This is a genomic window from Mangrovimonas sp. CR14 (assembly GCF_011764015.1).
GTDB classification, from domain to species: Bacteria; Bacteroidota; Bacteroidia; order Flavobacteriales; family Flavobacteriaceae; genus Mangrovimonas; species Mangrovimonas futianensis.
In genome coordinates this window covers 1-57,671 of sequence record NZ_JAAFZY010000004.1, presented here as the reverse complement: position 1 = coordinate 57,671, position 57,671 = coordinate 1, and the positions used below count along the sequence as shown (strand labels likewise).

Genomic DNA, 57,671 nt, shown 5'->3' with positions numbered 1-57,671 from the left:
ACAATATACATCCTCGGGCTATACAGGTGATGGTTATCAATTCTATATAGACCACACGTTACAACAAGACTGCTATACACAGTTACCGTTTGTTGCTAACTTAGTAGCAGGAACAACTTATACTATAAGTATTACCACAGGCTTCAACTCTGAAAACGTGAGAGGCTGGATTGATTTTAACAACAATGGTATTTTTGAAGTTGAGGAATTAATCATATCAAGTGATGCAACGGGAGGTAGTTATGAAATACATACAGCAAACTTTGAAATACCCAATAGCGCCATTCTTTCAGAAACCTTGAGGATGCGGATTGCCAGTGATTATCAAGATTCCGCTATTCCTCAACCCTGCTCTGAACCATCGTTTGGGCAAACAGAAGATTTCATGGTCATTATTCAAGAAACTTTGAGTGCTGCATCGTTTCAAGTCTCAAATTTCAAGATATTTCCAAATCCAACCAAACACATGATACAGGTCAACAAAGACCTGAAACAATCCAAAGTTTACAACATGAGCGGTAAGCAAATTTTATTTTTTGGTAACCAAAACAAATTGGATGTTTCCCAATTATCATCAGGCATTTATTTTTTGGAATGTGAATTATGGACTGGAGAAAGACACATTAAAAAATTTGTAAAAATCTAACAAACAATCCGTCTTTGACCAAAAACATAAGGCACAAAAAACCCGAGATAATCTCGGGTTTTAGTTTTAATAATAATCTTAAAACTCTACATATTTCGTCGATACTGTCCTCCAACCTCAAACAGTGCCGAGGTAATTTGCCCTAAAGAACAAACCTTTGCCGCTTCCATCAATTCCTCAAACATATTTTCATTTTCCAAAGCAGCACGTTGTACTTTTTTCAAAGTATCTTCAATTCTATCAGCATAGGTGGCATGCAATTGCTCCAATGTTTTTATTTGGTTCTGCTTTTCTTCCTCTGTTGCTCTAATGACCTCTTTTGGCTGAACCGTTGGTGATCCCTTGCTACTTAAAAAGGTATTCACTCCAATTATCTGAAAATCACCATTGTGTTTTAAGGTTTCGTAATACAGACTTTCTTCTTGAATCTTGCTGCGTTGATACATCGTTTCCATAGCACCCAAAACACCTCCACGTTCGGTAATACGATCAAATTCTTGCAATACCGCTTCTTCCACAAGATCAGTCAATTCTTCAATAATAAAAGCACCCTGAATAGGATTTTCATTTTTAGCCAATCCCAGCTCTTTATTAATAATCAATTGAATCGCCATAGCCCTTCTTACAGACTCTTCAGTTGGCGTTGTAATTGCTTCATCATAGGCATTGGTATGCAATGAATTACAGTTGTCGTATATCGCATAAAGCGCTTGAAGCGTTGTACGAATATCATTGAAATCAATTTCTTGAGCATGCAAACTCCTACCTGAAGTTTGAATGTGATATTTCAACATTTGAGCTCTAGCATTGGCTCCATATTTATTTTTTAAAGCCTTAGCCCAAATTCGTCTGGCCACACGACCTATAACAGCATACTCGGGATCGATTCCATTACTAAAGAAAAAAGATAAATTAGGACCAAACTTATTGATATCCATCCCTCTACTCAAATAATACTCGACGTAAGTAAACCCATTAGCCAGTGTAAAAGCCAACTGGGTTATAGGGTTTGCACCTGCTTCCGCAATATGATAACCTGAAATGGAAACCGAATAAAAGTTCCTTACATTATTTTGGATAAAATATTCCTGAACATCCCCCATCAAACGTAGGGCAAATTCTGTAGAAAAAATACAAGTGTTTTGAGCTTGGTCTTCTTTCAAAATATCTGCCTGAACAGTTCCCCTAACTTGTGAAATGGTTCTAGCTTTTATTGTTTCATAAACCTCTTTTGGCAACACTTGATCCCCTGTTACACCTAACAACATCAACCCCAAACCATCATTTCCTTCTGGTAGTTCCCCAAAATATCGAGGTCTCTCTTTACCTTCATAAATATCATTTATCTTGGCCTCAACCTCAGCTTCCAAGGTATTTTCCTTAATATAAAGCTCACATTGTTGATCAATAGCTGCATTCATAAAAAAGCCTAACAACATAGGCGCCGGACCATTAATGGTCATACTCACAGAAGTCATTGCATCAGCCAAATTAAATCCGGAATACAATTTCTTAGCATCATCCAAACAACAAATACTCACCCCTGCATTACCAATTTTCCCATAAATATCGGGGCGGTAGTCAGGATCATTTCCATATAAGGTCACACTATCAAATGCTGTTGAAAGTCGTTTGGCCGGCATGCCCAAACTCACATAATGAAAACGTCTGTTTGTACGCTCTGGTCCTCCCTCACCGGCAAACATCCTGGTAGGATCTTCTCCTGTTCTTTTAAAAGGGTACAAACCTGAAGTGAACGGAAACTCGCCAGGAACATTTTCCTGTAAGATCCACTTCAGAATATCTCCCCATGCCGAATACTTTGGCAATGCTACCTTCGGAATTTGTGTATGGGATAAAGACTCAGTATGTGTTTCTATTTTAATTTCCTTATCCCTTACCATAAAGGAATAAATCGGCTGTCTGTATTTATTAACTTTTTCATCCCAGCCTAAAATAACCTCCCAATTGTAAGGATCTAAATTCATTTTTACTCTATCAAATTCTTTCTTCAAGAGGTCAATAAATTCAGAATTACCATTTTCTTTAGAAGCCTCCAAAACGTCATCGTCAATGCCATAGGCATTTAGTTTCAGTGAAGCATCTGAAACGCTTTCCAAAGCGGTAAAAATTCCAAATAATTTTTGGGCTACCTCAACCTGAGCTTCTACTTGCTTATCATAAGCCCGATTATTTTCTGAAATTTCAGAAAGATAACGGGTTCTAGCCGGTGGAATGACAAAAATCTTCTCACTCATTTCTTTAGAAACTTCAAACGTAGATTCTAAATCAGCTTGAGCTTTTTCCACTAACTCATCCATAACGGCTTTATAAAGGGAATTCATTCCAGGGTCGTTAAACTGGGATGCTATGGTACCAAAAACCGGCATATCGTCTGGATTGGCATGCCACAGGTTGTGATTACGCATATATTGCTTTTTCACATCCCTAAGAGCATCTTGAGCTCCTCGCTTATCAAATTTGTTGATTGCTACCAAATCAGCAAAATCCAACATATCTATTTTTTCCAACTGTGTGGCAGCTCCAAACTCAGGAGTCATTACATATAGAGACACATCGCTATGTTCCAAAATTTCGGTATCGGACTGTCCAATACCTGAAGTTTCCAAAATAATTAAATCAAACTGAGCCGCTTTTAAAACTTCAATTGCTTCATTTACGTGCTTAGATAGGGCCAAATTGGATTGACGTGTTGCCAAACTGCGCATATAGACTCTTGGCGAATTAATGGCATTCATTCTGATTCGGTCTCCCAATAGGGCTCCCCCCGTTTTTCTTTTGGAAGGATCTACAGAAATAATACCGATGGTTTTTTCTGGAAAGTCAATAAGGAATCGACGCACCAACTCATCTACCAAACTGGATTTACCAGCACCTCCTGTTCCTGTGATTCCTAAAACAGGTGACTTGGCTGTTTTATTTCTATCGTGAATGATATTTAGTGTAGCCTTGGCAACTTCCGGGAAATTCTCAGCCGAAGAAATAACTCTAGCAATGGATTTAACATCTCTGGATTCCAAATGATTTACTTCACCATTTAAATCATTGCCAACGGCAAAATCTGACTTCTCTACCAAATCATTGATCATTCCTTGCAATCCCATTTCCCTACCATCATCAGGAGAGTAAATTCTAGTGATTCCATAAGCCATAAGCTCCTCTATCTCTTCTGGAAGGATAACACCACCACCTCCACCAAAAATTTTGATATGGTCAGCACCTTTCTCCTTTAGTAAATCATACATGTATTTAAAATACTCATTATGTCCCCCCTGATAGGAGGTCATTGCAATGGCATTGGCATCTTCCTGTATGGCTGTATTGACAACTTCCTCAACACTTCTGTCGTGACCTAGGTGAATAACCTCAACGCCAGTAGCTTGAATAATACGACGCATGATATTGATAGCTGCATCATGACCATCAAAAAGAGAGGCCGCAGTAACAATTCTAACTTTATTTTTGGGTTTATATGGTGTTATTTGTTCCATTGATAAAAAAACAGTTTTAAAGCGGAACAAATTTAAAGAATATTCAACAAAAGGAAGTATCTACTTTAAATATTCTAAAAAAATAGATTAAAAAAAATGAGGTATGAAATAAGTTAATTGATATGCTGATTGCTTAACCCGTCCTCCAATAGTTTCTGAAATGCTGGATATGAGTGATTATGACGGATAAAAATTTGTTGGACGGCTCTTATAAATGGCAAAACCTTAAATAAGATTGGACCATTTTCTGAGGATTCCAAAAGTTCCTTCTGCCAGACCAAAAACAGCTCATTGAACAACTCTTTATGGGCCTCATAATTATTTTCAATCTGGAACAGCATACTTCTGGAATAACTCTTAAATAATAAGGGCATGTTAATGATGCGATTAAAAAAACATTTGGTTTGCTCAGCAATTTCCAATTCACTGTTCATGGTTCTAACGATAAAATCGTTCCTTTTCCTACCTTTAGTAGTCACCAACAGCAAAAAGGCACTAACAATCAAATCATCATGTGGCACTTCACTTCTGTAATAAAAATCAACCCCTATATTGGTATTGATAATCATGACATTTCTTTTTAGCAAATCCTTTAAAAAATGTTGTAACGTAAAAACATCTTTTGGTGTAACCAACAATTGACGTTTGTAGGCCTTATCAGAAATGCTAATTATTTTTAAATGAAAATGAGGTGTCATAACTTTTATCGAATTACTAAATTTAAAAATAAAAAGCGATATAATTAAACATTTACCAAAATACGACCTTGTTTTTATCTATTTTGATAATTATTTAATGTGAAATTGGCACTCCTTCTTTAATTATTACGCGTTGGCACACGGTTAACAAAACAATAATTCGCAATAAAGTTGATTGGCAATTAGTATCTTTACTCTCAAATTTAACCTCAAAATACTAATGAAAACAAAACTTCTAGCCCTTTGCTTAACCTTTACTATTTTTAGTTGTGCCGAATTGCAAGATGTAGTCAACAACCTTCCAGACACCACTCAAACTCCCGGTATAGGAAATTCAGAAATTGCTGCTGGCTTAAGACAAGCCTTAGATAAAGGCATACAAGAACAAGTAAGCAAACTCACTCAAACAGATGGTTTTTATAAAAATGACATGGTCAAAATTTTGCTTCCTGATGAATTGAAAAAAGTTGACAAAACATTAAGAGACATAGGCCTAGGTAATCTAGCTGATGAAGGTTTAAAACTTTTGAATAGAGCTGCTGAAGATGCCGTTAGTGAAGCCACCCCTATATTTGTTGATGCGGTAAAAGGAATCACCTTTAATGACGCTAAAAACATTTTACTAGGATCTGACAATGCCGCCACCCTTTACCTTGAAAATAAAACACAGGCAGCTCTATATGACAAGTTCCATCCGGTTATCAATAAGTCTTTTTCCAAAGTAGGTGCAGACCAAATTTGGACTACCTTAATTCAGAAATATAATTCAGTTCCATTCACTGATGACGTAAATCCAGACTTAACCGATTATGTGACTTCCGAAGCACTTCAAGGTGTTTACAAAATGATTGCTGTTGAAGAAAAGGACATCAGAAACAATATAGGATCCAGATCTACTGATCTGCTGAGAAAAGTATTTGCTCTACAGGATTAAATCTGAAATCATAGACCACAGAACCGAATAGCGAAAGTTATTCGGTTTTTTTGTATAAACCGTCAAACGCGATCTTGGGATCTTTTCCTTCTGTAAAGGTTTCCCAATACTGCCTTACGGTGCCATCAGGATTATTAGTCCATGTAATTTGATGATAGCTCTTTCTACCTTCTTGATCCATAAACCCATCTGATTTTAAAATCATTTGATTTCCATTCAAACCGCCTCTTAAATGTAATTGCCCGCCTTGATTATCAATCCATAATTGTTCCCACTGGTCAGTTGAAGCATTATAAAAACTGTAACTACTACCCGTAAAATTACCTTTAGCACTTTTCCAGTTTTCTTGAAGCGCACATCCATCCTGAACTTTAACAATTCTATTTGAACCTGCCTTTGTGCCATCTGTTTTATAAACCTGCCAATTTCCTACCCAAAAATCAAAGGCCAGATGGTTTTCTGCGCAACAACCACAATTTGGTTTTGTTTGAGCAGAAAGCTGCAAACCGATAAAAACAAACACAAGAATAACTAATCTACTCATAATCTATCATTTACAGTTAAAACTATTTAATTACAATTAATAAAAAGCTAATATTAACATAACATTAGACTTGAATTTTTACAACATCTTTGCACTACGCTATCAAGGCGTCACTTCACCATAAAATTTGAATTAGTAAGAGTTAGTTAGTTTAAGGAATCGGGTCAAGTCCTTTGACCCGATTTTTTTATCAACAATTACCAAATTTAACTTGCTGTTTTACAAGTTTTTAAATATATTTAAAATTCTAACGCGTTGTTACAATGAAAAATCTCACAAAAATTAGGACAACCCAATCTCGACTACTTAAACGCTACAAACAACTTATGGAGCAGGCTTATAATTTTCGAGAAACGGATTCAGCTTTGAGTGATATTTCGGAGTATGATGCTATCAAGCTTTTAAATAAAATAAATCGTTTAAAGTACCTTCACATCGATGAAGTTACAAGCATACCTCCTCCCTTGAATAATTAATATAATTTTAACCTTTTAAATACGTCTAACACACTTTAATTAACGTAATTACATATAAAATTCAATCCTTTATATGAAATCACATTTTTGTAGAGTTGGCAGAAGAACAGTAAGCCCTCTAAGTAATAACAATTTAGACGAATTGGAAAAAAATCACAACAATATGGTGGAGCAAGCATATAGTACTATGCATACCGATTCTAGCCTAAGTGATTTACTTTTTCATGAAGCGTCAAAAATTAAGAAGAAAATTTTGAGCCTTAAGAATGACCTTAATGCTTCAAATCTAGATGCAGCGTTTTAAAGTATTTAAACGCATATTGCAATCTGGATCCGTACCAGGAAAAAAATTCGCCATCAGCAAGGACTATTTGGGCATTGGGGAAATTTTTTCTTATTAAGTTTTTATGCTCTATATTGAATGGGTAAGGCTCCGAAGAGAGTAGTACCAAATTAACCTCGTCATACACTTCATTCAACACCACCTCTGGATATCTATCCAATGATTTGAAATAATTTTCAAAATGATTTAGCTGCAACATGGCATCTATAAAAGTTTGGTTAGCTGCAACCATCCAAGGATCTTTCCAAATAAAATAAGCAACCTTTTTTGAAGGCTTCCCATCCATCCAATCAGTAAATTTTTGATACTCATTTGTGATTGTTGAAATAAGATCTTGAGCCCTTGTCTGAACTTGAAAGACATCTTGATACATCTCTATTAATTCAAACACATCCTCCAAATTGAAAATATCACTTAAATGTACTGGAGCAATTTGTACCAGTTCCTGAATCATTTCAAGTGTATTCTCTTCTTTGTTACACAAAATTATATCTGGCTGAAGGGACTTTATTTTTTCAAAATCCACTTGTTTAGTTCCTCCCACAACAGCCACTTCCTTTCTTATGTGCCCCGGGTGTACACAAAATTTTGTAACACCAACCAATTGACTTTCTAGTCCCAAGTCACAAATAAGCTCTGTAATACTTGGCACTAAGGAAATAATTCTAGTTGGAGATTTGGAAAAGTATAGTTTTCTATTTAGTTGGTCTCTAAACTCCATTATAGATTTTCCAGAAAAGACTCCATTTGCCTTTGTAATTCTTGCGCTTTTTGACCCGCAATTTCTGCAAAATCCGCTTTATTGGAAGCATATATAATTCCTCTGGATGAATTGACCAACAAGCCGCAGTCTTTGGTCATTCCATATCTACAAACCTCTTCCAAACTTCCACCTTGGGCACCAACTCCTGGCACCAATAAAAAGCTTTCTGGAACAATTTGCCTGATCTCCTTTAGATATTCTGCTTTGGTTGCACCCACCACATACATCAAATTTTGAGCATTCTCATAGGATTTAGACGTTTCCAAAACATGTTTGTAAAGCTCTGTACCATCATTTTTTTTGGTCTGAAAGTCGAATGCTCCTTCATTTGAAGTTAATGCCAGTAATATGGTGTGTTTATCTGGAAAGGACAGAAAAGGCTCCACAGAATCTTTCCCCATATAAGGCGCTATTGTCACACTATCAAACCTTAAGTCTTCAAAAAAGGCTTTAGCATACATCTTACTTGTGTTTCCAATATCTCCTCTCTTAGCATCAGCTATCGTAAAAACCTCCGGATACTTATCATTGATATAGTCTATGGTCTTTTTCAAAGATTGCCACCCTTTGATTCCATAGGCTTCAAAAAAAGCAATATTAGGCTTATAAGCCACAGCCAAATGATGGGTTGCATCAATAATAGCCTTATTAAATGAGAAAATGGGATCTTCCTCCTTCAATAAAAATTCTGGAATTTTGTTTAAATCGACATCCAATCCAACACATAGAAAGGATTTCTTTTTTTTGATTTGCTCAATGAGTTGTTGCGTAGTCATAATCAGTTATAAAAAAAGCCCCGTTAGAGGCTTTTCATTAAATAGTTTCATCACTTGCTTTCAATTTCTGAGTGTTTTCAGCAAGCATTAATTCATCTATAATTTTTTGAATGTCGCCATTCATAATATTTTGTAAGTCGTATAAAGTCAAACCAATTCTGTGATCTGTTACTCGTCCTTGAGGGTAGTTATAAGTTCTAATTTTAGCACTTCTGTCACCAGAACTTACCATACTTCCTCTTTTGGCTGCTTCTTCCTCCTGCTTCTTAGCCAATTCCATATCATACAATCTGGAACGTAATACACGGAAGGCCTTCTCTTTGTTTTTGTGCTGCGATTTTTGATCTTGACATTGTGCTACCAACCCAGTTGGAATGTGAGTCAATCTTACCGCTGAATAAGTGGTATTTACCGATTGTCCACCAGGACCAGACGAACAGAAATAATCAATTCGCACATCCTTTGGATCAATTTCCACATCAAACTCTTCTGCCTCAGGAAAAACCATACATGTAGCTGCACTGGTATGAACCCTTCCCTGAGTTTCTGTTTGAGGAACACGTTGTACACGGTGCACACCTGCCTCAAATTTTAAAGTGCCATAGACATCCTCACCGTTTACTTCAAACTGAATTTCTTTGAATCCACCATTGGTTCCTTCACTAAAATCCACGGTACTTACTGACCAACCTTTGCTTTCACAATATTTGGTATACATTCTGAACAAATCACCTGCAAAAATACTTGCTTCATCACCTCCGGTTCCTGCACGTAACTCAACCACCGCATTTTTAGAATCTTCAGGGTCTTTTGGAATTAAAAGAAACCTAATTTCATCTTCCAGAACTGGAATCTGTTCCTTGGCTTCATCATATTGCATTTTGGCCATTTCAACCATTTCAGCATCACTACCATCAGAAATAATTTCTTCAGCTTCTTCCAATCTATCTAAAACCTGCTTGTACTCATCACGCTTGTCAACTAGTACTTTCAGGTCTTTATATTCTTTATTTAACTCAACATAACGTTTTTGATCTGCAATAATATCAGGCTGAATGATTAAATCACTCACCTCATCAAAACGCTGTTTAACTATGTTTAATTTATCTAACATACAGATACCTCGAATTAGGCTGCGAAATTACGAAAAAATAGTTTAAGCCAAATGTACGTATTTAGGAGTTGTCATTATTTTTTATATTCGCCTAAAACCTATTATTTAACACCTATTGAAACTCCTTAGACTACTATTATTTTGCCCCCTCCTAATCCTCGCACAAACACCTAACACCTCCTACCTGACTCCTGAAATTCAGTTAGGAAAAACTCTGGAGGCCAATGATGGATTTCCCAACACCCAGCTCCAAAAAAGCTTTTTTTTAAGTTGGGGAAATTATAATAATCACAGGGATCAAGAATGGGTTTACAGACTCAATCAACCTAAAACAGGAGTAACTCTAGGCCTCATTGACTTTGGAAATAGAGAAGCTATTGGCACCGGTTTATCTGCTATGACTTTCATTGACTTTTCATTGAACAAATCCAAAAAACTAAGATTAAAGATGGGCTTAGGTGCATCCTATTTTAACAAACAATATGACAGCATCTACAACCCAATGAATAGAGCTATAAGCACCAATTTTACCTGGTCTTTCAATTCCTTTCTCTACTATCACATACATCAATCTGAAAATATAGACTATAACTTAGGCCTAGGATATTACCACCATTCTAACGGGCACACCAAACTGCCCAACCAAGGCTTAAATTCCCTATTAGTGAGTTTCTCTGCAGATATTAGATGGCAACCCATAAACCATACCGAGGAACCAATAATTAATGATTTTAAGAAAAATAGCTATAGATACTTTTCGAGTGCATTTGGTCTGGGCTTGAACACCTTATCAAATAAATTCAATAACACCAAAAACGTTTACAACCTGACTCTCTCTTACGGTAAGGTAATCAATAGAACCTTCAAGTTTGGCTTTGGAGCTTATTATAGATTCTATGAACATTATTACGACTATATTAAAAATGAAGAAACACTTATACTTGAGGAATACACACAATTCAAAGACAATCCTTATGGATATGCCACTAATATTGGTCTATTAGGAAAAGGTGAATTACTTCTGAATCATTTTGGCTTAGAATTTCAAATTGGATTAAATATTTACAAACCATTTTACGCGATTGACTGGAAATTAAACCAAGGATATACTTATGAAAGACCCACGGAAGATGGCCCTGTTACCGTCGAAGTTTTAGGCGAGCTCGATTGGTATTATGAAGTAAAAAGAGCGATTTCCAGTAAAATGGGAATCAATTATTACTTCATTGGAACTGATAAAACACCCAAACACAATTTTTTCATTGGCGCCCACATCAATGCTAATTTAGGTCAAGCGGATTTCACTGAATTTTCGGCTGGCTATGTTTACAGTTTTCATTTTAGAAAATAAAACTTTTATCTAGTCGTTTTTAATACATGAATCAATTAGGAGCTATACTACTTTTCTACAAACCATATGTTTTATGGTCGTTCGCCATTAATACTTTATTACTGGCCTACAATCCTGATATCATTCCTCTCATATTCACTAAATTCTTTCTTGTTCTTTTGTTGTGGTTCATCATTAAGGAATCCCATGCCAGAAAGAAACTCGTTTTTTACAAAAACTTGGGCATAAGCACTTTCAAATTATTCTCCACTTTATTTTTCATAGACATTTTGGTTTCATTAACTTTCATCTTGACTTTAAAAGTATTTATATGATTTTGGAAGTTGATAATGTTGAATTATCGTTTAACAACAAAACCATTCTTAACAGTGTCTATTTTAAGGCAGAACAAGGGAAAATCACAAGTTTGATTGGCAAAAACGGCTCTGGTAAAAGTTGTTTGCTTGAAATCATTTTTGGTTCGTTACAACCTAAATACAAACTGATAAGAATAAACAAAAAACCTTTCTTGAAGCCTTTATATTTTTACAAGAATAAAATTGGCTTTCTACCCCAACACCAAATTAGCCCAAATAGCATAAAAATTAAGTCGATTTTCAAGTTGTTTGGAGTTTCATTAAACCAATTTATGATTGACTTTGAGAACTTTAATAAATACAGAAACTCAAGAATCAATGAGCTTTCCAGTGGCGAGATCAGGATACTTGAAACGTATGTGATTTTAAAAAGCCAGATGGATATTATTTTGCTGGACGAACCCTTTTCTTATCTAGCCCCCATAGCCGTTATTAAATTAAAGGAATTAATAAAAGAAGAAAAGGAGAAAAAAATCATCATTCTCACCGACCACCAATACCGAGAGGTCTTGGATATTTCAGATACCTGTTACTTTTTAAGTCAAGGAGGAACAAAATTGATTTCTTCTGAAAAGGATCTACAAAACCAAAACTATATATCATAAAAAAAGCGCTTCGTTATCGAAGCGCTTTTCATTTGAATTAGCCTTGGCTTAACCACATTTGGAGGACCCACAATCTGTGCAGGTCAAACATCCTTCTTGGTAAACCAATTTATCTGAATTACAATTACTACATCTTCCTTTGGCTTGTGTTCCATCTTCCACAAAACGCTTCAAAGCTCTAACAACACCATTTTTCCACGTATTAATTGACTCGTTATCCAATTGCAAACTATTAATCAAGTCAACAATCTTGTCAATTGGCATACCGTGTCTCAAGGTACTTGAAATCAGTTTTGCATAGTTCCAAAACTCAGGATTAAATTTATGGCTTAGGCCTTCAATGGTTGTTTTGTAACCTCTCTTATTCTTGTATTGAAAATCATAACGAGAAGTTCCATCTTCATTTCTATTTTTAATAATCAATCCATCAGTAGCCCAACGAGGAATCAGGATGCCATCTTCATCATCAGCTAGCCCGGTGAAAATTTCATAAGGTTTACCATCAATCAAACCAATAAATGCAATCCACTTTTCCTTATTGTTTTGGAATCTTACCACATCAGCTTCTAAAACCTGCGGACGTTTCGTTGGGAAAGCTGTCAATTTTTCTTGATCTTCTTCCTTTTTCTCTTCGTTGGTAATCAAAACTCCAGAACGAGATCCATCACGATATACAGTCACACCTTTACAACCAACTTCCCATGCTTTTAAATACAAATCACCTACCAAGTCCTCTGAAACATCATTTGGTAAATTAATGGTCACACTAATGGAGTGATCTACCCATTTTTGCACCGCTCCTTGCATGCTCACCTTACTTAACCAATCCACATCATTTGAAGTAGCTTTATAGTAAGGAGATTTCTTCACCAAAGCATCTAATTCTGACTGTGTATAATTTTTATCGGTATCAATACCGTTAACTCTCATCCACTCCTTGAACCTGTGATGGAAAACCACATACTCTTCCCAAGAATCACCAACCTCATCTACAAAATCAACCCGAACACCTTTGTCATTAGGGTTCACTTTACGACGACGCTTATAAACAGGAAGGAAAACAGGCTCGATCCCAGAAGATGTTTGAGTCATTAAACTCGTTGTTCCCGTAGGAGCAATCGTTAACAACGCAATATTTCTACGGCCATATTCCATCATTTCATAATAAAGCTTTTCATCAGCTTCTTTCAATCTTAAGATGAATGGGTTATCCTTTTCACGTTCGGCATCAAAAATTGAAAAAGCACCACGCTCTTTAGCTGTATAAACGGACCCTCTATATGCTGCTATAGCCAATGTTTTATGGACTTTAACCGAAAAAGCATTTCCTTCCTCAGACCCATATCTGATACCTAAAGCCGCCAACATATCGCCTTCAGCCGTAATCCCTATTCCAGTTCTTCTTCCCTCATAGGCTTTTTGACGAATGTTCAACCAAAGGTTTTTCTCCACAGATTTAATTTCATCATTCTCAGGATCGGCATCAATTTTAGCTAAAATAGCATCAATTTTCTCCAATTCCAGATCAATAATATCATCCATCATCCTTTGAGCAAATCCTACATGCTTTTTGAACAATTCAAAATTGAACTTAGCTTTACCAGTAAACGGGTTTTCTACATAGGATAACAAATTGATAGCCAATAAGCGGCAAGAATCATAAGGACACAATGGAATTTCACCACAAGGATTTGTGGAAACCGTTTTATAACCTAAATCGGCATAGCAATCGGGCACAGACTCTTTGGCAATGGTATCCCAAAACAAAATACCAGGTTCTGCAGATCTCCATGCATTATGCACTATCTTTTTCCAAATACCATTGGCGTCAATCGTTTTTGAAAATTGAGGTGATTCACTGAAAATTGGATATTTTTGCGTGTATTCGCTACCATTTTTAACCGCTTTCATAAAATCATCATCGATACGCACAGACACATTGGCTCCTGTTACTTTCCCTTGCTCTAATTTGGCATCAATAAAATCTTCTGAATCTGGATGGTTAATAGATATGGATAACATCAATGCTCCTCGACGCCCATCTTGCGCCACTTCTCTGGTAGAATTGGAATAACGCTCCATAAAAGGAACAATCCCCGTTGAAGTCAACGCCGAATTCTTCACATGACTACCCTTTGGTCTAATATGAGACAAATCATGACCTACACCACCGCGACGCTTCATCAATTGAACCTGTTCTTGGTCAATTTTCATAATCCCACCATAAGAATCAGAATCTCCATTATTGCCTATCACAAAACAGTTGGATAATGATGCAATTTGGTATGGATTACCAATACCCGCCATAGGGCTTCCTTGAGGAACGATATACTTAAATTCCTTAATCAAATCAAACACCTCATCTTCCGTCAATGGATTGGGATATTTTGCCTCAACTCTTGCAAGTTCTTTTGCAATTCTGCGATGCATATCATCTGGGGTTAATTCATAAATATGCCCTTCAGAATCTTTGAGAGCATACTTATTCACCCAAACCCTTGCAGCTAAATCATCTCCTTTAAAATATTTGAGGGATGCTTCAAATGCTTCTTCTGGTGTATAAGTCTTCTTAGACACGCCAACTGTATCTGTCTTCATTTAGTAATAGTTTGTTTGGATTAATATGAGTATTGAACAAATCGAATTTCGATATGTGAACTTACTAAAAATTTAAAACACCACACATGATAAATATCAGAAAGTTATCAAGATAAATGTGTTAATTTATTAATTATCAATAAGTTATTTATTTATCAACATAAAAAAGTTGACAAATTTTTATTTTTTGTTTAAAATTAATTTGGATGTTTTTTTGGAAATACGAACTAAAAATCTACTACTACTCCTAGTCCTAAAATTTGTTTCCACTGAATTCTAGCGCCTTTCTCCACCAAATCCCCATCCTCAGCTTCTTCAAGGATTTTAATATCATCATCATACTTGAGGTGTGATGCCAAAGTGGCCCGTACGTAGTTATTCACTTTACAATCTAGACTAACCTGCCAATCTACATCCACATTTCCAAAGTTATTGATGTAATCTGTATAAAGGCTAATCCCATTCTTGAGATAGATATTGTAGAAAATCTGTGATTCATAAGCGCTTGTAAACAAAATCCCTAATTCACGCCTCACTTTTTGACCTCTCCGGATTAGGTTACCCTCTTCATCATAAACAGCTGGATCCACACCAAAAGACCCCAAATTTGCCAAACGCTCATCTAAAACGAAGGTTGACTTGAGGGTTAAGGGTGAAAAATACATTGAAAACTTTTCTATATTCTTGCCATATTCCATACCGCCCCCAAGAAATAAATAACCTGGAGCCATAAATCTAGAAATAGCATTTTCGGTATCTGGATAATTATAACCATTGGAAAACTGGGACTTAAAATTGAATCGTGCAGAGAAATACCAATTACTTAAAGTATCTCTTCGATACCCTAAGTTTGACGTGATATCCATTAAATCATCAGTCTTCCTTAGCGTTTGCTCCTCCTGCTTATTAACACCATATCGTGCTGTTGCTACGTTAACCCATGTTAAGTTCTTCGTCTCATACTTCAGTGAGCTTTCAAACCCTAGTAACCCAGAAATAGAGTTGGTACCCCCGGCATTCCAATTCACAAATGCCACCTGAGTTATATCAACACCAGCCTTATTTTTAAGTGTCCAAAGTGGCTCCTCAGTTTTCAGCTTTTCTTTTTCAAAAAAAAGGGAGTCCGGTTGCCCCACCATATTTTTCGAACAAAGAACAACCAAAAGGAGAATAAGTCCTTTAACAAATTTCTGCATTCAATCAATAATTAAATTCTCCAAATTCACTTTTGATAGTTAATTTTTTGACTTCAGAAGCCTCCACTCTACCAATGATTTGAGCATTAACGTTAAATGATTTTGAAATTGCTATAATATCATCTGCAATCTCTGGCTTCACATACAATTCCATTCTGTGCCCACAGTTAAATACCTGGTACATTTCTTTCCAGTCGGTATTAGACTGCTCCTGTATCAATTTAAACAACGGCGGAACCGGAAACATATTATCTTTTACAATATGAAGATTCTCAACGAAATGAAGTATTTTAGTTTGAGCTCCACCACTACAATGCACCATTCCATGCAAAGACTCTTTATCGTATTTAGAAAGAATAGCTTTTATTATTGGAGCATAAGTTCTGGTAGCCGACAAAACCAATTTACCCGCATCGATTGGCGAACCTTCAACAGCATCGGTCAATTTCACACCTCCAGAATATATCAACTCTTCCGGAACAGAAGGATCAAAACTTTCAGGGTACTTATTCATTAAATAGTTATGAAAAACATCATGACGCGCAGATGTCAGCCCATTACTACCCATACCACCATTATATCCTTTTTCATAAGTAGCTTGACCGAATGATTCCAGCCCCACAATCACATCGCCTTCTTCAATATTTGAATTATCTATAACAGCATTTCTTTTTATTCGAGCAGTTACGGTTGAATCCACAATAATCGTCCTAACTAAATCCCCTACATCAGCAGTTTCTCCACCCGTAGAATGTATGGTTACTCCAAACTCCTTCAACTCAGAAATAAGTTCCTCTGTACCATTTATTATGGCAGATATCACTTCTCCAGGAATCAAATTTTTGTTTCTCCCTATCGTTGAGGAGAGCATAATGTTATCAGTAGCCCCAACACATAGAAGGTCATCCACGTTCATTATTAAAGCATCTTGAGCAATTCCTTTCCAAACAGACAAATCCCCAGTCTCCTTCCAATACATATAAGCCAAAGAGCTCTTAGTTCCAGCACCATCTGCATGCATAACCAAACAATAATCATCATCATTGGTTAAATAATCTGGAACAATTTTACAGAAAGCCTTAGGAAACAATCCTTTATCAATATTTTTAATGGCATTGTGAACATCCTCCTTTGAAGCCGAAACACCTCTCTGAGAATATCTTTTGCTTACTTCTTCGCTCATAAGTTTGGTTTGAAATGCAAAAGTAATAATTGTAATTTATTTAACGCTGAAGAATCGTTTTGGAATTTTTTCAAAAAAAATAGAAACTGAAATGAAAATAGAAATGAATCCCATTCTCCCTTCTTAAAAATATAAATAAAAAAAGATCTATCGCCCATAATAGCAACAGATCCTCGTCTCTTCAATTTGGAACGTAAGAATATTATTTTCCTTGCATTTGCTCCAAGTGAATTTCGTCTAGGTTTGTTTTCGCAACTTTCTTATCAACTGACCTTTGAGAAAAAATTAAGGTTGCAGCCATAAGCATAAGAACGCTTACAATAAGCCTTTTCATGTTAAATTAAGAATTGATTAATAGCAGTACTAAAATACAAATAAATATCCTATGATATTTGTCATACTTTTCCTTTTCGTTAATCGCACATGAAATCAAGATGAAATGCAACACTCAAAAAAAACCCGTAAAAAATACGGGTTTATATGATTAAAAAAACACCAAAGCTTATTTGGTAAATAGTAGTTCTCTATACTTGGTAAGAGGCCAAAGCTCATCATCAACTTCCAGCTCCAATTTATCACAATGGTATCTTATCTCCGTTAAGTAAGGCTTAACATTTTCGCAATAACCATGGGCCTTTTTATCAAGATCAACCAATTGATTCAACGTTTTTCGTTCCTCTATCATTTTAGTGACATTGGAATTGATTGCCGCAATATGTGATGATATATCTTCAATAAGACTTAATTGCTCGTTCGCTAATTTTTTATAATCCTTTCCATATATCTCCTTTAGTCCTCTCACGTTTTCTATAAGCAAATTTTGATATCTAACTGCGGTGGGGACCACATGATTTCTTGCAATATCACCCAGCACTCTACTTTCTATTTGAAGTCTCATGATATATTCTTCCACTTCAATCTCATACCTTGCCTTAGACTCCACTTCATTCATGACACCAAGATCTTTAAACAACTTGATGGCTTCCTTGGAAATCTTAACCTTTAAGGCTTCGGGAGTTGTCTTATTATTGCTTAAACCACGTTTGTGCGCTTCCTTTTCCCAAGCTTCACTGTACCCATTACCCTCAAACAAAATGTTACGGGATTTTTTGATATACTCTCTTAATATATTAAATATCGCCTCATCCTTTTTTAGGTTTTTCTTAGCGATAAGCTTATCAACTTCCCCTTTAAAATCGATTAATTGTCTGGCAACAATCGTATTTAAAACGGTCATCGGACTGGCACAATTTGATTTTGAACCTACAGCCCTGAACTCAAATTTATTCCCTGTAAATGCGAAAGGAGAAGTCCGATTCCTATCTGTATTATCCAATAAAATTTCAGGAATCTTTCCAACAACATTCAATTTAAGATCTGTTTTTTCTTCTGGTGAAAGTTTTCCAGAAGTGACATTCTCCAATTCATCCAACACCTTAGTCAATTGCTCACCTATAAAAACAGAAATAATAGCAGGAGGCGCTTCATTGGCCCCCAAACGATGGTCATTACTGGCAGAGGCTATAGAAGCCCTAAGCAACTCTTCATAATCATAGACCGCCTTTATGGTATTTATAAAGAAGGTGAGAAATTGCAAGTTACTCATAGGTGTTTTACCTGGACCAAGCAAATTAACTCCAGTATCTGTACTTAAACTCCAGTTGTTATGCTTTCCTGAACCATTAACTCCTGCAAACGGCTTTTCATGAAGCAAAACTTTAAAATTATGACGCTCTGCCACTTTCTCCATGACATCCATTAAAAGGGAATTATGATCTACAGCCAAATTAGCTTCTTCATAAATTGGAGCCAACTCAAATTGGTTAGGCGCCACTTCATTATGCCTGGTCTTTACCGGAATACCCAACAACATACACTGATGCTCTAAATCACGCATATAAGCCATCGCTCTATTGGGAATAGTACCAAAATAATGATCATCTAATTGCTGCCCCTTTGCAGCAGAATGCCCTAACAAGGTTCTTCCGGTTTGTACTATATCTGGTCTGGATGCCGCCAAACCACTATCAATAAGAAAATACTCCTGCTCCCAACCCAGGGAGGCATTTACTTTCTTTACATTTTTATCAAAATATTTACAAACCTCTACCGCAGCATTATCCACAGCTTGAAGCGCTCTTAAAAGCGGGGTTTTATAATCTAAAGCTTCACCTGTATATGCTACAAATACCGTAGGTATACAAAGCGTTGTCCCATAAATAAAAGCGGGAGAAGTAGGATCCCAAGCCGTATAACCTCTCGCCTCAAAAGTGTTTCTTATACCTCCATTTGGAAAACTAGAAGCATCAGGTTCTTGTTGAACCAACTGTCCGCCACCAAATTTCTCTATTGCCTGCCCCCCGCCTATTGGCTCAAAAAAGGCATCATGCTTCTCTGCTGTAGAACCCGTCAACGGTTGAAACCAATGCGTGTAATGCGTTGCTCCCTTTGATATTGCCCATTCCTTCATTCCTGTAGCAATATGCTCTGATACTACCCTATCAATTTTAGCCCCCTTCCTAATAGCATCCATGACACTAGTATAGGCCTCTTTAGTCAGATACTGAAGCATGGAGTGCTCGTTAAATACGTGGTTACCAAAAATTGAAGACCTACGCTCATCTTCAGAGACACTTAATGGTCTTTTATTAATAGCTTCTTTTAAAGCATGAAATCTTAAAGTTGACATATAGAAAAATTATTATTCTGATTACAATATTAAAAGCTAAGAAATTACGAAAAAAACAGATTAAGACATAATTATTAACAAATATTCACCTGAAGCCTATCAAAATTAAAATTTATCAAACACACCCCCATCTTTCATAGGGCACTCTAAAAAGAAATGTAAAATTTATCAAAAACCACCCTTCATAAATAGCAGATAAGTTAAAATAACATATATTTGCCCCATTATTGAATTATCAAAAATTAATTTAAAAAATGGCAAAATCTAAACTTGAGTATATTTGGTTAGATGGTTACTATCCAACTCAAAACATGAGAAGTAAAACCAAAGTTGAAGATGACTTTAGCGGGAAGCTGGAAGACTGCCCAATTTGGTCATTTGATGGAAGTTCTACTAAACAAGCAGAAGGCGGGTCATCTGACTGCCTTTTAAAACCGGTTGCAATTTATCCAGATCCTACAAGAAAAAATGGATACTTAGTAATGACAGAAGTTTTAAACGCTGATGGAACTCCTCACGAATCAAATGGAAGAGCTACTATTGACGATGATGATAATGATTTTTGGTTCGGTTTTGAACAGGAATACTTCATCATGGATAAGAAAACACAATTGCCATTAGGATTTCCAGTAGGTGGATATCCAGGACCACAGGGATTATATTATTGCTCTGTAGGGGGGTTAAACACCCACGGAAGAGCCTTTGTTGAAGAACATGCTGATTTATGTATAGATGCCGGATTAAACTTCGAGGGAATTAACCAAGAAGTCGCTTCAGGTCAGTGGGAATTCCAATTGTTTGCAAAAGGAGCTAAGAAAGCAGGAGATGAAATTTGGATTGCCCGTTACTTACTTGACCGCTTAACTGAAAAATACGGTTATTATATTGAATACCATCCAAAACCTGTTAAAGGAGACTGGAATGGTTCTGGAATGCACGCGAACTTCTCTAATTCAGTATTGAGAACATGTGGAGACAAAGAAACCTACATGAAAATTTGCGAAGCTTTCAGACCAGTGACTAAAGAACATATTGAAGTTTATGGAGAGTTTAACGACCAACGTTTAACTGGAAAACACGAAACCGCTTCAATTAATGATTTCAGCTATGGCGTATCAGATAGAGGAGCTTCTATAAGAATTCCTATTATCACTGTAGAAAAAGGATGGAAAGGATGGTTAGAAGACCGTCGTCCAGCTTCTAATGGTGATCCTTATAAAATTGCAGGTAGAATTGTTAAAACAGTTAAATCTGCTATTTTAGACTAGACTGCCTCATTAATTTGTTCATAATAAAAAAAAGCTTACGATACCGTAAGCTTTTTTTTTATTTTAAATACTACTACAAACAAACTTATTTTATAGCCATATAAACAAATAAAATGTAGGCTCCTAATAGAACAAAACCCTTATATCTATAAATTTCAAATCGACGTGGGATATATACCATAGGTAAAAGTACAGCAGCAATTCCTATCATCCAAAAGATATTAGTGGATAGAATTTCAGGAGTTGCGGGATTAACTTGAATTGGTTTAATGATAGCTGTTAGCCCCAAAACAGAACAAATATTAAAAATATTGGACCCTATCAAATTACCAAGCGATATGGCCTTTTCCTTTTTCAATGCCGCTATCACCGATGCCGCAAGTTCTGGAACACTCGTACCAATAGCAATCACTGTAACTGAAATAGCATATTCAGAGACCCCAAGCGCTAAAGCCAATTCCTTGGCTCCAAAAACCAACCATTCACTTCCAAAATATAATGCCAAAGCACCTATCAACAACCACATAAAAATTTTAAAGCCAGATACCTCTTTTAAAGCATCGTCTACCTCTTCCAAATTAATTGTTAAATTCTTTCTGGAATCCCTTATCAGAATGATTAAAAATAGGATCAAAATAGCCATAAAAAACACACCCTCCCATTTACTCAATAACTGATCGTTTTTTAAAAAAACATAGAGCAACAGAGACATTATCATCATCATGGGCCAATTTAATTTGAAAAAACTGCGGTCGACTATCAAGGGCGAAATTACTGCTGTCACTCCTAAAACCAAGCCTATATTGGCTATATTAGAACCTATAACATTCCCCAAAGAAATATCTGAAGAACCATCTAAGGCAGCCTGAAGACTCACCAATAATTCTGGTGCTGAAGTTGCAAACGACACAACGGTCATCCCAATGACCAGTTTAGACAATTTCAACTTAAAAGATAGTGCAACTGACGACCTTACCAAAAATTCTCCTCCTACAACTAAAAGTAAAAGCCCTAAAAGCACCCAGACAAAACTCATATTACATTTTTGTGCGAAGATATACAACATGAATTTCTTTTCACAATGGAACTAAAAAAAAGGGAAATCATGTCATTTTAAAATTCCCGTAATTTTCTTTCACAATTATTAACAAATCGGTCCATTTTCGACCTAAAGTCATGTTAAACTTTTACAGAAATCAAACTTCCGTTGTAATTTTGAATAAGAAATTTAAATGAGATTAAAGTATACTACATGACCATGTAGTTGTTTTCATAAATAGTTAGTTAGTTAAGAGTTAAAAACGTGCCGATGGCACGTTTTTTTTTCTCCCTCCTAAAAAAACTAAAAAAATAGTTAAAAAACTACAAATATAGTTGCATAACTATTTTTTTAGTTATACGTTTGAATTCGAACAATCAAATTTTAGATCGTTATGCAAAAGCTCACAAACAAAGAAGAAGAAATTATGCACATTTTATGGAGACTAGAAAAAGCCTTTGTAAAAGATGTTTTAGCTGAAATTCATGACGATAAGCCGCATTACAACACCCTTTCCACCATAATTAGGAACTTAGAAGATAAGGGCTATGTAACCTATAATGCCTATGGCAAGACCCACCAGTACTACCCTATTGTTTCTAAAGAGGATTACAAAAAGAAATTCATGAACACGGCCATTGAAAGCTTTTTCAATAATTCTTATAAAAATGTCGTTTCCTTTTTTGCCAAAGAAGAAAAAATAAGTGTAGAGGAGCTTAAGGAAATAATCGATTTAATCGAAAATAAGCAATGATATGGAATATTTCATTAAGGCTTCGAGCATCTTAACCATTTTCTATTTGGTTTATTTCTTATTCCTAAAACAGGAAACTTTCTTTCAAAGCAATCGGTTATTTTTGCTGACAGGGATTATATGTGCCATCATTTTACCTAATATCCTCATACCTATCTATGTTGAAATAGAGCCTCAATTAATAAATTCAGACCTACCACAAGGTGTCTTGATCGAACCTACTGAATTTACCTCTAAGTTCAATTGGCTTATTCTTATACCTTATACCTATTTTACGGTCACCATTCTTTTATTAGGTAAATTTTTAATAGAGATTACTTCAATTTTTGGCCTGATAAAACGAGGGAATGTAAAAAGTTCTGAAAATTTCAAAATGGTAGAAACCATAGATCCCATTTCGCCTTTTTCTTTCTTTAAATGGATTTTTTACCATCCAAAACAATTTCACCTAAGTGAACTCAAATTAATCATAAACCACGAAAAGGCTCACGCAAAACAATACCACTCCCTAGATGTCCTATTTATGGAACTGACTTGCATTATATTCTGGTTTAATCCTATTTCATGGATTTACAAAAAATCACTAAAACAAAATTTGGAGTTTATAGCTGATAAGGAAACGCAAAAATCATCTCAATGTCAAAAGACCTATCAAAGATTACTTTTAAAAACAAGTCTCAAAAATCATCACATGGCTCTGGCCAACCCCTTTTATAATTCATTAATCAAAAAACGAATAGTTATGTTACAAAAATCAAAGTCAAGTAAAATTAAGGCATGGAAATACTTCCTTATTCTTCCCCTTTTGGCAGGATTTCTTATGAGCTTTAATACCAAGGAGGTGTTTCTAACCAAGAAGACAGAGCCTACTAATACCAATCAAATAACCGTGAGGGCTTCATCAACCACTCAAGAATTGAATAAGATAGAGCGTATGTTCACCAACAAGAATTTACAATTTAAATTTACAGATCTTACAAGGAATTCAAAGCAGCTTATTGAAACGATTTCTATCAGCACCAAAAAGTTTAATGATTCAAAATTTACCAAACGCCTAACTATTAATAAACAAGATAATGCAGAAGGGATTGCTTCCTTTAAAATTTCAAAACAGGGTGATGGCGATGACATTTTATTTCAATTAGCAGACAATAAACGTTTTCCCCAATCGAATCCAACCGTGCTTTTGGGAGAAAGAACCATAGGAATGTTAAAAGAAGTGGAAAAAGAGAAAAAGACGTTAGGAGACTCTCCACTTTACATTGTTAATGGAAAACCTTTAAAAGAACACCAAATTCCCTCCAAACAATTTACTGTAGACAGCTCTATCACACTTATACCAAAAAAAGAAGCTATTAAAACCTACGGTAATCAAGCGAAGGATGGAGCAATTATTTTTAATGGAAAGGTTTCCTTTGACCAAAATAAAACCATCACAGAAATAATTATTACTAAGGATTTCACGGAAGCAGACTTGGTCAAGGTCAAGAATGATTTCAAAAAGGAAGGTATTGAAATTAAATTCAAAGGAATTAAGCGTAACGAAACAGGTGAAATAATAGCAATTAAAATAACGGCCAAGGGAACCAATTTAAGCGCCAATTATCAAATATCAACAAGTACTCCCATAAGCCCTATCGTTATTCAATACAATTCAGATGGCAACAAAATATCAATCGGTAATTGGAAACAAAAAGAAAAGGGAGAACATATATATGTCTTAAGAAAGCCTCAGGATGACACGGTAGAAATCAAGGTTGATGGAATTAGAGAAAGCGATATGATCTTTATAGATGAAGATGGAGAAAAACAAACAGTCAAAGTTGCGGGTACAACTAAATTTCGAAAAAAAAATTCACATGAAATAATTGAAATAAAAACCGATAAAGATGGAAAAGTGTCAAAGAATGTTTGGGTTACCAAATCTGAAGATCAACCTATGATTTGGACCTCTGATGAAGATGTAAAGATTGAAATTGACTCAGAAAAATCTGGTGATTTCTACTTCACCAGTCCATCAAATGCAAATCCGCTTTACTTAATCAACGGAAAGGAAGTCTCGAAAGAGGATGTCTCGAAAATGGATAAAGAGAAAATTGAATCTATTGATGTGCTCAAGGGCGAAAAAGCAGTTGAAACATACGGTGATAAGGCCAAAGATGGTGTCATAAGCATTAAAACGAAGTAAAGAAAAATAAAATTTATTTATTTAAAACCAGCTAAATTTAGCTGGTTTTTTGCTTTCATGGCGATTCTTTCTCTTTCCTAAACAACTACTGTTTTCTTCACATAGAAAGATGAAGTACACCCAAAACCATTCAAAATGTGTCCATTTTTAGAACATAAAACCAAAAAACCATCAAAAATCACCTAGAAAAGTTACAAAACAAAACTCAAAGGACGAATTCATACTATATTTTAAAACCATATTCAAGGCACTAAGGCTCCTTTTTGAAATCAAAAACACCTAAAACACTTTTAAATCAGAAATCAATTTCATCAATTTCAAGCAAAACATTTGGAGACAATTATTCGGTCATTGTATATTGAAAAAACAATTAAACTATTAACCTTTAAAACCTCAAAATTATGATCGCTATTGCTTTGTATCTCATTGACCTTATTTGTTCAATGTTCTAAAAATGTTTCTGTAAAACTTAGTTCTAGAATAAGTTTTACTATTTTTAAACATCACAGAGTATTACGAAACATGAAATCCAGGTTTTTTAAATTTTTAGCTTCAATAAATAAATACGTCTTACCAAGTTTCACCAAACAAAAATTAGATCTTGCAAAAGCTAAAAAATGGCAATTAGCTATTATTGGGTGGCGGGCTTATGTGACCAAACAAGCCTTAGACTAAAAAAAACCACGAAAAGATTCCGTGGTTCATTGCTATTAATAATTACCTAGTTCTTAGTGTGGTAATTTATTTCTTAATAATCCGTAAACATAAGTTCCTAAAAGAGCAGATACGATCACTACCAAGATTGGCAGAAACCCTGCTCCCAATAAAGTAAACATAGGACCCGGACAGGCTCCTGCAAGTCCCCATCCCAGTCCAAAAATAATGCCTCCTATTAAATAGCGGCTAATACTCATGTCCTTAGGCGAAAAGCTAATTTCCTTTCCAGTTGTATCTTTTATATGTTTTCTTTTAATGACTTGAACCATAACTACGCCTATAGCCAATGCAGATCCAATTATACCATACATATGGAAAGCATCAAATTGAAACATTTCATAAATCCTAAACCATGAAGCCGCTTCTGATTTAAACATGGTAATTCCAAACAGCATTCCTATCACCAAATATGTTATTGTTTTCTTCATCATAATTTAAAATATTAATGGGAATAATAAATGCACCATCACCAAACCTCCAATAAAGAAGCCTATAACAGCAATTAATGAAGGTAATTGTAAATTACTCAAACCCGAAATAGCATGACCCGAAGTACATCCACCTGCATATCTTGATCCAAATCCAATAAGAAAACCTCCAATAATCAATAATGACAAGATTTTAAAATTTGATAAAACAGACAAATCAAACATTTCTGAAGGCAAATAAGAAGAGCCTGCACTGTCAAAACCCAACTCCTTTAAAGAAGCAATAGAATTAGCACTGATATCAACTGCTGTGGAGTTAGATAAATAATGAGAGGCAATAAAACCTCCAATGATTGTGCCTACAACCACCACCAAATTCCAACGTTGCTTCTTCCAGTCAAAGCAAAAGAACTCACAATTCTTATCTGCACCACATATGGTACACAAAGTTCTCAAATTAGAAGACATTCCAAATTCCTTTCCTACTTTTAAAAGTAGAAACATCACAAACGCTATTAATGGCCCAGACACATACCAAGGCCATGGCTCCAAAATAAAATCCATAATTTTATTCAAATTAATTATTGTACAAAGTAACGGCAATATAAGCCTATTGTATGTAACATTTGTTACTTAATCACCCAAAAACTTAGTGTTCTCCATAGCTCACATGATCCATCTTACCTTTAAAAACCTTGTATTGAATGAAAAAATAAACTGCGACTAATAGAATCGCAACAGCAAACCACTTAATCCCTACTGACAACCCATAATCATCGGCTGCCATATTGTAAATAGTTAATGAGGGGTTTAAAGAATTGGTAGATGGCAACAAGTTTGGAAAGATGGAAGCCGCAGTTGATGCAAAACCACCAACAAGAAATAATGTTGAGAAAATAAGTCCTGTACCGTCCTTCTTAAAGCTTCTAATACGAAACAATCCCAATAGCCCGACAACCATTAAAACTGGAAACACCCATAAATATGGGTTCTTTATAAAATTATCAAATGGATTGGGTTCAATAATATGCCATGTTAAAACAGAAACAATTACCAAAGCCATTAGAACAAAGTTCAAAATAAATATGGCCTTTCTTAATTTCTTATTCAAAGAAGAATTGGTTTTAAAAATGATCCAATTGGCTCCATGGATGGTTAAAATAACAACAGCAATTATCCCCAGAAGAATGGTAAACCAATCGATAATACCCAAATGCACCGCTTTCGGACTAAAAGTAGGATTCCATAATGGCAGAAAAAAGTAATGAGGTTCATGTGCAGACACTCCATTTTCAACCATTCCCAAGTTCACACCTCTTACCACATTTCCTAGAGCTATTCCAAAAAACAATGCCAACAATAAACTTGAGATGCCAAATGCCTTATCCCAGATACTTTCCCACATTTTATTGTGAACTTGCCCTCTCAATTCCAAACCAACGGCTCTAAAAATTAACAACCACAAAATCATCATTAAAGGCAAATAAAAACCACTGAATGAAGAGGCATACAATGTAGGGAAAGCAAAAAACAAAACACCCCCAGAAGCAATCAACCAGACCTCATTAGCATCCCAAAATGGACCTATAGATTTAGTAATTGCTTTTTTATCTTCCTCTGATTTTGCGAAAAACAAATGAATAATACCAGCTCCAAAGTCATAACCATCTAAAACCACATATATGGCTAACATAAACATAAGTACGATATACCAAAATAATTCCATAATTACGATTTTACGGGATGTGGCCCTTTATAAATAATTTTCCCCACTAAAATTAAAAACAACATGCCTAACAGTAAATAAAGGCCGATAAACCCTAAAAGCGTAAACAAGGTATTCCCTGAAGACACTGTTGGTGAGGCCCCTTCTGAGGTTCTCAATAAATTATAGACCAACCATGGTTGTCTACCCAGTTCTGCCGTATACCAACCTGTGGTATTGGCTATATACGGAAAAGGAACCATAAACAATAGCGCCCATAATAACTTGTTGGTTTGAAATAGTTTTTTTCGCTTCAACTGTATAAAAGCTAAAAGCATTAACCCAATAAAAATGGTTCCCAGACCCACCATAATGTGGTAAGAATAATACAATCCAGGAATATTGGTTGGATACAAGTCGGCATCAAATTCATTTAATCCTTTAATTTCAGCATCCCACTTTTGATAGGTCAAAAAGCTTAATATATTAGGGACCGCAATTTTATTGTCTAACTTCTTATCTAAGATATTAGGTTGTCCTATAAGGATTATTTCAGAACCCCCATCTTCTGTTTCAAAAATACCTTCCATAGCAGCAAAGGTTACCGGTTGATGCTCCACCACATTTTTAGCTGCTAAATCTCCAGTAGGAAATGCTACCAAAATTGTTGAAATCAAACCAAAAATAATACCCGTTTTTAGGAATAATTTTCCAAACTCAAGATGTTTATTATTCAATACATAGAAGGCTCCAACAGCAGTTACTACAAAGGAACTAGTCACTACAGAAGCAGCTTGATTATGTAAAAATGAGGGCCACAACCAAGGATTTGAAAATAGTGCTGAAAAATTGTTCAAAACAAACTTTCCGTTTTCTAGAATCTCATATCCCACCGGATATTGCATCCAGGAATGAGTGGCAATGATAAGGAAACCACTTGCCCAAGAGCCAAGAAAAACCAAAAAACCAGTTACAAAATGAAGTTTATGGCCTAAAAGTTTTTCTCCAAATAGAAACAAACCAAGAAAAGAAGATTCCAAGAAAAAGGAAAACATCCCCTCCATAGCCAAGGTTTGACCTATAATACCTCCTGTTAGTTCCGAAAATTTAGCCCAATTGGTTCCAAATTGAAATTCCATAGGGATTCCTGTCACCACTCCCATAGCAAAATTAAGAGCAAAAATTTTCATCCAAAACTTGGCGGCATCATTGTACTTCTCCAAATGAGACCGAAGATATTTCCATTTAAAGTAGACAATCATTAAAGACAGTCCCATGGTAAGTTGTGGAAATAAATAATGGAAGGTTATTGTGAACGCAAATTGCATTCGATCGTAGAAAAGCATATCCTCCATAAAGGCAATTAATTTTAGCTGATCAAATTTAAGAATTTAACTAAGGAACACAGCCATAAATACCAATAATAAAACTTCATTTCTGGCTGTAATTAAAAATATAACACAAGTGATTTCTAGTAAAAAAACTCTAACTATCATTTCATACTTCAAAAGGCTTTTTTGCAAAAAACCTGATGACTGAGGCTTCACCTTGATGATAATCACCCTCATCAAGAACAATAAAATCTTTTCTCAATTCTAAAAATTCCAAACCATCAAAATAGTCCTTTACTTCATCCCGTGAGAACAACATATCTTTATCTTTTGGTCCACCGGAACTAAAATTCAATTGTTCTTTTGAAAAACCCTCAAAAATCACATGTCCCCCTGGCTTCAAAAATTTCAATAGGTTTTGGAATACTTGTTTTTGGATGGATACAGGAAAATGAGTAAAACTAAATCCTATCACATCAAACAGTGTTTCTGATTCAAAATCTAGAGCATCGCAGACTTGATAATTAAATTCCACCCCATTCTTCTTAGCCAATTCAAGTGCTTTCTTCCTTCCTACTTCACTGTAATCAAAGGCCGTAACCTCCCAATTTTGTAATGCGGCATAAACCGCATTTCTACCTTGACCTTCGGCAGGTAATAGAAGGATTCCCTGATTTAAATCCCGCAACTTTTCCTTAAAATATTCATTGGGCCTTGTCCCATAGGTATACTCATCTTCTTGATATCTGTTATTCCAAAAGTCTTTCATACTTAAATATCATTAAAAGAGAAGAGATGGATTCTACCATCTCTTCCCTACCTAACTAAAAATCTAATTACATCAATCTAATTATACATTTTGGCCTTTTAACATTTTGTTCCAATACAAATAAGGCAATCCATATTTTTTCAACAACCACAATCTATAATGCTCCTTAGAACTATCAAAAATCAGCATTTGTTTTAACTTAGGGTCTGGAGTAAAATTGCCGTCATAGTCAAATTCAGCCAAAGCCATTTTACCATATCCAGTTATCAAAGGACAAGAAGAATATCCGTTATATTTCTTGTTGGTTGCTTTCTGTGACGCCATAAGTTTTTTTATGTTATCAATTACTACAGGCACTTGTTTTCTAACTGCAGCCCCTGTTTTTGCGGTTGGCAACCCTGCAACATCTCCCAAGCCAAATATGTTTTCATACTTGTTATGTTGTAACGAGTGTAAGTCAACATCTAACCAGCCATCAGCGTTTACCAGACTTGATTCCTTAACAAATTTTGGTGCTGTTTGAGGTGGTGCTAAATGCAACATATCAAATGGCATTTCAACTACTGTTTCTCCAGACATTTTTTCTCCTAAAGAATTGTCTTCAGTCACATAACAATTGCTTTCATCAGGGTCAACATTTTTAAAATAAACCAATTTCTTATCCGCATCAATCTTCACTGGAGCATAAAAAGGTTTAAAATGCATACCATATCTATTGATAACCTTCTCTAATGTTTTTTTAATGGGTTTCACACCAAAAATAACACTACCTGGGGTAGCAAATACCACATTAGTTTTATCTAAAAGATCATGTTTTCTGAAATAATCAGCAGATAAGTAAGCTATTTTTTGTGGTGCCCCACCACATTTTATTGGCGTTGTTGGCTGGGTAAACACGGCATTACCTCCTTTAAAATTTTTCAAGGTTTCCCATACATGTTTTGGATTGGTATAAATACTACAAACCACTCCTTTCTCCATAGCTTCAGGAAGTCCTTCAATGAGCTCTGGTGCCATCACCAATCCTGGTGCAACAACTAGATAATCATAGGAAATATCTCCATTATCTTTGGTTGAAACAGTATTATTCTCTGGAATAAATCCAGTTGCAAAATCCTTAATCCAAGTCACCCCAGAAGGAATAACCTCTTTCATAGGCTTTGAGGTATCTTCATAATCATAAGTCCCAGCTGCTACCAAAGTAAAAGCAGGTTGATAGTAATGGGTATCTGATGGCTCTATAATTGCAACATCAAAATTTTTATTTTGATTTTTAAATTGGGCTGCAGTCATAATACCAGCCGTCCCTCCTCCAATAATAAGTATTTGATAATGTGATTTCATCTCGTCAAAATTTTACACTATAAAGATACCTCAAGGTCACAATTTATTCAGTAACCTTTGTTACAGATTGTTTATTTACAAAGAACTTAGAAATCTGACTACAATCTATTTCTTACAAGTATTTATTCCTAAAATAGGATATAGCGGGCAAAAACCGACCAAGCTGGTTAGGATAAAAACTGCGGCCAAAACGTACAGAATAATTGCAATCGTACCTTCTATGATATTAAAATACCCTAAGGCAATAAAAACGACAGCCAATAAAAGTCGAATGGTCCTGTCTGGATTTCCCATGTTATTTTTCATGACATTAATCTTTTAGCAAGTTTATAGTTCACCTAAAGTTAAGCAATAATATGCTCTAAAACATACATTTACACTTATATCTAACCAAAAACATTAGATTCCTTTTGATCCTTTATTATAAAAGTCCTAAATGGATGTTAGAATTTTCTGGGTCAAATCTCTTTCTTGAAGAACACCAGGTTGTTTCCACAAAATTTCCCCTTGCTTAAATAACATAAGGGTAGGTATGCTTCTAATGGCATATTTTGCTGATAAGGCTTGATTCTTGTCCACGTCAATTTTGATAATCCTAACCTTATCACCCAAGCTTTCTTTCACCTGTTCTAGGATAGGAGCCATCATTTTGCACGGACCACACCAATCTGCATAAAAATCAACCAAAGTAGGTTGAGATGAAGCAACTATTTCTGAAAATTTTGCCATAACTAATTGCGTTTAAATTTTTAAATAATTTTATAAGTCAAAGTGGTTTCCCAAATATGATTTGTCACAAATGAATCTGAGTTGAGTTTCAAATACACATCGTGATACCCACTTCTGATTGATACCTTATCATTAATTCGATATTTCAATCCCAAGAACATCCAATTCTGATTGAGGGACTTAGGCCTTACACCTTGATCCAAATTTAATAAAACCTCATCATAAGCCGTAACCTGCAATTTGGTTTTCAATTCCTCTTTAAAAATGGGAATATTAACTATGAAACGGTATCTGAACCTATGATTAAACTTAGTTCCCTCAATTTGATAAATGCCTTGGTTGTTCACCAAGCGATCTTTAAATCGTTGTTCCAATCTTAATCTATGCGCCAGATTGAATTTCTTAAACTTATTTTTGAGTATCACCTGCTCCCAGACATTATTTTCCAATACATCAAGTCTAGTACTAAAACTTGAATACGCATAATTTTTAATGTATGAATATCCGATAGAGAGATCCACTTCCTCTTTTGAAATATAATGAAATGAGGGTCTAATAATAAACTGCTCCCAATCCGTCGTAAAGTTGGTGCGTCTAAAATTAAATTCGGTACTCACATAATATTTAGCACTTATAGCACCTTCTAAGATTAGGGTATTCCAACTACTATAATGCTTGTAATTTGAATCTTGAGATTGTGCCTGTGGTATTACTAAAAGTAATAAAATACCCCACAAACAACTTTTTAAATTCTTCATTTAGCGTTTTAATTACAGCAGAAGGCTTATTGCCTAAAGTCTTTTGTTCTGACATCCCTGCTTTTGATGGTCTTTAAACCATTCTGGCTGGTTCAATTCATTTTCAAACATATAATCTGCAATCAACCTAATGTCTTCCTCACTAAATGCTTGTTTGGGCATCAAGTTAAACTTTCTTACGGCCCCAGGCATTTGGGATTTTTCTAGAGTAGGTTCTTTAACAAACTCCCAAATCGCAGATTTAAAATCTTCTTTACTAGTTTCTGATCCCAAATAGTGCATTTTCACAGCTTGCATAGGTGGAGCCAACCTATTATCCATTGTAGCCGTAGGACTGTGACAAACTGCACATTTAGAATCTAAAAGTGCTTTCCCAGGATGATTTTCACGACTAGTCTCTACACGGTCTGCCGCTAGATAGTTCTCTTTTTTTTCGGGTTGTTCACAAGCATTCAAGCCTATAAAAACCATTACTAATGCCACTATTTTTTTCATAATTAACTTATTTTACCTGTCATACAACTTACCATTGACTTGGCTTTTGCTGTTAGACCATTTTCTTCATCAATCGATGGATATCCCAAGGACTTTAAAGTCTCCTTTACCTTCAAACTATCTGCTTCTGAATTACTGTGAAAAGAAACTTTGGATTGCATCACGTCAACCTCAACGTCAGAAATATTATGTATTTCAGACACTTTGGAAATGATTGTTTTTGCACAACCTCCACATTTTAGATTTTGAACTATTATTGCTGTTTTCATTTGAATTAAAAATTTTTCTCCCAGGCGAGATATCCTCCTTTGAGATCATATATTTGAATAAATCCCATTTTTCTCAAAACTTTTGCAGCATTGAAGCTACGCTGTCCTGATCTGCAAAAAACATAAACGGGTTTTGATTTGTCCATTTTGGCAAAACCTTCTCGAAAAGATCCCTGATCAAAATAATCTAAATTCAAGGCATTTTTAATAGTGCCTCTTTGGTATTCTTCAGGTGTTCTGACGTCTACCAGTTGCACATTGTCTTGAATAGCCTTTTTATATTCTGAAATTTCAAGGACATCTATTCCTTCTATATTCTGGGCACCTAGCCCCATTAAATCACTTAAAAATGACATACTTACTAATTTTTGTTTAATGTATTGAGTTTGGGTTTATTGGTTTAAAGTGGATGGACATACATAATCTGTAACAGGAACCCCCGCTTCTTTTAGACCGTCAATCCCCCCATTTATATCAATTAAATTATGATATCCTCTACTTTTTAAAATTGAAGCTGTAATCATACTTCTATAGCCTCCAGCACAATGCAGATAAAATGTATCATCTTTAGGGAACTTTGATAAATAATCATTAAGATAATCTAAAGGTGTATTTTCTACATCCAACAAGTGCTCTGAAAAATACTCGCTCTCCTTTCTAACATCAAAAACTTCAATGGGTGCTTCAGTTTCCATAATTTCCTTAAAGGTTTCTGAAGAAATGGAGCAAACCGAATCATAATCTTTTGATTCTGTTTTCCAGGATTCAAACCCACCTTTTAAATAACCTAAAGTTTGGTCAAATCCTACTCTTGACAATCTAGTAACTGCCTCTTCGACACGATCCTCTTCAACTACCAACAACAAGGGCTGAGCAATATCTGCTATCAATGCTCCTACCCAAGGTGCAAAATTGCCATCCAAGCCAATAAATATGGACCTTGGGATATGACCTTTTGAAAATTCTTCTTCAGATCTAACATCCAACACAATAGCTCCTGTTTCATTAGCTGCCAATTCAAACTCATTAGGTGTTAAAGCTCTAGTACCTTGAGCCAAAACCTTATCTATATCCTCATAACCTTCTTTATTCAATTTGACATTCAAAGGAAAATATTCAGGTGGAGGCAAAAGACCATCTGTTACTTCTCTTACAAACTCCTCTTTGGTCATATCTGCTCTCAAAGCATAATTCATTTCCTTTTGGTGACCTAAGGTATCTACAGTTTCCTTCATCATGTTTTTACCACAGGCTGAACCAGCACCATGTGCCGGATAAACCACCACGTCATCTGATAAAGGCATGATTTTATCCTTTAAGGAATCAAAAAGGGTTTCTGCTAATTGTTCTTGGGTCATATCTGCAGCCTTTTGAGCTAAATCAGGTCTTCCTACATCTCCCAGGAACAAGGTGTCTCCACTAAAAATAGCATGATCCTTACCATGTTCATCTCGCAACAAATAGGTCGTACTTTCCATTGTATGACCTGGAGTATGCAAAACTTTAATGGTAACAGCCCCCAAAGAAAATTCTTGCCCATCTTTTGCTATAATAGCATCAAAACTAGGGTTCGCATTTGGACCATATATAATTGGGGCTCCTGTTTTCTTGGAAAGGGTCACGTGTCCGCTAACAAAATCAGCATGAAAATGCGTTTCAAAGATATATTTGATTTTAGCATTTCTGCAATTAGCTTTTTTTATATATGGTTGAACCTCTCTAAGCGGATCAATAATAGCGACCTCACCATTGCTTTCAATATAATAAGCTCCTTGAGCTAAACATCCGGTATAAATTTGTTCTATAGTCATTCGTTCTATTTTATTTTCAAAAATAATTTCAAACCTATTGTCTTACAGTAACATTGGTTACATTCACGTGATACCCACAAAAAAAAGCAGCATTGACATAATCAATGCTGCTTTCTAAGAAAATGAGTAGGTACTTTGACGAGTACTTTATAATAACGTTGTGGGACAGACGTAATCTGTTTTCGGAATTTGGGTGTTGGCAGAGATTTCATCAAGACCTCCTTCAACATCTACAAAATTTTCCCATCCTCTTTGTTTTAAAATAGAGGCTGCAATCATACTTCTGTAACCTCCTGCGCAATGTAAAACAAATGGTTTGTCCTTCGGAAATTCGGACAAGTGTTTATTAATTTCATTTAAAGGTACATTTACCGCATCGATAATATGTTCAGAATCAAACTCACTCTTTTTTCTGACATCGATTATAAGTGGTTTGTCTTCATATCTTTTTTCTAACTCTTCAGGAGAAATTCGGGATACAGAATCAACTTCCTTTCCGCTTTCTTTCCAGCTTTCAAATCCACCTTTTAAATAACCTATAGAATGGTCATACCCCACTCTAGATAATCTTGTGATCGTTTCTTCTTCCTTCCCTGGATAAGTGATAAATAATATTTCCTGTTTCACATCGGGGATCATTTCTCCTACCCACATAGCGAAATTACTTTCCAAACCAATATTGATACTATTTGGAACGAACCCTTTTGCAAAGTCTTCATTCTCTCTAGTATCTAACAACAAAGCCCCAGTTTCATTGGCTATGACCTCAAATTCCTCTGGCGTTAAAGCTTTGGTAGCGCGATCCATAATGGTATCCAAACTTTCATACCCCTTGATGTTCATTAAAACGTTCTGAGGAAAATAACCAGGAGGTGTAGTAAGCCCAGTAAGCAATTCCTTAATGAATTCCTCTTTGGTCATATCAGCTCTTAAAGCATAATTGGTTTTCTTTTGATTTCCTAAAGTATCTGTTGTCTCAGTACTCATTTTTTTCCCACAAGCTGAACCCGCTCCATGGTTAGGATAAACAATTAAGTCATCACTTAAAGGCATAATTTTATTACGCAAGGAGTCAAATAAATGAGCCGCCAACTTCTCTTCTGTCAAATCTGCCACCACATGTTGGGCCAAATCAGGTCGTCCTACATCTCCAATAAATAAAGTGTCACCCGTAATAATACCGTGTTCCTTTCCTTTATCATCGATTAGAAGATAAGTCGTACTTTCCATAGTATGCCCAGGGGTATGAATTACTTTTACTTGATAATTTCCAACCTTAAATATTTGAGCATCTTCAGCTACAATTGCTTCATAACCTGGTTTGGCATTAGGTCCAAAAACAATATCAGCTCCAGTTTTTGCTCTTAGGTCAAGGTGACCACTTACAAAATCGGCATGGAAGTGAGTTTCAAAAACATATTTGATTTTAGCTCCATCTTCCTTAGCTCTGTCAATATAGGGACCTACCTCCCTTAACGGATCAAATACCGCTGCTTCACCATTATTTTCAATATAATAGGCGGCATGCGCTAAACATCCGGTATAAATTTGTTCTACTTTCATTGTAATTAGATTTAAATTAATTTGATATAATTCAAAATTAAAAGGTAAACTCCTTCTTTTCAGTAACTTTGGTTACATTTAATTTTTCACAAAGAATTCCATATAAAATATGAAAAAAGCCATTACGAAAATGAAATATCCAAATCCTTTTTTTAGTTTTTTACCATCTATAAAATTACTTAAATAGCTTCCGATAAAAATACCGACAAAAGAGATTAATGTAAAGACCAAAAGAAAGGTCCAGTCAATATTCATTGTTAATGCATCTCCCAAGAAAAAGCCCATTAATGATTTTAAAGCAATGATAATAAGAGATGTACCTACCGCCACTTTCATTTCAACATTGGCTAAGATCACTAAGGCTGGAATAATTAAAAATCCACCACCAGCACCAATCATTCCTGTGATTCCTCCTACAATTAATCCTTCTAAAAGAATTAGTGGATAATTATATTTGACTTCTTGTTTTTCAACAGCCTTTAATTCTTTTTTGACTTTCTTGTTTTTTAACATAGAAAACGCCGCCGGAATCATTAATGCAGCAAAAAGTCCAAACATTCCCATCCTTCTTGTAAACTCGAAAGAACCTATTTCAAACAAAACTTCTGGTAGTGCTGGAACAACATAATGTCTTACAACAGACACTCCAATAATGGCTGGCGCTCCAAAAACAAAAGCAGTCCTCCAATCAACATACCCCTTGAAATGTTGTTTAATACCTCCTACTAAAGCACTTGCTCCAACAATAAAAAGGGAATACGCCGTAGCTGCTTTTTCATTAATTAAAAACAAATAAGCTAAAACAGGGACCGCTAAGATGGATCCTCCTCCACCTATAAGGCCTAAAGAAATCCCAATAATTAAAGCGCTGATATAGCCAAAAATTTCTAGTAGTGTCATGATTTTGATTTCGTTTTAAGGCAAATTTATGGGGAGACACTCAGGCTCGCAGTAACAAGTGTTACATAAAACTACAAATCAATTATTTCAAGATAATTTCTATGCAGCTCTATCTTTCCCATTTGCTCTAGCTTTTTCAGCAACCTGGATATGACCACCCGTGATGTATGCAAATCATAGGCAATTTCTTGATGGGTATTTTTAATAATATTTTCCTTATTTACACGAGCCTTTTCCTTTAGATATTGAATAAGGCGTTCGTCCATTTGGTAAAAGGCTATACTATCAATTGTTGATAACAACTCGTTGATGCGATTATGATAACTTTCAAAGATAAAGTTCCTCCAACTTTTATATTTGGAAGTCCACTCCTCCATTTTGGCTATAGGCACCATAATCAATTTTGAATCGACTTCGGCAATCGCTCTAATCTGACTTCTATGCTGCCCCATACAACAAGCCATAGTCATAGAACAGGTATCTCCCTTTTCTAAATAATATAAAAGTAGTTCATCACCATCTTGATCTTCTCTTAAAACCTTAATAGCCCCAGATATCAATAGAGGCATAGACTTAACAAACTCACCTATTTCCATCATTTTATGACCTGCGGGAATTTCCTTAAAGGTTCCAACCTGAATGATATCGTTGATTAAAGCTTTTTCAAATATATGACCGTATCCTTCGGTGAGTTCCTGTATCATGATTAATGTGAAGTTTTTTGATCTTCTTTTTTAAACTTAAAAAAAAGATTGGCCCAAATAATTTTGGACAATCTATACAATATTGGAGCTAAGATAACCAAAGATACCAAGAAAGTCACAAAAAGAAACCCAGGACCTTTATCTGGGAAAAACAATAGTTTTAAAACCCATATGGCTACAAACAATGCCACTCCCAAACTATAAGAAACATAGTATGAGCCCTGATAAAAACTTGGCTCCATATGATATTTCATTTGGCATTTAGGGCAATGGTCTCTCACTTTTCCAATATTGGAAACATCAAAAATAGACCCTTCAAAAAAGGCTCCTTCTTGACATCGGGGACATGTCATAGTAAATATGCTGTATAGTTTTGTTCCTTTCAACATTTTTAAAAATTTGAAGTAAAACTAAACCTTTCAAAAAGGTTTAAAAGTAACATGGGTTACATATAAGTCTGCCGGGAAATAAAAAACCCTATCAAAATTGATAGGGTTTTAGGTTGTGACCTCGGCAGGATTCAAACCTGCAACCTTCTGAGCCGTAATCAGATGCGCTATTCAGTTGCGCCACGAGGCCTTTTTAAAGTGGGTGCAAATATAAATCAATTATTTATTATCCGAAAGGGATTTAAAAAAAAATAAAAGTTTATACAATTTCTGCACTCAAACCAGCATCCAATAACATACTGCAACGCGGTCTTAAATCATCAAAATCACCTGTTTTTACCGTACACTTTCCTTTATAGTGAACTATAATGGAACACTGTTCTGCCTGTTCCGGAGTGTGATCACAGGCATAAATTAAGGTGTTAATTACATGATCAAAAGTATTTACATCATCATTGTACAAGACAATCTCATTTTGGTTTTGTACTTCTTCTTCAAGGAGTACATCTACTGAAACTTTTTCCTTGATACTCATAAGCTATTAATTTCTACTAATTTATAAATTTTAGGGCAACCCAATGGTTCTTTTCCAGAGTTTCAACGAGTTTTAACATATGCTTATTGCACTCAGCCTCAATGGATGGGATGTCCTCTCGGTAAAAACCACTCAACAAAAGTGTGCCATTCTCTTTCAACGAAGCCACATATGTCTTTATGTCATTAAGAAGGATATTCCTGTTGATATTGGCAATGATGACATCATAGCTTCTATTAGCAAGCATATTGGCATCTCCTTCAAAAACATTAATATGGCTGCAATTATTACGCTCAACATTTTCCAAACTATTGATATAGCACCAATTATCAATATCTATAGCGTCCAAATGTGTAGCACCTCTCATTTCTGCCAAGATGGCCAAAACACCTGTACCGCACCCCATGTCCAGGACCGATTTCCCTTCAAACTCATTTTTCAATACGTATTGAATCATCATATGGGTTGTTTCATGATGCCCTGTACCAAAACTCATTTTGGGCTCAATAACAATGTCATACTTGGCATCAAATTTCTCGTGAAAAGGCGCTCTAATAGCACAAAGGTCATCAACAATAATTGGAGAAAAATTCCGCTCCCATTCCTCATTCCAATTCACCTGTTCTATATCCTCAAAATGATAGGAAATTTCAAACTCATCAGATTTTAAAATCTGTATATCGTCCAATATGTTTTCCCTCCACTCCTCTTTAAGAATATAAGCAGACACACCTTCTTCGGTTTCAACAAAGCTATCAAATCCTACATAGCCTAATTCTGCGATTAAAATCTCTACAGCAGGTTCCAAAGGTTGAACCTTAAAATAGTAGCCAATATAAATCATGGGAGGTTATTTTTTTGGCAAAAGTACTAATCGTTTTAGTGCCAAATAGAATTTTATATTTCTTTTTGCATTTTCCCAATATACCTTCCAGCAAAAAACCTAGTTTAGGAAGGTTACCATCAGAATTGAAACGTAAATCTTGAAGAAACCCTGCAGGAATTCCCAATGGCTACAAGAAAGGAAGAATAAAAAAGGGGTGAAATTTTCACCCCTTTTGATTTATTTTAAAATGCATTTACAATAGCAAAGAAATCGTCTGCTTTTAAGGAGGCTCCTCCTATGAGTCCTCCATCAACATCTGGTTTTGAAAAAATCTCTTTCGCATTATCTGGTTTAACACTTCCTCCATATAAAATGGAAACCGAATCTGCAACATCTTCTCCATACATATCAGCCAAGGTTTTTCTGATAAAAGCATGCATATCTTGAGCTTGTTCTGGAGAAGCAGTTTCTCCTGTACCAATAGCCCAAACAGGCTCATAAGCTAAAACAATACTCTTAAAAGCCTCTTTTGGTAAATGGAATAAGGCTTCTGAAATCTGGCTTTTTACTACATCTTCTTCTTTTCCCGATTTTCTATCACTTAATTCTTCACCAAAACAATAAATCACACTCATATCGTTATCCAAAGCAGCATCTACTTTCTTGGCCAACAATTCATTCGTCTCATTAAAATATGCCCTTCTTTCACTATGACCTAAAATAACTGTGGTTACCCCAATACTCTTTAGCATTTGCGCGCTTATTTCTCCCGTGTATGCTCCACTTTCTGCAAAGTGCATGTTTTGCGCGATTACCTCAATATCACTTTGACGCAATGATTCAAAAGCCATCCAAAGATTCGTAAAAGTCGGTGCAATCATTACCTCAGCATTGGAGGTGTTTTTTTGTTTTTTAAGGTCCGAAATCAAAGACTCGGTATGTGCCAAATCATTGTTCATCTTCCAGTTACCTGCAACAATTTTTTTTCTCATTTTAATACAGATTTTAAATTGGTATCATCAGCCTTAATGGCTTTGTAAATTTTGATGTTGCCTTTTTCATCAACAACCATATATCTTGGAATCCAATCCAGTTTTAAGAAGGTACCAAAATCTCCTTTCCAACCAGATTGCATAAAATAGTGCTCCCCTTTAACTTCATATTTGTCGATACCCTTTTTCCAACTCTCGATGGACTTATCCAAGGACAAGAACACAAAGTCTATTGCCTCATATTCCTTTTGCAGTTCTTTTACTTTAGGCATGCCTTTAATACAATCACTGCACCAAGAAGCCCAAACTTCAATGAAGAGCATTTTTCCCTGATGTTTCTCAAGAATGGATTGAAAGCTAACAGAATCACCATCCAAAGTGATGAAAGTATCATTTAGGGCTTTTTCTGAAAAAACTGTTGGATTTTCTTGCGCCTGAGTTGTTGTATACATTAGGGCAGCTACAAATAAAAGGGCTATTTTTTTAATCATGTTATTCTAATTTGACTTTAGGATCTAGGTAAACATAGATGATATCTACAAAAATATTGATAATAATAAACAAAAGCGCAATAATTAACACGGAACCCATTATTACCGGTAAATCTAGCGTGTTCAAAGCATTGACGATTTCTTTTCCAAGACCATTCCAACCAAAAATATACTCCACAAAAACAGCTCCTGCCAGCATGGAAGCAAACCATCCTGAAATAGCTGTCACCACAGGATTCAAAGCATTTTTGATTGCATGTCTCTTCACTATTTGAAATTCACTTAATCCCTTGGCTCTAGCCGTTCTGATATAATCTTGATTGAATACTTCCAACAACGAATTTCGCATTAATTGAATTACCACCGCCAAAGGCCGAATACCCAAAACTACGGCTGGAAGCAATAAGTTTTTCCAACGAATGTGCATGGATTCCCCAAAATCATCCAACTCATATAAGCTACCTGTCATTTCCAAATGGGTATATTTATGCAACACAAATCCAAAAAACCAAGCAAAAAGAATAGCACTAAAAAAAGAAGGTATACTCATCCCAAAAGTGGAACCTATTTGAATGACCTTATCCAGCCATTTATCTTTAAATAGAGCCGAAACAATTCCCAAAACAACTCCCAGAAACATAGCCATTGTAATCGCTGAAACTGCTAAAACAAAAGTATTGGGAAGTGTTTCCGCCAATACGGAACTAACTTTTTTTCCTTGTTTTGTAAACGACTCCCTTAGGTAGGGAAATTTAACAACAATAGTAGAATTCCCAATTGAAAAAAGTTGAGAAGCCGTATATTTCCCTTTTTGTAAATGGGTATAATCGCCTTCATTTTTTGAATGAAAAGAAATGGGACTTAAATCATTCAAGTAATAAAAGTACTGAGTCAATAAGGGCTTATCAAAACCATATTTAGCCTTAACAATTGCCAACTGCTCACTATCTTCATTTTGACCCAACATCATTTGCGCTGGATCCCCTGGTAGCACATTAAAAAGAAAAAAGATGACCGTCACTACACCAAACATAGTGAGGAAGGCATAAAAAGCTTTATTTAAAAAATACTTGATCAATTACAACTTCAAATCTTCTAAATCATTCCAATGAACTTTTTGAGTAATGGTTCCATTATTTAGAACTAAAATTCCCGGACTAGCCCTTACAATAGTTTTTAAGGCAGTTTCATCGCAGAAATAGAAATCAAAATCTAAACTGTAGTCTTTTTTTACCCTATCTTGGGTTTCTGGACCACTGGCTGTCATCCCTATCACTTTATAACCATTAGCTTTTGCTTCCTTTTCCAAAGAACTCAATTTACTCAAGCCATCAGCCTCTGCATTGTTCAAGTTGTAAGTCACAATCATAACCAGCTTATCCTCATTCAACATATCCTCTGTATAGTCTTCTCCGTCCCTTTCAATTGAAAAATCATGAATAGGTGGTTCGTATCCCGGAGTGACTTCCTCGGTATCTACACCAATAAACTCACCGTTAACCGTTGGATACTCTCCTCTGGTTGTAATGATTTTTTCCTCTCCATTTACTTTGAATTTCCAATGGTAATCATTGACCGCTTTTGGTGCTCCTTCAGGAACTATCATATTTTCGTTGATATTGGCACCCACTTTATAGGGTCTAAAATCTTTTGAAGGCAAATGCATCAAAACGTGATATCCAAACCATAAACTACCTAAAAATCCAACCAGCGCAACAACAGTAACCACAAAGGTGCTAAAAATGGGTTTGATATATTTTAGCCCAATAAACAAAAATAGTATCATGACCAGTAAAGCCACATCCTTCCAAAAACTTTCCCAAGGAGTCAATTTTAAAGCATCACCAAAACATCCACAATCCTTTACCTTATTGAAATAGGCCGAATAAAAAGTAAGAAACGTGAAAAACACTATCATCCCCAGTAAGCTCCAAACGGTGAATTTGGGTTTATATCCAATAAGTAGAAAAACACCCAAAACAACTTCAAAAACAACCACGAACACCGAAATTAACAAAGCATAAGGCTCTAACGCCGGAAGGTTTAAAACTTGTTCACTAAAATACTCTTGTAACTTGTAGGAGAAACCTAAGGGGTCATTCAGTTTAATTAACCCTGAAATAATGAATAATACACCAACTAAGATTCGGAAAACAGTAACTAATATCTTCATAATTTAATTTAAATGGATTAAGGCAAAAACGGCGTAGTTGATCATGTCTTGATAATTGGCATCAATTCCTTCACTCACTAGGGTCTTTCCTTGATTATCTTCAATTTGCTTGACCCTCAATAATTTCTGCAGAATCAAATCGGTTAAAGAACTTACACGCATATCCCTCCAGGCCTCACCATAATCATGATTTTTGTCCATCATTAAGCTCTTGGTCACTTCTACTTTTTCATCATATAGTTTGGTAGCTTCTTCCACGGATAAATCGGGTTGCTCAACCACACCTTTGTCCAATTGAATCAAAGCCATCACGCTGTAATTAATGATTCCAATAAACTCACTGACTTCGCCCTCGTTTACTTTCCTTACATCATTTTCTTGCAAGCCGCGAATTCTTTGGGCTTTAATAAAAATTTGATCAGTAAGGGAAGGTAATCTTAAAATCCTCCAGGCGCTTCCGTAGTCTTTCATTTTATTCACAAAGAGGTCCCGACATGTTTTAATAACATCGTCGTATTGTTTTGAGGTATCCTGCATAAATTGAAATGAATTTTGTGTAAATTTCGCTTAAATTGTTCAAAGTTTCAAGTAATCCAAGCCTAAAGTTGATACCTCTTTGCGATTCCATATTTTTGTTGCATCATTCAACCATTGCAATGTTATTTAGACTCTAATTATTATGACCATAAACTGTAAAGGCAACTTAATAGATCTTTCCACCCCTAAAGTGATGGGAATTTTAAACGTCACTCCTGATTCCTTTTTTGATGGTGGGAAATATAAATCTGAAAGTGACATTTTAAGCCAAGTTGAAGCAATGCTTGAACAAGGTGCCACTTTTATCGATCTTGGAGCTTACAGCTCTCGTCCCAACGCGAATTTTGTTTCGGAAAGTGAAGAACTTCAAAAAAGCATTCCCATTGTTGAGTTATTGACAAAAGAATTCCCTCAAATTCTCATCTCAATTGACACCTTTAGAAGTGAAGTAGCCAAGAACTGCATTGAAGCAGGGGCAGCCGTAGTAAATGATATTTCAGCTGGTCATCTGGACGACCAAATGATAGAGGTGGTTGGAAATTTAAAAGTGCCATACATCATGATGCACATGAGGGGAACACCCCAAACGATGCAGCAAATGACTTCCTATGACGATTTATTGAAAGAAATGATCTATTACTTTTCTGAAAGAATCCAATTGGCTAAATCCAAAGGTATTGTTGATTTGATTATAGATCCAGGGTTTGGATTTGCAAAGAGCACCAAACAAAATTTTGAATTGCTGAACAAATTAGAATTATTGAATATCATCGACAAACCTTTATTAGTGGGAGTCTCAAGGAAATCCATGATATACAAAACTTTAGAAACAACAGCAGATCAAGCTTTAAATGGAACCACCAGCATTAATACCATAAGCCTTTTAAAAGGAGCAAAAATATTGAGAGTTCATGATGTAAAAGAAGCTATAGAGACTGTGAAATTATTTAATGAAATGATTTCAAACTAATTGGAAATTTTTATTTTTACCTAAACGCCTTTCACTTGGAAATCTTTAATGAGCTATTAAAATTCACGGTTGTCGACATCATTGATGTCATACTGGTTGCCTTCCTACTCTATTATATATACAAGCTTCTTAAAGGCACTGTAGCTATCAATATTTTCATAGGTATTGTAATCATATATTTTATCTTCTTAATTACAGATGCTCTTCAAATGAAAATGCTTAGTAAAATATTGGGCGGATTCATGAGTGTGGGTATTATTGCATTAATTGTGGTCTTCCAACCAGAGATCAGGAAATTTTTATTGATGATTGGGTCTACTAATTTCAGAAAAGGCGGGAACTTTTTCAAGCAGTTCAATTTTTTGAAAACCGAACAAGTTTTAGATATGGATGTGGATTCCATCATTTCTGCTTGTAACAAAATGGCAACCACAAAAACCGGAGCTTTAATTGTTTTAGAACGAAACAACAACTTAGATTTCCTTTGTAAAACGGGAGACGACATGAATATTAAAGTGACACAGGCCATTCTAGAAAGCATCTTTTTTAAAAACAGTCCGCTTCACGATGGTGCCGCAATAATTTCTGGAAATATCGTGAAAGCTACAAGGGTTATTCTTCCAGTAAACAATGAAAAAAGTCTACCAAATCGTTTCGGCCTAAGGCATAGAGCGGCAGTTGGTGTTACTGAAAAAACCGATGCCTTGGCCATAGTGGTAAGTGAAGAAACTGGACAAATCTCCTATTTCATGGACGGTGAATTTATCATGTTCAATGATACCCAAGAATTGATTGATATGATTAAAAAAGATCTGTCCTAGGAGCCTATGAATTGTAAAAATTGTGAATCCCATCTTGAAGAAACCGACAACTATTGTAGGAAATGCGGTGCTCAAATTATCAGAAACAGGCTGACCATTGCAAACATTTTCAACTACATTGGGGAACAATATTTCAATATAGACAATAGATTTCTTCAAACCTTCATCACACTATTCACCAAGCCCGAAGAAGTTATTGAAAGTTACATTAATGGAACTAGGAAAAAATATGCAGATGCGATTAGTTACTTTGCGGTTGCTGTTACCATGGCCGGTTTGCAACTTTTTGTAATCAACAAACTATTTCCAGATGCCATGGATTTTTCTAAGATGAATAAAGATGGTAATCAGTTTACTATTGACATGCAAAATGATATTCAAACTTGGACGAGTGAATATCATACATTATTTATGATGTTTTACATTCCACTTTATGCCCTACTCTCAAAGTTAATTTTTATCAATATTAAAAAATTTAATTACACAGAGCACTTGGTGATCTTCATGTATATCCAATCTCAATTTTCTATATTCTCCTTTTTCTATACCATTATACTTCTTGCTCTAGATTTACCATTCACATTTGTGGGCTTCTCTCTCATGCCACTTCTCATTGTCTATTCGGCCTATTGCTTAAAGCGGCTTCACAGCTTAAGTTTGGCTGGAATTATTCTTAAAACCATAATTTTCAGCATAACCTTCTTCATTTTATTTGTTCTGGCTTCTCTTGCTGTAGCTGCCGTTTACATTTTAATCAATGGTGTTCCTGACACTCTCTAAGCAGTTTCCTTTTGCAAAAATTGAACTTCATATAGATTCTTGTAGTATCCGTTTTCTTTTCTAAGAAGTTCTTTGTGTGTCCCCTGCTCTACAATTTGACCAGAATCCATGACAATAATTTTGTCAGCCTTTTTAACGGTAGCCAATCTATGAGCAATAATGATAGATGTTCTTCCTTGGGTGATTTTCTCTGTAGCCGTTTGAATTAATTTTTCTGAATAGGAATCCACCGATGAAGTCGCTTCATCCAGCACCAAAATACTTGGATTGGTTACATAAGCCCTTAAAAAAGAAATGAGCTGCCTCTGTCCAGATGACAACATAACTCCGCGCTCTTTTACGTTATAAAAATAACCATTTGGCAAACTCATGATAAAGTCATGAATCCCTATATCCTTGGCTGCTTGTTGCACATCCTCGAGAGTAATTTCTGGATGATTTAAAGTAATATTACTGAAAATGGTGTCGGCAAATAAAAACACATCTTGCAGTACAACGGCTATTTGAGTCCTTAAAGAAGCTAGTGTAATGTCTTTAATATTTGTGTTATCCACTAAAATGGTTCCGTCAGTAATATCATAAAAGCGATTCAACAGATTAATGATAGTCGATTTACCAGCTCCAGTCGCCCCTACGATGGCCACAGTTTCTCCTGCCTTTACATCAAAGGAAATACCTTTTAAAACTTCTTCATCTGCTACATAGCTAAATCTAACCTTATCAAAATGGAGATCACCTTTCAAGGCATCAATTTCCGTGGTTCCAGAATCATCAATTTGTGAGGTAGTATCCAAAACCTTAAAGACTCTGTTAGCGGCTACCATTCCCATTTGTAGGGTGTTGAAATTATCGGCAATTTGTCTTAATGGTCTAAACAACATGGGAATCATCATAATAAAGGCCGTTAAATCTCCCAAAGATGTACTTTGGTCCAAAACAGCATTGTTCCCTCCGTACCATACTACCAATCCAATAGTTATAGAAGAGGACAATTCTGCAATGGGGAAAAATATCGAATTATACCAAACGGTTTTTAACCATGCTTTTTTATGGCGTTCATTGATTTCTTTGAATTTTCTATATTCTGTATCTTCTCTTGTAAAAAGTTGAAGGATTTTCATCCCCGTTAAACGTTCCTGAACAAACGAATTAAGATTGGAAACCTCGGTTCTCACCTCTTCAAATGCCAATTTCATATACTTTTGAAAGACACGAGTAGCATACAACACCAACGGCAGCATCAGAAATACAATAAGGCTTAATTCCCAATCCATAAAAACCATCACTATAGACACGACTATCATGGTTAGGAAATCCCTAAAAATCATAAAAAGACCTTCACCAAACACATCTGCTATACGTTCCATATCCGTAACGGCTCTTGTTATCAAAACCCCTACCGACGAATTATCAAAGTATTTCATTCGGAATCGGATCATGTGATTGAAAAGCTTGACCCGAATATCCCTAACCACATTTTGCCCTAAAAAGCCCGAGTAAAAAATGAATAAGTACTGACACAAGACTTCACCAATCAACATAGCTCCCATAATTAATATATAGGGCATGAAGCCTTCCAAAGTTCTTGTTGCAATGTTGTTGTCAATAGCCAATTGAAGAATTTTAGGTCTGGCAGCGGTAAATCCAGCTAATAATATAACAGCAACCAACACACCATAAAACACCCTTTTATATGGTTTGATGTATGTAAATAATCTTTTTAAAAGATTGATGTCGTAAACTTTGGTACTACTCATTAAAAATATCTTGTGGGTAACAAATTTCCTTTAAATATAAACCGTGAGCTGGTACAGAATAACCTGCCTGCCCTCTATCTTTTGACCTAATAATATCATGTACAGAAGCCACTGGTATTTTCCCTAAACCAACATTCAATAGCGTTCCTACAATGGCCCTCACCATATTTCTTAAAAACCGATCTGCCTTGATATAAAAATGCCATTCCTCATCGACGACCGTCCAATGCGCCGCCATAATATCACACAAATAGGTTTTCACATCGGTATTGCTTTTAGAAAAACACTGAAAATCCTCATATTCAAAAAGGATTTTTGTCGCTTCCTGCATTGCCTCCAAGTTCAATTTTGTTTTTAAAAAATAGGCACTGTCAAAATTAAAGGGATTTTTCTCAATAGCTAACCTATAAACATAAGACCTACTTGTAGCGTCAAATCTTGCATGAGCTTCAGAACTCACTTGAGTGATTCCGTAGATAGCAATATCCTTGGGCAAAAACGAATTTAACTTATAAATCAAATCATCGCTATCCATAGAGCCTTCATAATCAAAATGGGCATACATTTGTAAGGCGTGAACACCCGCATCGGTTCTTCCGGCACCAACAATTTCAATGGATTCTCCTAATAATTTTGATAAGGCATCTTCCAAAACTTCTTGCACCGAAATGGCATCTGGTTGGTTTTGCCAACCGTGATATGCCTTACCATTATAAGAGAGTTCAATAAAATATCTCAAGGATTGATTAATTTTGTAAGTTGAAGATACAAAGATACACAGTTTTAAGAGTTTCCTTTTTAGATTAACATTAAATGAAGAAAATCCTCCTACTCTCTGATACACACAGCTATATAGATGATGACATCATAAAATATGTCAAACAGGCAGATGAAGTATGGCATGCTGGGGATATTGGAGCCCTATCTGTTACCGACGAAATCAAAAAATGGAAACCACTCAAAGCAGTTCATGGTAATATAGATGATAATAAGGTGAGGCAAGAATTCCCAGAAAACTTAAGATTCTTCTGTGAAGAAGTCGATGTGTGGATTACCCATATAGGCGGTTACCCTCCTAAATACAACCCTCGAGTCAAACCGGAAATTCACACCCATCCTCCCAAAATTTTTATCTGCGGGCATTCGCATATTTTAAAAGTCATGCCCGATAAAAAACTAAACCTCATTCATATGAATCCAGGGGCAGTAGGCAAACATGGATTTCATAAAGTAAGAACCATGTTAAGGTTTACCATTGATGGAAAAAAAATTGATAATTTAGAAGTGATTGAGTTTAAGAAATAAAAAAACCCAGACAAAAAATCTGGGTTTTAACGCACTAATACTACTAAGATGTTAGGTTTACCGTAATCTATCTACTGATTTTACAAGATCTTCATCCTTTTTAATGGCTTTATTGGCTAAAGCCAGTAATACGATAGAAACAATAGGAAGAAAAATCCCAATACCTTTCTCTGAAACAACTGTTTCTCCAGATAAATTTAGAGATCGATACACGAAAAATCCTAGTAAAATAAAGTTTAATATGATGTTAAGTCTGCCCATTACGAACTGAGACTTTCTATTTTTAAAATTAAATATCGAAATCAATGATAACAAGGTGGAACCAAAAAACAATCCCAAAAACAACAATTCATCCTTAGCAAAAACAATTGCTCCCTCATTGGTCACCCATAAGTGGAAAACAAAAATCAATCCACCAGTAACGATAGCCGATAAAAGAAGGTATAAAGTTTGAATGCGTTGTATCATCTAATTTTCTTAAACGAGGGCACAAAAATAGAAGATTATTTTTAGAAAATAAACCCAATTTGTAAAAATAATGTTGTATAATTGCAATACAAAGGGCAACATCCACAGTTGCACTGAATTAAATCTTCCGATTAAAAAAGTCATTTTTTTCAAAATCATTCTAATTCAAATTCAATCACGAATTTTCAATTCAACAATCTAATGTTTGAAATATCACAATTAAAAGAAAAAAAGCTTCCTGAATTACAGGAAATAGCACAAAAATTGAACGTTCCTAAATTTCGTTCACTCAAAAAATTGGATCTTGTTTACCAAATCTTAGACCATCAAGCATCCAACCCAAAGGCAGTACAAGAAGTAGTAAAAGAGGAAAAGACAGAAGAATCTCAGCCACAAAAAAGGTCTAGAAAAAGAATTCAAAAGTCAGATAACGCTCCACAAACTGACAACAAGCCACAGGCAACTAAAAAACCTGAAAGCAAACCAGCACAACAACAAAATAAAACTGAGGATCAAGCGAAGCCAGCCAAACCGGCAGCACAAGAAAAACCAAAACCTCGCGACAATTCCAATAAAGACCAGAACTCTAATAAAGATCAAAATAAAGGTCGCCAAAAAAATACCAATCACAAGAATCAAAATCAAAATCAGAATCAGAATCAGAATAAAGGAAACCAACCTAACGGCAACAAAGACAGCAGAAACCGTTACAGAGAGCCTGATTTTGAATTTGATGCTATTATTGAAAGTGAAGGTGTCCTAGACATCATGCAGGATGGTTATGGATTTTTAAGATCATCTGATTATAACTATTTATCATCTCCTGATGACATCTATGTATCCCAATCACAAATCAGGTTGTTTGGACTTAAAAAAGGTGATACCGTTTTAGGAAACGTAAGACCTCCTAAAGAAGGAGAAAAATATTTCCCTTTAATCAAAGTAAATAAGATTAACGGTTTAGACCCTCAAGTGGTAAGAGATCGTGTTTCTTTTGAACACCTTACCCCGCTTTTCCCAAAGGAAAAATTCAATTTAGCTGAAAGACAAAGCACCATTTCTACAAGAATTATGGATCTTTTCGCTCCTATTGGAAAAGGACAACGTGGAATGATTGTTTCCCAACCAAAGACAGGAAAAACCATGTTATTAAAGGATGTGGCTAATGCTATTGCTGCAAACCACCCTGAAGTTTACCAAATGATTTTGTTGATTGATGAAAGACCAGAAGAGGTAACCGACATGCAACGTAATGTGCGTGGTGAAGTTATTGCTTCTACTTTTGACAAGGAAGCACATGAGCATGTGAAAATTGCCGATATCGTTTTGGAAAAAGCAAAAAGATTAGTTGAATGCGGACATGATGTGGTTATTTTATTAGATTCAATCACAAGATTGGCCAGAGCCTATAACACCGTTCAACCTGCCTCAGGAAAAATATTAAGTGGGGGTGTTGATGCCAATGCACTGCACAAACCTAAGCGTTTCTTTGGAGCGGCACGTAATATAGAAAATGGAGGATCTTTAACCATCATTGCAACTGCCCTTACAGAAACAGGTTCCAAAATGGACGAAGTCATCTTCGAAGAATTTAAAGGTACGGGTAACATGGAGCTTCAATTGGATAGAAGAATTGCCAATAGAAGAATATTCCCTGCTATTGACCTAATCTCTTCCAGTACTCGTAGAGATGATTTATTACTCGATGAGACTACAGTACAACGCATGTGGATTATGAGAAAATATCTAGCAGATATGAACCCCGTTGAAGCCATGGAATTTATCAATGATAGATTTAAACAAACAAGAAACAACGAAGAGTTTTTAATATCCATGAATGGATAATCAAAACTTAATGAAACAAAAAAGCCTTGGAAAAATTTCCAAGGCTTTTTTTTATTTCATCTTTAAACCACTTTACGTTATTCTCGTAATGGTACAAAATAAAAAAGCTTCCCATAAGGAAGCTCTTTCATTATTATATAACCTTTAACCAAATAATTATAGAGCAGCTACATGCTTAGCCAAACTAGACTTAAGGTTAGCAGCCTTATTTGAATGAATGATATTCTTCTTAGCTAACTTATCTACCATAGATGCTACAGAAGGATATAAAGATTCTGCTTCTTTCTTATCAGTTAATTCACGTAACTTTTTAATAGCATTACGAGTTGTTTTGTGCTGGTATCTGTTAAGCACTCTCTTTGCTTCGTTACTTCTGATTCTCTTTAATGCTGACTTATGATTTGCCATTTTCTAACTTCTTTCCTTTTATAAAAAAATTGTAGCCCGTAGGGGAATCGAACCCCTCTTACCAGGATGAAAACCTGGCGTCCTAGCCGATAGACGAACGGGCCATTTTTTTGAGTGTGCAAATATAAAATAAAAATTTAAACTTGCAAAATTTTTCAAAAAACGTTCAATGTTTCCATTGCGGATGCAAAAATACAACTATTTTTAAATGTTGCAACACCTAATCTAATTTTTTTTAAAAAAATTTAATAGGCCTTTGCAAAAAGTACCCTCTTACTAGAAGGATTCCCTGTTAACACGCAGTTTCCGGACTCCTCTTTAGCATCTACAGGGATACATCTAATGGTAGCTTTGGTCAATTCCTTGATTTTTGCCTCGGTCTCTGCAGTACCATCCCAATGGGCGGAAATAAAGCCTCCCTTAGTCTCTAATACTTCTTTAAACGATTCAAATGAATCTACCTCGGTTATGTGATTATCTCTAAACTCCAGAGCTCTTTTATATAGACTCACCTGAATCTCTTCCATCAAGCCTTCTATTTTCCCCGTTAAAGTATCCAACGGAACAATTTCTTTGGTTAGAGTATCCCGTCTCGCCAATTCAACCGTTCGATTTTCCAAATCTTTTGGCCCAATGGCAATTCTAACTGGAACTCCTTGCAATTCGTGTTGAGCAAACTTAGCTCCTGGTCTTAAAGTATCTCTATCATCCAACTTGGCAGAAACTCCTTTTTCCCTTAATTCAGAAATTATGACTTGAGCTAATTCAGAAATTTCATTCAATTGCTCCATTGATTTGTAGATAGGAACAATAACCACTTGATCAGGCGCTAAATTTGGAGGCAAAACCAACCCATTGTCATCACTGTGGGTCATTATTAACGCACCCATTAATCGTGTAGAAACCCCCCATGAGGTAGCCCAAACATAATCTAAATTTCCTTCCTTATTAGCAAACTTCACATCAAATGCCTTTGCAAAATTCTGTCCCAAGAAATGAGATGTTCCTGCCTGCAATGCTTTACCATCTTGCATTAATGCTTCTATACAATAAGTATCCACAGCACCAGCAAATCGTTCACTTTCTGTTTTTACACCTTTAATCACAGGTATAGCCATAAAGTTTTCCGCAAAACTAGCATACACATTGTTCATCAACTCCGTTTCCCTTACAGCTTCTTCCCTAGTGGCATGGGCCGTATGGCCTTCTTGCCATAAAAATTCTGCCGTTCTTAAAAATAGGCGTGTTCGCATCTCCCATCGTACCACATTTGCCCATTGATTAATTAAAATCGGTAAATCTCTATAAGATTGAATCCAACCTTTATAGGTATTCCAAATAACCGCCTCACTAGTTGGCCTCACAACAAGCTCTTCTTCTAATTTTGCTTCTGGATCAACCCTTAGTTTCCCTGGTTTATCCGGATCATTTTGAAGGCGATAATGTGTAACTACTGCACATTCTTTGGCAAATCCTTCTGCATTCTTTTCTTCTGCCTCAAATAAACTTTTTGGAACAAATAATGGGAAATAGGCATTTTTATGTCCAGTTTCCTTAAACATTCGGTCTAATTCGGCTTGCATTTTCTCCCAAATGGCGTATCCATAAGGTTTGATAACCATGCAACCTCTAACTGCTGAATTTTCAGCTAAATCAGCCTTGACAACCAACTCGTTATACCACTTGGAATAATCCTCTGCTCTACTTGTAAGTTTTTTACTCATGTACAGTGTTTTGGCACAAATATTGTGCTTTTGTTAAATAAGGGAAATAGTTGGGCAAAACTAACTATTTTTGTTATGTTCAACAATAAAAATTAAGAGTTATGAGATTTATTTACAATATGATCAAAGTACCGGTAATGCCTGTTTTAGGAATTATGGTTCTTTTGACTTCTTGCGGGTCATCCCAATATGCAAGTCAAAACAACGACGGTATTTATGGTTCAGGAAATAGTGTTGAATACCAAGAAGAAGTAGCAGTTCAACCTGATAATTCTGCTTACTACCAAAATTTATTCAAAGAGAAATCCATGGATTATCAAATGCCAGCAGATCAGCAAGGTGAAGTTTTCACCGATGTTGATTCTTACCAAGGCAATTATGATGACCAATACTATGCTGAAGATGGCTATACAGGATACGCCGGTTGGGGCCAATCATCAAGTAATATCTCTGTAAACGTTTACAATGACAGTTGGTGGTGGGGCAACCCATATTGGTCTTTAGGCTGGGGCTATGCCAACCCTTACTGGGGTTGGGGATATGGCTGGGGCTGGGGAGCTGGGTACTGGGGTGGTTATTGGGGCGGCTACTGGGGCTGGGGCTCTGGATGGTATGGTTCTGGTTATTATTACCCTTATTATAACAACCCCTACTATTATAATAGAGTTTCTACAAGAAGAGGTTACTCAAGATATGCCTACGCTGATAGAGGTTATAACTCTCGAAATTCTGCAGTTACTAGAAGATCTAGCAGCCAGATGAGAAACAGAAGTAATTTAAATACGAGATCCAACAATTCGGTAAGAACAATGAGATCTACCAGAAATACTACTGTGCGACCTCAAACTAATATAAGAAATAATAATTCTTCAAGAAGCACAAGGACGACGAGATCTTATAACAATAGATCAACATCCCCTTCTAGAAGTTATTCTACACCAAGTAGAAGCTCTAGCGGTGGCGGAATGAGATCTGGCGGCGGAGGATCTAGATCAAGTGGAGGCGGTGGTCGACGCTAGTCCTAACTAATTACTTATCTGAAAAGAAAAATATTTATGAAAAAAATTGCCCTTTTGACCCTTGTAATGGGAATGATACAATTTGGTTTTTCCCAAGACATTACAGATGCTGTGAGATATTCAGAAGACAATATCCAAGGTACCGCTCGATTTAGAGCTTTAAGTGGTGCTTTTGGAGCTTTAGGCGGTGACATGAGCGCCGTAAGTATCAACCCCGCTGGTTCGTCTATTTTTAACGATAGCCATATTTCTATTTCTACAGCTATCAACATCAAAAATAACGATGTTCAATATTACAACGGATTTAATAACTCTAAAAAAACGAACTTTGACCTTAATCAAACCGGTGCTGCCTTTGTTTTTTATAATAGAAATCCAGATTCTAAATGGAAGAAATTTGCTTTTGGAGCCTCTTATGATAAGGTAGAAGATTACGACAACAATTGGTTGGCAAGGGGAACTAGTAATTCCTCCATCGATAACTACTTCCTTTCTATTACTCAAAACCAAGCAATTCCATTCGGGGTTTTAAAATTGCAAACTGGAGAATATATTGAAGATGCCTATGCAAATATTGGAGCCAATCCTAATTACGGTTATTCAGTCCAACAAGTCTTTTTAGGGTATTGGGCCGGAATTATTGATCCTGTCAATTTAGATGACCTGACCAATGACGAAGAAACCAATTATTTGTCTAATATAGCTCCGGCGGATTCTTTTAATCAAAGTTACATTTATAATTCTACAGGATATAATGGGAAATTCTCTCTTAATTTCTCTTCACAATTTACTGATAGGATTTATTTTGGTATAAACCTGAATTCCCATTTCATAAACTATGATAAAATCACTCAATATTATGAATCGAATTCTCATCCAGACGCGCTAGTTAGTAATGTTTATTTTGAAAATATTCTATCTACCTACGGTTCTGGTTTTTCGTTTCAATTAGGATCTATTGTAAAAGTTACCCAAAGTTTAAGAGTTGGATTAACCTATAACTCTCCTACTTGGTATCGTATTGAAGAAGAAAGCAGCCAAAATATAGATTCAAATTATGCTGATCCTGAAATAGGATACATCGGCGATATTATAAATGTATATCCAGCATACAATCTAAAATCACCAGGGAAATTTACTGGAAGTTTAGCTTATGTTTTCGGAAAATATGGTCTCATTAGTTTTGATTATTCTTTAAGAGATTACAGCAGTACTAAATTTAAACCATCTTCAGACCCCCATTTTTCAGAGCAAAATAGTATTATAAACAATCTTCTTACTACGGCATCAACTTATAAGATTGGTGGTGAATTAAGATTAAATCAATTGAGTATAAGAGGTGGTTATCGATTTGAAGAAAGCCCATACAAGGATAGCTTCTATCAAAGTGATTTGAACGGTTACTCTGTTGGTCTTGGATATTCCTTTAGTAATTTCAATATGGATTTAACCTTTGATCAGGCACAACGAGACTCCAATTACCGCTTATATAGCAATCCAGGCTTTTCAAATAGTGCTTTTATTGATAACAAGCAATCCAACATTACTTTTACCGTTGGATTCAATCTATAATAACTTTCCATAATTGGATCAAGTCAAAAAAAGAAAACCAGAGAATATTTTCCCTGGTTTTCCTTTTTTATAATGACTTAGCCTCATTGATTCTTCTTTTCATCATATTAGACAGTCCCAATTTCAATGTTAGACTTATTCCGGAGCTTAAGGGAACTGTTAATAAGAAACTATAAATCCCCAAAACCCAATTCTCGTTAGATTCCAGCTGATTAATCAAAATGAATATCGATGCTAATTCCATATTATAAAAGCAAGCCATTCAATAAAATCATTCAACCAAAACTAAAATAAAAAAGCCTCTGATTTCTCAGGGGCTTTTTAGGTTTATAATGAAGTTAGTTTAAGAGTTTCCTTTATTAACGCTTGAGGGTAAAATGTTCCTTTAGGATCTTTGTTTCCCCGTTGCTTTCTCCCGGTTCGGTGTACTCGACCGTGAACCAGTAGTCGCTCGATGGCATCAGCTCCCCGTTGTAGGTACCGTCCCATCCCTCGCCAGTGGG

The 57,671-nt window shown here is 35.6% G+C and carries 57 protein-coding genes and 2 tRNA genes (1 of these 59 running past the window's edge); 16 read left to right on the top strand and 43 right to left on the bottom strand.

The features are described 5' to 3' along the window. A protein-coding gene (locus tag GZ212_RS08995; RefSeq protein ID WP_166959186.1) for a GEVED domain-containing protein crosses the window boundary here: on the top strand, window positions 1–646 show its end. 1,112 nt of this gene lie to the left of the window's left edge; only the last 646 of its 1,758 coding nucleotides appear in the window; its start codon lies off the left edge, out of view; the stop codon is at window positions 644–646. Between the two features lie 86 nt (window positions 647–732). Here the strand turns inward: GZ212_RS08995 and GZ212_RS08990 are convergent, their stop codons facing one another. Further along, window positions 733–4,158 (bottom strand): methylmalonyl-CoA mutase family protein, encoded by a 3,426-nt coding sequence (locus GZ212_RS08990; RefSeq protein WP_166959184.1) that lies wholly within the window; start codon window positions 4,156–4,158, stop codon window positions 733–735. 113 nt (window positions 4,159–4,271) lie between these two features. After that, a complete protein-coding gene (locus tag GZ212_RS08985; protein WP_166959182.1) occupies window positions 4,272–4,856 on the bottom strand; it encodes a hypothetical protein in 585 nt (194 codons plus the stop codon). 220 nt (window positions 4,857–5,076) lie between these two features. Between GZ212_RS08985 and GZ212_RS08980 the strand changes: the two genes are divergently transcribed. Further along, window positions 5,077–5,790 (top strand): DUF4197 domain-containing protein, encoded by a 714-nt coding sequence (locus GZ212_RS08980; RefSeq protein WP_166959180.1) that lies wholly within the window; start codon window positions 5,077–5,079, stop codon window positions 5,788–5,790. 37 nt (window positions 5,791–5,827) lie between these two features. Here GZ212_RS08980 and GZ212_RS08975 read toward each other — a convergent pair whose 3' ends face one another. Beyond that, on the bottom strand, window positions 5,828–6,334 hold the full coding sequence (locus tag GZ212_RS08975) for a hypothetical protein (RefSeq protein WP_166959178.1): 507 nt from the start codon (window positions 6,332–6,334) through the stop codon (window positions 5,828–5,830). A 263-nt stretch (window positions 6,335–6,597) separates the two neighbouring features. Here GZ212_RS08975 and GZ212_RS08970 point away from each other — a divergent pair, with 263 nt between their 5' ends. Continuing rightward, window positions 6,598–6,810, top strand: coding sequence for a Lacal_2735 family protein (locus GZ212_RS08970; RefSeq protein ID WP_053972263.1), 213 nt, complete (start codon window positions 6,598–6,600; stop codon window positions 6,808–6,810). Between the two features lie 73 nt (window positions 6,811–6,883). Then, complete coding sequence (locus GZ212_RS08965) at window positions 6,884–7,114, top strand: Lacal_2735 family protein (RefSeq protein ID WP_166959176.1); 231 nt, start codon at window positions 6,884–6,886, stop codon at window positions 7,112–7,114. On the opposite strand, the gene GZ212_RS08960 is transcribed toward GZ212_RS08965, so the two are convergent. The 3 genes from GZ212_RS08960 to prfA are packed head-to-tail and all read right to left on the bottom strand — an operon-like array spanning window position 7,083 to window position 9,806. Next, window positions 7,083–7,874, bottom strand: coding sequence for an ABC transporter substrate-binding protein (locus tag GZ212_RS08960; RefSeq protein ID WP_166959174.1), 792 nt, complete (start codon window positions 7,872–7,874; stop codon window positions 7,083–7,085). The two genes, GZ212_RS08965 and GZ212_RS08960, sit on opposite strands and share 32 nt — an antisense overlap. Next, window positions 7,874–8,692 carry an orotidine-5'-phosphate decarboxylase gene (gene pyrF, locus GZ212_RS08955; RefSeq protein WP_166959172.1) on the bottom strand — a complete coding sequence of 273 codons (819 nt, stop codon included), beginning with the start codon at window positions 8,690–8,692 and terminating at the stop codon, window positions 7,874–7,876. Before pyrF ends, GZ212_RS08960 begins: the two co-directional genes overlap by 1 nt. 37 nt (window positions 8,693–8,729) lie before the next feature. After that, a complete protein-coding gene (prfA, locus tag GZ212_RS08950; protein ID WP_053972260.1) occupies window positions 8,730–9,806 on the bottom strand; it encodes a peptide chain release factor 1 in 1,077 nt (358 codons plus the stop codon). Window positions 9,807–9,921: 115 nt separating this feature from the next. On the opposite strand from prfA, the gene GZ212_RS08945 reads away from it, so the two are divergent. Next, a complete protein-coding gene (locus GZ212_RS08945) occupies window positions 9,922–11,157 on the top strand; it encodes an acyloxyacyl hydrolase (RefSeq protein WP_166959170.1) in 1,236 nt (411 codons plus the stop codon). Between the two features lie 310 nt (window positions 11,158–11,467). Next, the gene (locus tag GZ212_RS08940) at window positions 11,468–12,118 is read left to right on the top strand and encodes an ABC transporter ATP-binding protein (protein ID WP_166959168.1); all 651 of its coding nucleotides are present in this window, start codon (window positions 11,468–11,470) and stop codon (window positions 12,116–12,118) included. Window positions 12,119–12,166: 48 nt separating this feature from the next. Here the strand turns inward: GZ212_RS08940 and GZ212_RS08935 are convergent, their stop codons facing one another. From GZ212_RS08935 to GZ212_RS08920, 4 genes are all read right to left on the bottom strand, one after another. After that, the gene (locus GZ212_RS08935; RefSeq protein WP_166959166.1) at window positions 12,167–14,716 is read right to left on the bottom strand and encodes an adenosylcobalamin-dependent ribonucleoside-diphosphate reductase; all 2,550 of its coding nucleotides are present in this window, start codon (window positions 14,714–14,716) and stop codon (window positions 12,167–12,169) included. Window positions 14,717–14,943: 227 nt separating this feature from the next. Beyond that, window positions 14,944–15,912 (bottom strand): DUF3078 domain-containing protein, encoded by a 969-nt coding sequence (locus GZ212_RS08930; protein WP_053972255.1) that lies wholly within the window; start codon window positions 15,910–15,912, stop codon window positions 14,944–14,946. A 4-nt stretch (window positions 15,913–15,916) separates the two neighbouring features. Further along, complete coding sequence (locus tag GZ212_RS08925; RefSeq protein ID WP_166959164.1) at window positions 15,917–17,095, bottom strand: AIR synthase related protein; 1,179 nt, start codon at window positions 17,093–17,095, stop codon at window positions 15,917–15,919. Between the two features lie 502 nt (window positions 17,096–17,597). Continuing rightward, complete coding sequence (locus tag GZ212_RS08920; RefSeq protein WP_166959162.1) at window positions 17,598–19,784, bottom strand: glutamine synthetase III; 2,187 nt, start codon at window positions 19,782–19,784, stop codon at window positions 17,598–17,600. Between the two features lie 254 nt (window positions 19,785–20,038). Between GZ212_RS08920 and GZ212_RS08915 the strand changes: the two genes are divergently transcribed. Beyond that, window positions 20,039–21,052 carry a glutamine synthetase beta-grasp domain-containing protein gene (locus tag GZ212_RS08915; protein ID WP_166959160.1) on the top strand — a complete coding sequence of 338 codons (1,014 nt, stop codon included), beginning with the start codon at window positions 20,039–20,041 and terminating at the stop codon, window positions 21,050–21,052. Between the two features lie 85 nt (window positions 21,053–21,137). Here GZ212_RS08915 and GZ212_RS08910 read toward each other — a convergent pair whose 3' ends face one another. Further along, complete coding sequence (locus tag GZ212_RS08910) at window positions 21,138–22,088, bottom strand: calcium/sodium antiporter (RefSeq protein WP_166959158.1); 951 nt, start codon at window positions 22,086–22,088, stop codon at window positions 21,138–21,140. 397 nt (window positions 22,089–22,485) lie between these two features. Here GZ212_RS08910 and GZ212_RS08905 point away from each other — a divergent pair, with 397 nt between their 5' ends. Next, complete coding sequence (locus tag GZ212_RS08905; protein ID WP_166959156.1) at window positions 22,486–22,845, top strand: BlaI/MecI/CopY family transcriptional regulator; 360 nt, start codon at window positions 22,486–22,488, stop codon at window positions 22,843–22,845. A gap of 1 nt (window position 22,846) precedes the next feature. After that, entirely contained in the window at window positions 22,847–25,033 is a 2,187-nt protein-coding gene (locus tag GZ212_RS08900; protein ID WP_166959154.1) for a M56 family metallopeptidase, read from the top strand. A 728-nt stretch (window positions 25,034–25,761) separates the two neighbouring features. Here the strand turns inward: GZ212_RS08900 and GZ212_RS08890 are convergent. From GZ212_RS08890 to GZ212_RS08770, 25 genes are all read right to left on the bottom strand, one after another. Beyond that, window positions 25,762–26,178, bottom strand: coding sequence for a YeeE/YedE family protein (locus GZ212_RS08890; protein ID WP_053972563.1), 417 nt, complete (start codon window positions 26,176–26,178; stop codon window positions 25,762–25,764). Between the two features lie 6 nt (window positions 26,179–26,184). Beyond that, on the bottom strand, window positions 26,185–26,742 hold the full coding sequence (locus GZ212_RS08885; protein ID WP_053972247.1) for a YeeE/YedE family protein: 558 nt from the start codon (window positions 26,740–26,742) through the stop codon (window positions 26,185–26,187). Between the two features lie 85 nt (window positions 26,743–26,827). Then, the gene (gene cydB / locus GZ212_RS08880) at window positions 26,828–27,904 is read right to left on the bottom strand and encodes a cytochrome d ubiquinol oxidase subunit II (protein ID WP_166959152.1); all 1,077 of its coding nucleotides are present in this window, start codon (window positions 27,902–27,904) and stop codon (window positions 26,828–26,830) included. A gap of 2 nt (window positions 27,905–27,906) precedes the next feature. Next, complete coding sequence (locus GZ212_RS08875; protein ID WP_166959150.1) at window positions 27,907–29,238, bottom strand: cytochrome ubiquinol oxidase subunit I; 1,332 nt, start codon at window positions 29,236–29,238, stop codon at window positions 27,907–27,909. Window positions 29,239–29,380: 142 nt separating this feature from the next. Continuing rightward, the gene (locus tag GZ212_RS08870; RefSeq protein ID WP_166959148.1) at window positions 29,381–29,983 is read right to left on the bottom strand and encodes a class I SAM-dependent methyltransferase; all 603 of its coding nucleotides are present in this window, start codon (window positions 29,981–29,983) and stop codon (window positions 29,381–29,383) included. Between the two features lie 81 nt (window positions 29,984–30,064). Then, the gene (locus GZ212_RS08865; RefSeq protein ID WP_166959146.1) at window positions 30,065–31,327 is read right to left on the bottom strand and encodes an FAD/NAD(P)-binding oxidoreductase; all 1,263 of its coding nucleotides are present in this window, start codon (window positions 31,325–31,327) and stop codon (window positions 30,065–30,067) included. A gap of 105 nt (window positions 31,328–31,432) precedes the next feature. Continuing rightward, entirely contained in the window at window positions 31,433–31,633 is a 201-nt protein-coding gene (locus GZ212_RS08860) for a DUF2892 domain-containing protein (protein ID WP_166959144.1), read from the bottom strand. Window positions 31,634–31,759: 126 nt separating this feature from the next. Further along, window positions 31,760–32,056, bottom strand: coding sequence for a thioredoxin (gene trxA / locus GZ212_RS08855; RefSeq protein WP_053972241.1), 297 nt, complete (start codon window positions 32,054–32,056; stop codon window positions 31,760–31,762). A 20-nt stretch (window positions 32,057–32,076) separates the two neighbouring features. Beyond that, entirely contained in the window at window positions 32,077–32,814 is a 738-nt protein-coding gene (locus tag GZ212_RS08850; protein ID WP_166959142.1) for a DUF2490 domain-containing protein, read from the bottom strand. Window positions 32,815–32,847: 33 nt separating this feature from the next. Further along, window positions 32,848–33,309, bottom strand: a complete 462-nt coding sequence (locus GZ212_RS08845; RefSeq protein WP_166959140.1) for a cytochrome c — start codon at window positions 33,307–33,309, stop codon at window positions 32,848–32,850. A gap of 2 nt (window positions 33,310–33,311) precedes the next feature. Then, on the bottom strand, window positions 33,312–33,578 hold the full coding sequence (locus tag GZ212_RS08840; protein WP_166959138.1) for a heavy-metal-associated domain-containing protein: 267 nt from the start codon (window positions 33,576–33,578) through the stop codon (window positions 33,312–33,314). Window positions 33,579–33,583: 5 nt separating this feature from the next. Continuing rightward, complete coding sequence (locus tag GZ212_RS08835; protein WP_166959136.1) at window positions 33,584–33,934, bottom strand: rhodanese-like domain-containing protein; 351 nt, start codon at window positions 33,932–33,934, stop codon at window positions 33,584–33,586. Between the two features lie 36 nt (window positions 33,935–33,970). Then, window positions 33,971–35,389, bottom strand: a complete 1,419-nt coding sequence (locus GZ212_RS08830; RefSeq protein WP_166959134.1) for a rhodanese-like domain-containing protein — start codon at window positions 35,387–35,389, stop codon at window positions 33,971–33,973. 147 nt (window positions 35,390–35,536) lie between these two features. Continuing rightward, window positions 35,537–36,952, bottom strand: a complete 1,416-nt coding sequence (locus GZ212_RS08825) for a rhodanese-like domain-containing protein (protein ID WP_166959132.1) — start codon at window positions 36,950–36,952, stop codon at window positions 35,537–35,539. A gap of 78 nt (window positions 36,953–37,030) precedes the next feature. After that, window positions 37,031–37,852, bottom strand: a complete 822-nt coding sequence (locus GZ212_RS08820; protein WP_166959130.1) for a sulfite exporter TauE/SafE family protein — start codon at window positions 37,850–37,852, stop codon at window positions 37,031–37,033. A gap of 71 nt (window positions 37,853–37,923) precedes the next feature. Next, the gene (locus tag GZ212_RS08815; protein ID WP_053972233.1) at window positions 37,924–38,556 is read right to left on the bottom strand and encodes a Crp/Fnr family transcriptional regulator; all 633 of its coding nucleotides are present in this window, start codon (window positions 38,554–38,556) and stop codon (window positions 37,924–37,926) included. Between the two features lie 2 nt (window positions 38,557–38,558). Further along, window positions 38,559–38,909 carry a DUF983 domain-containing protein gene (locus tag GZ212_RS08810; RefSeq protein WP_232394511.1) on the bottom strand — a complete coding sequence of 117 codons (351 nt, stop codon included), beginning with the start codon at window positions 38,907–38,909 and terminating at the stop codon, window positions 38,559–38,561. A gap of 152 nt (window positions 38,910–39,061) precedes the next feature. Further along, window positions 39,062–39,135, bottom strand: a tRNA-Arg gene (locus GZ212_RS08805). Window positions 39,136–39,204: 69 nt separating this feature from the next. Continuing rightward, entirely contained in the window at window positions 39,205–39,480 is a 276-nt protein-coding gene (locus GZ212_RS08800; protein ID WP_053972231.1) for an ATP-dependent Clp protease adaptor ClpS, read from the bottom strand. 16 nt (window positions 39,481–39,496) lie between these two features. Further along, window positions 39,497–40,324: a 50S ribosomal protein L11 methyltransferase gene (gene prmA / locus GZ212_RS08795; RefSeq protein WP_166959128.1), complete on the bottom strand. Its 828-nt coding sequence runs from the start codon at window positions 40,322–40,324 to the stop codon at window positions 39,497–39,499. A gap of 224 nt (window positions 40,325–40,548) precedes the next feature. Next, window positions 40,549–41,298, bottom strand: coding sequence for a triose-phosphate isomerase (gene tpiA, locus GZ212_RS08790; protein ID WP_166959126.1), 750 nt, complete (start codon window positions 41,296–41,298; stop codon window positions 40,549–40,551). After that, window positions 41,295–41,789, bottom strand: a complete 495-nt coding sequence (locus GZ212_RS08785; RefSeq protein ID WP_166959124.1) for a TlpA disulfide reductase family protein — start codon at window positions 41,787–41,789, stop codon at window positions 41,295–41,297. Before GZ212_RS08785 ends, tpiA begins: the two co-directional genes overlap by 4 nt. A gap of 1 nt (window position 41,790) precedes the next feature. Next, window positions 41,791–42,867, bottom strand: coding sequence for an ABC transporter permease (locus tag GZ212_RS08780; protein ID WP_166959122.1), 1,077 nt, complete (start codon window positions 42,865–42,867; stop codon window positions 41,791–41,793). Then, on the bottom strand, window positions 42,868–43,962 hold the full coding sequence (locus tag GZ212_RS08775; protein WP_166959120.1) for a BT_3928 family protein: 1,095 nt from the start codon (window positions 43,960–43,962) through the stop codon (window positions 42,868–42,870). Window positions 43,963–43,965: 3 nt separating this feature from the next. Then, complete coding sequence (locus GZ212_RS08770) at window positions 43,966–44,499, bottom strand: DUF1599 domain-containing protein (protein ID WP_166959118.1); 534 nt, start codon at window positions 44,497–44,499, stop codon at window positions 43,966–43,968. Between the two features lie 142 nt (window positions 44,500–44,641). Here GZ212_RS08770 and folP point away from each other — a divergent pair, with 142 nt between their 5' ends. The 3 genes from folP to GZ212_RS08755 are packed head-to-tail and all read left to right on the top strand — an operon-like array spanning window position 44,642 to window position 47,070. Continuing rightward, window positions 44,642–45,469, top strand: a complete 828-nt coding sequence (folP, locus tag GZ212_RS08765; protein ID WP_166959116.1) for a dihydropteroate synthase — start codon at window positions 44,642–44,644, stop codon at window positions 45,467–45,469. A 35-nt stretch (window positions 45,470–45,504) separates the two neighbouring features. Next, window positions 45,505–46,290, top strand: coding sequence for a diadenylate cyclase CdaA (gene cdaA, locus GZ212_RS08760; RefSeq protein WP_053972222.1), 786 nt, complete (start codon window positions 45,505–45,507; stop codon window positions 46,288–46,290). 6 nt (window positions 46,291–46,296) lie between these two features. Next, entirely contained in the window at window positions 46,297–47,070 is a 774-nt protein-coding gene (locus GZ212_RS08755; RefSeq protein ID WP_166959114.1) for a DUF3667 domain-containing protein, read from the top strand. Here the strand turns inward: GZ212_RS08755 and GZ212_RS08750 are convergent. Both GZ212_RS08750 and truA read right to left on the bottom strand, forming a co-directional pair. Beyond that, complete coding sequence (locus GZ212_RS08750; RefSeq protein WP_166959112.1) at window positions 47,067–48,827, bottom strand: ABC transporter ATP-binding protein; 1,761 nt, start codon at window positions 48,825–48,827, stop codon at window positions 47,067–47,069. The genes GZ212_RS08755 and GZ212_RS08750 overlap by 4 nt on opposite strands. Then, window positions 48,820–49,566 (bottom strand): tRNA pseudouridine(38-40) synthase TruA, encoded by a 747-nt coding sequence (gene truA, locus GZ212_RS08745; RefSeq protein WP_166959110.1) that lies wholly within the window; start codon window positions 49,564–49,566, stop codon window positions 48,820–48,822. The genes GZ212_RS08750 and truA overlap by 8 nt, the downstream gene beginning before the upstream one ends. A 74-nt stretch (window positions 49,567–49,640) precedes the next feature. On the opposite strand from truA, the gene GZ212_RS08740 reads away from it, so the two are divergent. After that, on the top strand, window positions 49,641–50,132 hold the full coding sequence (locus GZ212_RS08740) for a metallophosphoesterase (protein WP_166959108.1): 492 nt from the start codon (window positions 49,641–49,643) through the stop codon (window positions 50,130–50,132). Window positions 50,133–50,189: 57 nt separating this feature from the next. Here the strand turns inward: GZ212_RS08740 and GZ212_RS08735 are convergent, their stop codons facing one another. Beyond that, window positions 50,190–50,600, bottom strand: a complete 411-nt coding sequence (locus GZ212_RS08735; protein WP_166959106.1) for a DUF4293 domain-containing protein — start codon at window positions 50,598–50,600, stop codon at window positions 50,190–50,192. A 201-nt stretch (window positions 50,601–50,801) separates the two neighbouring features. Here GZ212_RS08735 and rho point away from each other — a divergent pair, with 201 nt between their 5' ends. Further along, window positions 50,802–52,445 (top strand): transcription termination factor Rho, encoded by a 1,644-nt coding sequence (gene rho, locus GZ212_RS08730; RefSeq protein ID WP_166959104.1) that lies wholly within the window; start codon window positions 50,802–50,804, stop codon window positions 52,443–52,445. A 156-nt stretch (window positions 52,446–52,601) separates the two neighbouring features. On the opposite strand, the gene rpsT is transcribed toward rho, so the two are convergent. From rpsT to proS, 3 genes are all read right to left on the bottom strand, one after another. After that, complete coding sequence (gene rpsT / locus GZ212_RS08725) at window positions 52,602–52,853, bottom strand: 30S ribosomal protein S20 (RefSeq protein WP_053972214.1); 252 nt, start codon at window positions 52,851–52,853, stop codon at window positions 52,602–52,604. 32 nt (window positions 52,854–52,885) lie between these two features. Beyond that, window positions 52,886–52,957 (bottom strand) — tRNA-Glu (locus GZ212_RS08720). 141 nt (window positions 52,958–53,098) lie between these two features. Further along, window positions 53,099–54,577 (bottom strand): proline--tRNA ligase, encoded by a 1,479-nt coding sequence (gene proS, locus GZ212_RS08715; RefSeq protein ID WP_166959102.1) that lies wholly within the window; start codon window positions 54,575–54,577, stop codon window positions 53,099–53,101. Window positions 54,578–54,678: 101 nt separating this feature from the next. On the opposite strand from proS, the gene GZ212_RS08710 reads away from it, so the two are divergent. Beyond that, a complete protein-coding gene (locus GZ212_RS08710) occupies window positions 54,679–55,596 on the top strand; it encodes a hypothetical protein (RefSeq protein WP_166959096.1) in 918 nt (305 codons plus the stop codon). A gap of 36 nt (window positions 55,597–55,632) precedes the next feature. Then, the gene (locus tag GZ212_RS08705; RefSeq protein ID WP_166959100.1) at window positions 55,633–57,168 is read left to right on the top strand and encodes an OmpP1/FadL family transporter; all 1,536 of its coding nucleotides are present in this window, start codon (window positions 55,633–55,635) and stop codon (window positions 57,166–57,168) included. A gap of 359 nt (window positions 57,169–57,527) precedes the next feature. On the opposite strand, the gene GZ212_RS08700 is transcribed toward GZ212_RS08705, so the two are convergent. Next, window positions 57,528–57,671, bottom strand: a 144-nt coding sequence (locus GZ212_RS08700) for a T9SS type B sorting domain-containing protein (RefSeq protein WP_166959098.1), incomplete at its 5' end; no start/stop codon positions are given.

Excerpts from the sequence above, each read along its gene's own strand:
- GZ212_RS08890 (WP_053972563.1), bottom strand. The coding sequence starts at position 26,178 with ATGAAGAAAACAATAACATATTTGGTGATAGGAATGCTGTTTGGAATT.
- GZ212_RS08975 (WP_166959178.1), bottom strand. The coding sequence starts at position 6,334 with ATGAGTAGATTAGTTATTCTTGTGTTTGTTTTTATCGGTTTGCAGCTT.
- GZ212_RS08735 (WP_166959106.1), bottom strand. The coding sequence starts at position 50,600 with ATGATACAACGCATTCAAACTTTATACCTTCTTTTATCGGCTATCGTT.
- GZ212_RS08960 (WP_166959174.1), bottom strand. The coding sequence starts at position 7,874 with ATGGAGTTTAGAGACCAACTAAATAGAAAACTATACTTTTCCAAATCT.
- prfA (WP_053972260.1), bottom strand. The coding sequence starts at position 9,806 with ATGTTAGATAAATTAAACATAGTTAAACAGCGTTTTGATGAGGTGAGT.
- rho (WP_166959104.1), top strand. The coding sequence starts at position 50,802 with ATGTTTGAAATATCACAATTAAAAGAAAAAAAGCTTCCTGAATTACAG.
- GZ212_RS08885 (WP_053972247.1), bottom strand. The coding sequence starts at position 26,742 with ATGGATTTTATTTTGGAGCCATGGCCTTGGTATGTGTCTGGGCCATTA.
- GZ212_RS08970 (WP_053972263.1), top strand. The coding sequence starts at position 6,598 with ATGAAAAATCTCACAAAAATTAGGACAACCCAATCTCGACTACTTAAA.
- GZ212_RS08845 (WP_166959140.1), bottom strand. The coding sequence starts at position 33,309 with ATGAAAAAAATAGTGGCATTAGTAATGGTTTTTATAGGCTTGAATGCT.
- GZ212_RS08825 (WP_166959132.1), bottom strand. The coding sequence starts at position 36,952 with ATGAAAGTAGAACAAATTTATACCGGATGTTTAGCGCATGCCGCCTAT.
- GZ212_RS08800 (WP_053972231.1), bottom strand. The coding sequence starts at position 39,480 with ATGAGTATCAAGGAAAAAGTTTCAGTAGATGTACTCCTTGAAGAAGAA.
- GZ212_RS08925 (WP_166959164.1), bottom strand. The coding sequence starts at position 17,095 with ATGAGCGAAGAAGTAAGCAAAAGATATTCTCAGAGAGGTGTTTCGGCT.
- GZ212_RS08705 (WP_166959100.1), top strand. The coding sequence starts at position 55,633 with ATGAAAAAAATTGCCCTTTTGACCCTTGTAATGGGAATGATACAATTT.
- rpsT (WP_053972214.1), bottom strand. The coding sequence starts at position 52,853 with ATGGCAAATCATAAGTCAGCATTAAAGAGAATCAGAAGTAACGAAGCA.
- GZ212_RS08985 (WP_166959182.1), bottom strand. The coding sequence starts at position 4,856 with ATGACACCTCATTTTCATTTAAAAATAATTAGCATTTCTGATAAGGCC.
- GZ212_RS08875 (WP_166959150.1), bottom strand. The coding sequence starts at position 29,238 with ATGGAGGATATGCTTTTCTACGATCGAATGCAATTTGCGTTCACAATA.
- GZ212_RS08870 (WP_166959148.1), bottom strand. The coding sequence starts at position 29,983 with ATGAAAGACTTTTGGAATAACAGATATCAAGAAGATGAGTATACCTAT.
- GZ212_RS08965 (WP_166959176.1), top strand. The coding sequence starts at position 6,884 with ATGAAATCACATTTTTGTAGAGTTGGCAGAAGAACAGTAAGCCCTCTA.
- tpiA (WP_166959126.1), bottom strand. The coding sequence starts at position 41,298 with ATGAGAAAAAAAATTGTTGCAGGTAACTGGAAGATGAACAATGATTTG.
- cydB (WP_166959152.1), bottom strand. The coding sequence starts at position 27,904 with ATGGAATTATTTTGGTATATCGTACTTATGTTTATGTTAGCCATATAT.
- proS (WP_166959102.1), bottom strand. The coding sequence starts at position 54,577 with ATGAGTAAAAAACTTACAAGTAGAGCAGAGGATTATTCCAAGTGGTAT.
- GZ212_RS08815 (WP_053972233.1), bottom strand. The coding sequence starts at position 38,556 with ATGATACAGGAACTCACCGAAGGATACGGTCATATATTTGAAAAAGCT.
- GZ212_RS08710 (WP_166959096.1), top strand. The coding sequence starts at position 54,679 with ATGAGATTTATTTACAATATGATCAAAGTACCGGTAATGCCTGTTTTA.
- GZ212_RS08990 (WP_166959184.1), bottom strand. The coding sequence starts at position 4,158 with ATGGAACAAATAACACCATATAAACCCAAAAATAAAGTTAGAATTGTT.
- GZ212_RS08820 (WP_166959130.1), bottom strand. The coding sequence starts at position 37,852 with ATGACACTACTAGAAATTTTTGGCTATATCAGCGCTTTAATTATTGGG.
- GZ212_RS08835 (WP_166959136.1), bottom strand. The coding sequence starts at position 33,934 with ATGTCATTTTTAAGTGATTTAATGGGGCTAGGTGCCCAGAATATAGAA.
- GZ212_RS08930 (WP_053972255.1), bottom strand. The coding sequence starts at position 15,912 with ATGCAGAAATTTGTTAAAGGACTTATTCTCCTTTTGGTTGTTCTTTGT.
- folP (WP_166959116.1), top strand. The coding sequence starts at position 44,642 with ATGACCATAAACTGTAAAGGCAACTTAATAGATCTTTCCACCCCTAAA.
- GZ212_RS08900 (WP_166959154.1), top strand. The coding sequence starts at position 22,847 with ATGGAATATTTCATTAAGGCTTCGAGCATCTTAACCATTTTCTATTTG.
- GZ212_RS08785 (WP_166959124.1), bottom strand. The coding sequence starts at position 41,789 with ATGATTAAAAAAATAGCCCTTTTATTTGTAGCTGCCCTAATGTATACA.
- GZ212_RS08915 (WP_166959160.1), top strand. The coding sequence starts at position 20,039 with ATGGCAAAATCTAAACTTGAGTATATTTGGTTAGATGGTTACTATCCA.
- GZ212_RS08905 (WP_166959156.1), top strand. The coding sequence starts at position 22,486 with ATGCAAAAGCTCACAAACAAAGAAGAAGAAATTATGCACATTTTATGG.
- GZ212_RS08810 (WP_232394511.1), bottom strand. The coding sequence starts at position 38,909 with ATGACATGTCCCCGATGTCAAGAAGGAGCCTTTTTTGAAGGGTCTATT.
- GZ212_RS08755 (WP_166959114.1), top strand. The coding sequence starts at position 46,297 with ATGAATTGTAAAAATTGTGAATCCCATCTTGAAGAAACCGACAACTAT.
- GZ212_RS08770 (WP_166959118.1), bottom strand. The coding sequence starts at position 44,499 with ATGCAGGATACCTCAAAACAATACGACGATGTTATTAAAACATGTCGG.
- GZ212_RS08740 (WP_166959108.1), top strand. The coding sequence starts at position 49,641 with ATGAAGAAAATCCTCCTACTCTCTGATACACACAGCTATATAGATGAT.
- pyrF (WP_166959172.1), bottom strand. The coding sequence starts at position 8,692 with ATGACTACGCAACAACTCATTGAGCAAATCAAAAAAAAGAAATCCTTT.
- GZ212_RS08910 (WP_166959158.1), bottom strand. The coding sequence starts at position 22,088 with ATGAGTTTTGTCTGGGTGCTTTTAGGGCTTTTACTTTTAGTTGTAGGA.
- GZ212_RS08860 (WP_166959144.1), bottom strand. The coding sequence starts at position 31,633 with ATGAAAAATAACATGGGAAATCCAGACAGGACCATTCGACTTTTATTG.
- trxA (WP_053972241.1), bottom strand. The coding sequence starts at position 32,056 with ATGGCAAAATTTTCAGAAATAGTTGCTTCATCTCAACCTACTTTGGTT.
- GZ212_RS08775 (WP_166959120.1), bottom strand. The coding sequence starts at position 43,962 with ATGAAGATATTAGTTACTGTTTTCCGAATCTTAGTTGGTGTATTATTC.
- GZ212_RS08840 (WP_166959138.1), bottom strand. The coding sequence starts at position 33,578 with ATGAAAACAGCAATAATAGTTCAAAATCTAAAATGTGGAGGTTGTGCA.
- GZ212_RS08830 (WP_166959134.1), bottom strand. The coding sequence starts at position 35,389 with ATGACTATAGAACAAATTTATACCGGATGTTTAGCTCAAGGAGCTTAT.
- GZ212_RS08940 (WP_166959168.1), top strand. The coding sequence starts at position 11,468 with ATGATTTTGGAAGTTGATAATGTTGAATTATCGTTTAACAACAAAACC.
- prmA (WP_166959128.1), bottom strand. The coding sequence starts at position 40,324 with ATGATTTATATTGGCTACTATTTTAAGGTTCAACCTTTGGAACCTGCT.
- GZ212_RS08850 (WP_166959142.1), bottom strand. The coding sequence starts at position 32,814 with ATGAAGAATTTAAAAAGTTGTTTGTGGGGTATTTTATTACTTTTAGTA.
- GZ212_RS08750 (WP_166959112.1), bottom strand. The coding sequence starts at position 48,827 with ATGAGTAGTACCAAAGTTTACGACATCAATCTTTTAAAAAGATTATTT.
- GZ212_RS08920 (WP_166959162.1), bottom strand. The coding sequence starts at position 19,784 with ATGTCAACTTTAAGATTTCATGCTTTAAAAGAAGCTATTAATAAAAGA.
- GZ212_RS08865 (WP_166959146.1), bottom strand. The coding sequence starts at position 31,327 with ATGAAATCACATTATCAAATACTTATTATTGGAGGAGGGACGGCTGGT.
- GZ212_RS08935 (WP_166959166.1), bottom strand. The coding sequence starts at position 14,716 with ATGAAGACAGATACAGTTGGCGTGTCTAAGAAGACTTATACACCAGAA.
- GZ212_RS08980 (WP_166959180.1), top strand. The coding sequence starts at position 5,077 with ATGAAAACAAAACTTCTAGCCCTTTGCTTAACCTTTACTATTTTTAGT.